Annotated in this window: 50 protein-coding genes and 1 tRNA gene; 38 read left to right on the top strand and 13 right to left on the bottom strand. The window is 53.5% G+C overall.

The genetic code is table 11. The annotated features are described in order from the left end of the window. Positions 1 to 69: 69 nt before the first annotated feature. Complete coding sequence (locus tag TPRIMZ1_RS0114235) at positions 70 to 1158, bottom strand: RluA family pseudouridine synthase (RefSeq protein WP_100217096.1); 1089 nt, start codon at positions 1156 to 1158, stop codon at positions 70 to 72. A gap of 57 nt (positions 1159 to 1215) precedes the next feature. On the opposite strand from TPRIMZ1_RS0114235, the gene TPRIMZ1_RS0114230 reads away from it, so the two are divergent. From TPRIMZ1_RS0114230 to TPRIMZ1_RS0114165, 15 genes are all read left to right on the top strand, one after another. Then, on the top strand, positions 1216 to 2241 hold the full coding sequence (locus tag TPRIMZ1_RS0114230) for a LacI family DNA-binding transcriptional regulator (protein WP_010261441.1): 1026 nt from the start codon (positions 1216 to 1218) through the stop codon (positions 2239 to 2241). A 134-nt stretch (positions 2242 to 2375) separates the two neighbouring features. Further along, positions 2376 to 3686, top strand: coding sequence for an ABC transporter substrate-binding protein (locus TPRIMZ1_RS0114225; RefSeq protein WP_010261438.1), 1311 nt, complete (start codon positions 2376 to 2378; stop codon positions 3684 to 3686). Positions 3687 to 3858: 172 nt separating this feature from the next. Next, positions 3859 to 4635 carry a carbohydrate ABC transporter permease gene (locus TPRIMZ1_RS0114220; protein ID WP_232616839.1) on the top strand — a complete coding sequence of 259 codons (777 nt, stop codon included), beginning with the start codon at positions 3859 to 3861 and terminating at the stop codon, positions 4633 to 4635. Between the two features lie 132 nt (positions 4636 to 4767). Then, positions 4768 to 5484 carry a carbohydrate ABC transporter permease gene (locus tag TPRIMZ1_RS0114215; RefSeq protein WP_232616838.1) on the top strand — a complete coding sequence of 239 codons (717 nt, stop codon included), beginning with the start codon at positions 4768 to 4770 and terminating at the stop codon, positions 5482 to 5484. Between the two features lie 30 nt (positions 5485 to 5514). After that, positions 5515 to 7002: an alpha-N-arabinofuranosidase gene (locus tag TPRIMZ1_RS0114210; RefSeq protein ID WP_010261430.1), complete on the top strand. Its 1488-nt coding sequence runs from the start codon at positions 5515 to 5517 to the stop codon at positions 7000 to 7002. Between the two features lie 69 nt (positions 7003 to 7071). After that, on the top strand, positions 7072 to 8568 hold the full coding sequence (gene araA / locus TPRIMZ1_RS0114205; RefSeq protein ID WP_010261428.1) for an L-arabinose isomerase: 1497 nt from the start codon (positions 7072 to 7074) through the stop codon (positions 8566 to 8568). Between the two features lie 108 nt (positions 8569 to 8676). Next, positions 8677 to 9159, top strand: coding sequence for a divergent PAP2 family protein (locus tag TPRIMZ1_RS0114200; protein ID WP_232616837.1), 483 nt, complete (start codon positions 8677 to 8679; stop codon positions 9157 to 9159). Between the two features lie 13 nt (positions 9160 to 9172). Further along, positions 9173 to 10615 carry a hypothetical protein gene (locus TPRIMZ1_RS0114195; protein ID WP_010261423.1) on the top strand — a complete coding sequence of 481 codons (1443 nt, stop codon included), beginning with the start codon at positions 9173 to 9175 and terminating at the stop codon, positions 10613 to 10615. A gap of 21 nt (positions 10616 to 10636) precedes the next feature. Continuing rightward, positions 10637 to 11344: a hypothetical protein gene (locus TPRIMZ1_RS21160; RefSeq protein WP_420082997.1), complete on the top strand. Its 708-nt coding sequence runs from the start codon at positions 10637 to 10639 to the stop codon at positions 11342 to 11344. A gap of 140 nt (positions 11345 to 11484) precedes the next feature. Beyond that, entirely contained in the window at positions 11485 to 11982 is a 498-nt protein-coding gene (locus TPRIMZ1_RS21155) for a 4Fe-4S dicluster domain-containing protein (RefSeq protein WP_420082998.1), read from the top strand. After that, positions 11975 to 13084, top strand: a complete 1110-nt coding sequence (locus tag TPRIMZ1_RS0114185) for an RnfABCDGE type electron transport complex subunit D (protein WP_232616840.1) — start codon at positions 11975 to 11977, stop codon at positions 13082 to 13084. The genes TPRIMZ1_RS21155 and TPRIMZ1_RS0114185 overlap by 8 nt, the downstream gene beginning before the upstream one ends. Beyond that, the gene (locus TPRIMZ1_RS0114180; protein ID WP_010261411.1) at positions 13071 to 13553 is read left to right on the top strand and encodes a hypothetical protein; all 483 of its coding nucleotides are present in this window, start codon (positions 13071 to 13073) and stop codon (positions 13551 to 13553) included. Before TPRIMZ1_RS0114185 ends, TPRIMZ1_RS0114180 begins: the two co-directional genes overlap by 14 nt. Then, positions 13550 to 14182: a hypothetical protein gene (locus tag TPRIMZ1_RS0114175; RefSeq protein ID WP_010261408.1), complete on the top strand. Its 633-nt coding sequence runs from the start codon at positions 13550 to 13552 to the stop codon at positions 14180 to 14182. Before TPRIMZ1_RS0114180 ends, TPRIMZ1_RS0114175 begins: the two co-directional genes overlap by 4 nt. After that, positions 14182 to 14844 carry a hypothetical protein gene (locus TPRIMZ1_RS0114170; RefSeq protein ID WP_010261406.1) on the top strand — a complete coding sequence of 221 codons (663 nt, stop codon included), beginning with the start codon at positions 14182 to 14184 and terminating at the stop codon, positions 14842 to 14844. The genes TPRIMZ1_RS0114175 and TPRIMZ1_RS0114170 overlap by 1 nt, the downstream gene beginning before the upstream one ends. A 45-nt stretch (positions 14845 to 14889) precedes the next feature. After that, on the top strand, positions 14890 to 16791 hold the full coding sequence (locus tag TPRIMZ1_RS0114165) for an alpha-amylase/4-alpha-glucanotransferase domain-containing protein (protein WP_010261403.1): 1902 nt from the start codon (positions 14890 to 14892) through the stop codon (positions 16789 to 16791). A 466-nt stretch (positions 16792 to 17257) separates the two neighbouring features. Here the strand turns inward: TPRIMZ1_RS0114165 and TPRIMZ1_RS21025 are convergent, their stop codons facing one another. Beyond that, the gene (locus TPRIMZ1_RS21025) at positions 17258 to 17383 is read right to left on the bottom strand and encodes a hypothetical protein (RefSeq protein WP_269775820.1); all 126 of its coding nucleotides are present in this window, start codon (positions 17381 to 17383) and stop codon (positions 17258 to 17260) included. Positions 17384 to 17397: 14 nt separating this feature from the next. Here TPRIMZ1_RS21025 and metG point away from each other — a divergent pair, with 14 nt between their 5' ends. From metG to TPRIMZ1_RS0114130, 6 genes are read left to right on the top strand one after another with little or no spacing between them, the layout of a single operon-like run. Then, positions 17398 to 19845: a methionine--tRNA ligase gene (metG, locus tag TPRIMZ1_RS0114155; RefSeq protein ID WP_026043729.1), complete on the top strand. Its 2448-nt coding sequence runs from the start codon at positions 17398 to 17400 to the stop codon at positions 19843 to 19845. Then, positions 19845 to 20945: a lipid II:glycine glycyltransferase FemX gene (locus TPRIMZ1_RS0114150; RefSeq protein WP_010261395.1), complete on the top strand. Its 1101-nt coding sequence runs from the start codon at positions 19845 to 19847 to the stop codon at positions 20943 to 20945. Before metG ends, TPRIMZ1_RS0114150 begins: the two co-directional genes overlap by 1 nt. Then, on the top strand, positions 20942 to 21388 hold the full coding sequence (locus TPRIMZ1_RS0114145) for a hypothetical protein (RefSeq protein ID WP_010261393.1): 447 nt from the start codon (positions 20942 to 20944) through the stop codon (positions 21386 to 21388). The genes TPRIMZ1_RS0114150 and TPRIMZ1_RS0114145 overlap by 4 nt, the downstream gene beginning before the upstream one ends. Positions 21389 to 21444: 56 nt before the next feature. Continuing rightward, positions 21445 to 22956, top strand: coding sequence for a type I 3-dehydroquinate dehydratase (locus tag TPRIMZ1_RS0114140; RefSeq protein ID WP_010261390.1), 1512 nt, complete (start codon positions 21445 to 21447; stop codon positions 22954 to 22956). A gap of 17 nt (positions 22957 to 22973) precedes the next feature. Then, positions 22974 to 23528 (top strand): helix-turn-helix domain-containing protein, encoded by a 555-nt coding sequence (locus tag TPRIMZ1_RS0114135; protein ID WP_010261387.1) that lies wholly within the window; start codon positions 22974 to 22976, stop codon positions 23526 to 23528. 11 nt (positions 23529 to 23539) lie between these two features. After that, positions 23540 to 25318, top strand: a complete 1779-nt coding sequence (locus TPRIMZ1_RS0114130) for an AMP-binding protein (protein WP_010261384.1) — start codon at positions 23540 to 23542, stop codon at positions 25316 to 25318. 2 nt (positions 25319 to 25320) lie between these two features. Here the strand turns inward: TPRIMZ1_RS0114130 and TPRIMZ1_RS0114125 are convergent, their stop codons facing one another. Beyond that, positions 25321 to 27402, bottom strand: a complete 2082-nt coding sequence (locus TPRIMZ1_RS0114125) for a DUF4139 domain-containing protein (RefSeq protein ID WP_010261382.1) — start codon at positions 27400 to 27402, stop codon at positions 25321 to 25323. A gap of 87 nt (positions 27403 to 27489) precedes the next feature. Between TPRIMZ1_RS0114125 and TPRIMZ1_RS0114120 the strand changes: the two genes are divergently transcribed. Further along, the gene (locus TPRIMZ1_RS0114120) at positions 27490 to 29217 is read left to right on the top strand and encodes a sugar phosphorylase (protein ID WP_010261379.1); all 1728 of its coding nucleotides are present in this window, start codon (positions 27490 to 27492) and stop codon (positions 29215 to 29217) included. Between the two features lie 67 nt (positions 29218 to 29284). Beyond that, positions 29285 to 29358, top strand: a tRNA-Pro gene (locus tag TPRIMZ1_RS0114115). A gap of 235 nt (positions 29359 to 29593) precedes the next feature. Here TPRIMZ1_RS0114115 and TPRIMZ1_RS0114110 read toward each other — a convergent pair. After that, on the bottom strand, positions 29594 to 29893 hold the full coding sequence (locus TPRIMZ1_RS0114110; RefSeq protein WP_010261376.1) for a HigA family addiction module antitoxin: 300 nt from the start codon (positions 29891 to 29893) through the stop codon (positions 29594 to 29596). Between the two features lie 323 nt (positions 29894 to 30216). Here TPRIMZ1_RS0114110 and TPRIMZ1_RS19175 point away from each other — a divergent pair, with 323 nt between their 5' ends. The 7 genes from TPRIMZ1_RS19175 to TPRIMZ1_RS0114075 all read left to right on the top strand — a co-directional run bounded on the left by TPRIMZ1_RS19175 (position 30217) and on the right by TPRIMZ1_RS0114075 (position 38780). Further along, a complete protein-coding gene (locus TPRIMZ1_RS19175) occupies positions 30217 to 33045 on the top strand; it encodes an ATP-binding protein (protein ID WP_232616836.1) in 2829 nt (942 codons plus the stop codon). Beyond that, positions 33006 to 33374, top strand: a complete 369-nt coding sequence (locus TPRIMZ1_RS20885; protein ID WP_232616835.1) for a hypothetical protein — start codon at positions 33006 to 33008, stop codon at positions 33372 to 33374. The genes TPRIMZ1_RS19175 and TPRIMZ1_RS20885 overlap by 40 nt, the downstream gene beginning before the upstream one ends. 78 nt (positions 33375 to 33452) lie before the next feature. Next, positions 33453 to 34124 carry a response regulator transcription factor gene (locus tag TPRIMZ1_RS0114095; protein ID WP_010261373.1) on the top strand — a complete coding sequence of 224 codons (672 nt, stop codon included), beginning with the start codon at positions 33453 to 33455 and terminating at the stop codon, positions 34122 to 34124. Positions 34125 to 34268: 144 nt separating this feature from the next. Further along, entirely contained in the window at positions 34269 to 36350 is a 2082-nt protein-coding gene (locus TPRIMZ1_RS0114090; protein ID WP_010261369.1) for a hypothetical protein, read from the top strand. A gap of 36 nt (positions 36351 to 36386) precedes the next feature. Further along, positions 36387 to 36866 (top strand): hypothetical protein, encoded by a 480-nt coding sequence (locus TPRIMZ1_RS0114085; protein WP_010261367.1) that lies wholly within the window; start codon positions 36387 to 36389, stop codon positions 36864 to 36866. After that, the gene (locus tag TPRIMZ1_RS0114080) at positions 36863 to 38062 is read left to right on the top strand and encodes a hypothetical protein (RefSeq protein WP_010261365.1); all 1200 of its coding nucleotides are present in this window, start codon (positions 36863 to 36865) and stop codon (positions 38060 to 38062) included. Before TPRIMZ1_RS0114085 ends, TPRIMZ1_RS0114080 begins: the two co-directional genes overlap by 4 nt. 7 nt (positions 38063 to 38069) lie before the next feature. Next, positions 38070 to 38780 (top strand): FecR family protein, encoded by a 711-nt coding sequence (locus tag TPRIMZ1_RS0114075; RefSeq protein ID WP_026043728.1) that lies wholly within the window; start codon positions 38070 to 38072, stop codon positions 38778 to 38780. Between the two features lie 64 nt (positions 38781 to 38844). Here the strand turns inward: TPRIMZ1_RS0114075 and TPRIMZ1_RS0114070 are convergent, their stop codons facing one another. From TPRIMZ1_RS0114070 to ruvB, 3 genes are all read right to left on the bottom strand, one after another. After that, entirely contained in the window at positions 38845 to 39057 is a 213-nt protein-coding gene (locus TPRIMZ1_RS0114070; protein ID WP_010261361.1) for a hypothetical protein, read from the bottom strand. A 72-nt stretch (positions 39058 to 39129) separates the two neighbouring features. Next, entirely contained in the window at positions 39130 to 40200 is a 1071-nt protein-coding gene (gene queA, locus TPRIMZ1_RS0114065; protein ID WP_010261359.1) for a tRNA preQ1(34) S-adenosylmethionine ribosyltransferase-isomerase QueA, read from the bottom strand. Then, the gene (gene ruvB, locus TPRIMZ1_RS0114060) at positions 40175 to 41263 is read right to left on the bottom strand and encodes a Holliday junction branch migration DNA helicase RuvB (protein ID WP_010261356.1); all 1089 of its coding nucleotides are present in this window, start codon (positions 41261 to 41263) and stop codon (positions 40175 to 40177) included. The genes queA and ruvB overlap by 26 nt, the downstream gene beginning before the upstream one ends. A gap of 198 nt (positions 41264 to 41461) precedes the next feature. Between ruvB and TPRIMZ1_RS19870 the strand changes: the two genes are divergently transcribed. Beyond that, entirely contained in the window at positions 41462 to 42655 is a 1194-nt protein-coding gene (locus TPRIMZ1_RS19870; RefSeq protein WP_010261354.1) for a CsgG/HfaB family protein, read from the top strand. A gap of 99 nt (positions 42656 to 42754) precedes the next feature. Here the strand turns inward: TPRIMZ1_RS19870 and TPRIMZ1_RS19165 are convergent, their stop codons facing one another. The 4 genes from TPRIMZ1_RS19165 to TPRIMZ1_RS19865 form a co-directional block, all read right to left on the bottom strand. After that, on the bottom strand, positions 42755 to 43726 hold the full coding sequence (locus TPRIMZ1_RS19165; protein WP_010261352.1) for an Rpn family recombination-promoting nuclease/putative transposase: 972 nt from the start codon (positions 43724 to 43726) through the stop codon (positions 42755 to 42757). 114 nt (positions 43727 to 43840) lie between these two features. Then, complete coding sequence (gene ruvA, locus TPRIMZ1_RS0114045) at positions 43841 to 44434, bottom strand: Holliday junction branch migration protein RuvA (protein WP_010261350.1); 594 nt, start codon at positions 44432 to 44434, stop codon at positions 43841 to 43843. Positions 44435 to 44443: 9 nt separating this feature from the next. After that, positions 44444 to 44875, bottom strand: coding sequence for a GNAT family N-acetyltransferase (locus TPRIMZ1_RS0114040; protein WP_010261347.1), 432 nt, complete (start codon positions 44873 to 44875; stop codon positions 44444 to 44446). After that, entirely contained in the window at positions 44872 to 46125 is a 1254-nt protein-coding gene (locus TPRIMZ1_RS19865; RefSeq protein ID WP_157784268.1) for a ribonuclease H-like domain-containing protein, read from the bottom strand. The genes TPRIMZ1_RS0114040 and TPRIMZ1_RS19865 overlap by 4 nt, the downstream gene beginning before the upstream one ends. A gap of 166 nt (positions 46126 to 46291) precedes the next feature. On the opposite strand from TPRIMZ1_RS19865, the gene TPRIMZ1_RS0114030 reads away from it, so the two are divergent. Both TPRIMZ1_RS0114030 and TPRIMZ1_RS0114025 read left to right on the top strand, forming a co-directional pair. Then, positions 46292 to 47755, top strand: a complete 1464-nt coding sequence (locus TPRIMZ1_RS0114030) for a hypothetical protein (RefSeq protein ID WP_026043726.1) — start codon at positions 46292 to 46294, stop codon at positions 47753 to 47755. Between the two features lie 61 nt (positions 47756 to 47816). Beyond that, on the top strand, positions 47817 to 48113 hold the full coding sequence (locus tag TPRIMZ1_RS0114025) for a hypothetical protein (protein ID WP_198429943.1): 297 nt from the start codon (positions 47817 to 47819) through the stop codon (positions 48111 to 48113). Here TPRIMZ1_RS0114025 and TPRIMZ1_RS19155 read toward each other — a convergent pair. Then, entirely contained in the window at positions 48110 to 50398 is a 2289-nt protein-coding gene (locus TPRIMZ1_RS19155; RefSeq protein ID WP_010261336.1) for a DEAD/DEAH box helicase, read from the bottom strand. The genes TPRIMZ1_RS0114025 and TPRIMZ1_RS19155 overlap by 4 nt on opposite strands. A gap of 108 nt (positions 50399 to 50506) precedes the next feature. On the opposite strand from TPRIMZ1_RS19155, the gene TPRIMZ1_RS0114015 reads away from it, so the two are divergent. The 5 genes from TPRIMZ1_RS0114015 (at position 50507) to TPRIMZ1_RS0113995 (ending at position 53263) form a co-directional block, all read left to right on the top strand. Then, a complete protein-coding gene (locus TPRIMZ1_RS0114015) occupies positions 50507 to 51781 on the top strand; it encodes a glucose-1-phosphate adenylyltransferase (RefSeq protein WP_010261332.1) in 1275 nt (424 codons plus the stop codon). Positions 51782 to 51802: 21 nt separating this feature from the next. Then, positions 51803 to 52231, top strand: coding sequence for a nucleotidyltransferase substrate binding protein (locus tag TPRIMZ1_RS0114010; RefSeq protein ID WP_010261329.1), 429 nt, complete (start codon positions 51803 to 51805; stop codon positions 52229 to 52231). Next, entirely contained in the window at positions 52213 to 52524 is a 312-nt protein-coding gene (locus TPRIMZ1_RS0114005; RefSeq protein WP_010261326.1) for a nucleotidyltransferase family protein, read from the top strand. The genes TPRIMZ1_RS0114010 and TPRIMZ1_RS0114005 overlap by 19 nt, the downstream gene beginning before the upstream one ends. A 90-nt stretch (positions 52525 to 52614) precedes the next feature. After that, positions 52615 to 53022, top strand: a complete 408-nt coding sequence (locus tag TPRIMZ1_RS0114000) for a type II toxin-antitoxin system VapC family toxin (RefSeq protein WP_010261324.1) — start codon at positions 52615 to 52617, stop codon at positions 53020 to 53022. Beyond that, the gene (locus TPRIMZ1_RS0113995; protein WP_010261321.1) at positions 53009 to 53263 is read left to right on the top strand and encodes a type II toxin-antitoxin system Phd/YefM family antitoxin; all 255 of its coding nucleotides are present in this window, start codon (positions 53009 to 53011) and stop codon (positions 53261 to 53263) included. Before TPRIMZ1_RS0114000 ends, TPRIMZ1_RS0113995 begins: the two co-directional genes overlap by 14 nt. A gap of 17 nt (positions 53264 to 53280) precedes the next feature. Here the strand turns inward: TPRIMZ1_RS0113995 and TPRIMZ1_RS0113990 are convergent, their stop codons facing one another. After that, positions 53281 to 55869 (bottom strand): ATP-dependent Clp protease ATP-binding subunit, encoded by a 2589-nt coding sequence (locus tag TPRIMZ1_RS0113990; RefSeq protein ID WP_010261320.1) that lies wholly within the window; start codon positions 55867 to 55869, stop codon positions 53281 to 53283. Positions 55870 to 56326 lie beyond the last annotated feature (457 nt).

Raw genomic sequence — 56326 nt, 5'->3', positions numbered from 1 at the left:
GTTTACCGGCACAAAATACCTCATTTTAGTAGAATCCATAGATAGTATACACCAGTTTCTTATAAAATATCATAAAAATACACCTTTTTCCATAAAAAAGGTGACTGTCACCTCGTGATCGAATAGCTCCTGTATCCGCCTTTGGAACTTATCCGGTACGGGCGCTTCCAGATGCGGTGGCAGGCCCGGGAAGCTTTGGTCGGGGAGGTCCAGGGTCCAGGCGTGGAGAAGGAAGCCGGGTTGTTGGGCGCTGCCTCCGTACTTGCGATCCCCCGCCAGGGGGTGGCCGTGGGCTGCGGCTTGGGCGCGGATTTGGTGGGTTCGGCCGGTATCTATTTCCAGTCGCGCCAGGGTAGTCTTGGTTATTGCCGATTGGGCTAGTGGGTATACCCGTGTCCGGGCTTCCTTGGGCCCATCTTCCCCTTGCAACGAAGTTTCCCGCGCTATTTGCAACGAAGTTTCCCGCGCTATTTGCAACGAAGTTTCCCGCGCAGTAAAACTCTTTCCCAGGTCCCGGTCCCGTACCAGGGTGTCCTCCCAGGTTTCGTCACTGTCCAGCAGACCGTCAAGTACGGCTAAGTAGGTTTTGCGGATGCGCCGTTCCCGGAGCAGGGCGCTGAAATTTTGGGCGCCCCCAAGGCTTGTGGAAAAGACGATGATCCCGCTGGTGGGTTTATCCAGGCGGTGAAGCGGGCCGGGCTTAAAGGAGAGGGAAGGGGAGCGCTTTCCCGCAAGATAGGCCTGTACCATAGTTTCCAGGCTATCCGGTCCGTGAACCGCCAACCCCGCCGGCTTGTTCAGGATCAGGAGCCCCGCGGCTTCCCGGAGTATGTCCAGGGCCGGAAGCTTTTTCGCCGGGGTGGTGGTTTCGGCCTTGGCTGGGGAGGGATTGGCGCCGGTACCGGCTGGGATAAGCGGGACCTGTATGGCCGAGCCGGTCCGTACCCGGTCGGCAGGCTTGCCCGGGACGCCGTCTACCAGGATGCGGCGTTTCCGTAAAAGGCTGTGGATGGCGGAAAGAGGCATATCCGGCAGGGCTTTACGCAGTATCCGGTCTAAACGGCGGCCGTCATCGTCGGCGGCAGCGGTAAGGGTTAGGGACTGGGGCATGAAGAAGCATACCGTTCCCGAGGGATAATTTCCAGATTCACCGAGCATTTGACAAGAGAACCTTTTTAATGCAAAATAGGTTATCGTACACGCAAAGGGAGTACCATGACTGTCAGGGAAATCGCTGAACTTGCAGGGGTCTCAATTGGGACCGTTGACCGGGTGCTTTACAAGCGGGGCCGGGTGTCGGCGGTAACCAAGGCTAAGATTGAGACAATTATAGAGCGGTACCAGTTTACCCCTAACCCTATAGCACGGCGGCTCAAGCGTAACCGGGCTTACCATTTTTGTGCACTTTTGCCACAGCGGGACCAGGACGCGGGCTATTGGAGCCAGATCCTGACGGGAATAGAAGAAGCCGCCACTGAGATTGCCCCCCTGGGGGTGGAAATGGAAATCATTGAATTTGATCGTTATAGTCAGGAAAAATTTCAGGCCGCCGCCGCCGCTATTTTGGAGAAAAAGCCTGATGGACTCATCTTTTCGCCTATCATGCCTGGCCGGATCAGTTCTTTTATCGAAGGAATTCGGCAGATAGGTATACCCTGTATATTTATTGACGCGAAGCTGCCCGGTGCGGATCCTCTTTGTACTATCGGTCAGGATTCCTTTCGCGGCGGCTATCTTGCGGGTAGGCTGATGCATCTTTTTGCGGGGAAGATCACTAAGCCCGTGGCGATTCTGGATCTTCATGGAGAGGACTATCATATTGTCCAGCGGCGGGATGGGTTTTTACGATATGCCGGAGAACAAGGGTTTCCCAGCCTGGTACAGGAATATTCCAGTTATTTGGGAACCGAAATTTCGGTGGAAGAAATTAGCCGTTTTCTCCGGGAAAACCCGGATCTTACGGGTATCTTTGTAACGAACAGTATGGCTCATCGGGTTGCTCAAGCCGCAAAGGAACGTAAAAAACCGAGGGATTTTCTACTCATCGGTTACGATCTTGTCCCCAATAATCGTCTGTTCCTGGAGGAAGGCTGGATCGACGTCATCATCTCCCAGCGTCCCGAATCTCAGGGCCGGGAGGCGCTGCTGAACCTGTACCGGCGCATTGTGCTGGAACAACAGATACCTCAAAAAGTTGAAATTCCCCTGGATATGTACCTAAAAGAAAATATCCCCGTTTAGATGAAAAGCGCACAATTTTTTATGAATTTTGTTGACAGAATAGGGTCTCCGGGTGTATAACGTACACGCAATGTGAACGTTCACGCACGGTGTACGTTCACGGAAATTAATTTCTATCTATTTGGAGGAAAGAAATGAATGTAGTGAAGAAAGTACTGTTTACCGCCCTGGTCTTGGTTATCACCGCGGGGACAGTATCAATGTTAAGCTGTCAAAAGAAGGATGCTGTCGCCGGGAAGGGTCCGTATCAGTTGACGTTCTGGACATTCCAGGACTTGCACCGTGGTTTTATGGAGGATGCGGCAGAGGTATGGAACGCCAAAAATCCTGATCGCCAAATCAAACTGAACACCGAGGTTTATTCCTACGACGACAACCACAACAAACTGCTCATCGCCCTGCAGTCCGGCAAAAACGCTCCCGATATAGCGGACATTGAAATCGCCCGTTTTGCCAACTTCATCCAGGGCACATCCCCGGGACTCCTTCCCCTGAACGATGTCCTGGCCCCTTACATGGAATATGTGGTGAAGGCCCGTTTTGACAACTACGCTAAAAATGGCAATTACTACGGCGTAGATGCCCATGTGGGAGCTACGGTAATGTACTACAACATGGACATTATGAACGCCGCCGGGATAGATATTAATGCCATTAAAACATGGGACGACTTCGTGGCTGCCGGTAGAACGGTGCTCGCCAAAACCGGAAAACCCATGACCGCCTATGAAACCACGGAACACTGGTCCATGTACCCCCTGATGAACCAACAGGGTTCGGACATCTTCGCCGCCGATGGTTCCGTCATCCTGGACAACGCTATCAATAACAAAACCTTGCAGTTCATGCTGGACAACATCCGTTCCGGTATCGCGGTGAAAGCCCCCGGCGGTTTCATGCATTCAGAAGAATGGTATGCCTATATGAACGAAGGTAACGTGGGGGCAATCGTAATGCCCGCTTGGTACATGGGGCGGTTCACGGACTATATGCCCGATCTGAAGGGAAAAATCGCCATTCTGCCCATGCCGGTCTTCAATTCCACGGATAAACGATCTGCGGGTATGGGGGGCACGGGAACCGGTGTTACCAACCAGGCAAAAGACGCAGCGCTCTGCAAGGATTTCCTCGCCTTTGCCAAACTGGATCGCGATCAGAGTATCAAAACATGGACCGTGCTGGGCTTCGACCCCCTGCGCTGGGACGTGTGGGACGATCCAATCATGAAGGCGCCTAACAAGTACACCGATTATTTCGGTACCGGTGTGTTTGATATACTCTACACCGTCAAGGATGAATTCAACCCCTTGAACATCACCGCCAACTATCCCCAGGGGATAACGGTTTTGCAGAAGTCGGTGTTACCTGCGGCTTTGGAGAGCGAGAGCTTGACCCCCGCAGCGGCGCTTAAGGCCGGTGCTGACGAGCTGCGTGCAATCAACTAAGTATCGCGTAAGTTAATTTGGCAAGGAGACACTAATGCAGGTAACAAACGATAAAAGCGCTAAGAAGCCGCATCCGCTGACATCGCAGGCCGTTGCTCCCTATATTTTTATATTGCCCTTTATATTGATGTTCTTAGTATTCTTTTTTTATCCACTGATAAGCTCGTTTATCATGAGCTTTCAAAAACTGAACGGCTTCAATGATGTCAGTTTTATTGGATTGAAGAATTACAAGCGGCTGTTTAACGTGCATTACTATAAGGCAATATGGAATAGTTTACGGTACACGTTCTGGACAATTTTTGTATTAGTGCCCTTGCCATTGCTGCTTGCCGTCCTGTTGAATAATAAACTTACTATCGGCAAGACCTTCTTTCGTTCCGTGTTCTTTTTACCGGCGCTGACATCGGTTATCGTCGCCGGTATGTTTTTCCGGTATGCCTTCGGGTCACAGGATGCAACGTTTATGAACGCAATTCTTGGTAAATTCGGTATTCCTGCCCGTAAGTGGCTTATGGAAGCGAATACCGGTATGCTTGCGTTGGTTGTCCTGTGTACCTGGCGGTGGCTCGGCGTTAATATCGTGTATTTCCTTTCGGGACTGCAAAATATTTCCCCTGAATTGTACGAATCCGCCGAGATTGATGGGGCGAATGCCGTACAAAAACTATTTTATATAACTCTTCCGTCGTTACGCCCGGTGACGACCTATGTAATCACTATCAGTGTGTATGGCGGGCTTTCCATGTTTGCCGAGTCCTTTTCTTTTTGGACAGCCCGATCTCCGGAGGATATCGGGCTCACGCTGGTCGGCTATATTTATTCAGCCGGCTTTACGAATAATGACCTTGGACTTGCTTCCGCTATTGGTGTTACGCTTATTATACTTATTATGGCGATTACGGCGGCGCAATTATTTATGACAGGGTTTTTTAAGAAGGAGCAGTAGAGGGCAATGAAAAAAAATAACCACATTATTACACGTATAATTATTTTGGGTATTTGTATAATTACCTCAGCTTTCTGCATTGCCCCATTTGTGTTTATGTTGATCTCTTCGTTTAAGCCGGGGCAAGAGTTAATGCGTCACGGCATTAACTTTAAGCTTGATGCGGGTATCATGAGTTTTCGCAATTACCTGCTGCTTTTAACCGAGAATAATGCGCTCTATTTCCGCTGGTATTTTAATTCGGTTGCCATTGCCCTTATACAGACGGTGGTATCGGTGGTACTTTCAGCGGGGGTAGGATATGCCCTTGCGGTGTATAATTTTAAAGGCCGCAATCTGGTGTTTTTTCTCGTGCTAATCGTGATGATGGTGCCGGTGGAAATACTGCTTTTGCCGCTGTATAAGATTGCTATCGGTTTGAATATTTACAATACCTATGCGGGTATTATTTTACCCTATGCGGTATCGGCGTATGCGGTGTTTTTTTTCCGGCAATACGCAACGGGGCTGCCGAAGGAATTTATCGACGCGGCCCGCATAGATTCCTGTGGCGAATTTCGTATTTTTGTGCAGATCATGTTTCCCCTGATGAAGCCGGCTGTCGGTGCGATGACGATATTGCAGGCCATGGGAAGTTGGAATGCCTTTGTGTGGCCGATGATTGTCACCGGTGACCGGCTTAAAATGACGCTGCCGGTGGGGCTTTCGACCATGATTACCCCGTACGGTAACAATTACGATATGCTGATGCCCGGCGCGGTACTCGCCGTTATACCCATCGCTATTATTTTTATTATGAAGCAAAGCGCTTTTATCGACGGCATGACTATTGGCGGCGTAAAAGGTTGAGCGTGTATACAAAACAAAGGAGTGTTATATATGGGCGATAAACTAACAATTCTGTTGGACAAAAACTACACCATCGCGGATGTGGGCAGCAGGTTGTATTCGACATTTGTGGAGCATTTAGGGCGCTGCGTCTATGAAGGCATATACGAACCCGGCCACCCAAGCGCCGACAGTAAGGGTTTTCGTGAAGATGTGCGGACGCTGGTAAAGGAATTGCACTTCGGCGCGCTGCGGTACCCGGGTGGTAATTTTGTGTCCGGCTATGATTGGCTTGACGGTATCGGCCCCCGCGAAAAACGTCCCCGTCGTTTAGATTACGCATGGTCGTCCATAGAAACGAATGAAATTGGTATTGATGAATTTTGCGATTATGCAAAGTCGGTGGGGAGTGAAGTGATGTATGCGGTGAACCTTGGCACCGGCACGCCGCAGAATGCGGGATATACGGTGGAATATGCCAATTTCCCAGGCGGCACCTATTATTCCGATCTTCGCATACAAAATGGACACAAGGATCCGCACAATATCAAGTTGTGGTGCCTCGGTAATGAGATGGATGGCCCGTGGCAAACCTGCCATTTGGACGCGGTGGATTATGGCAAGAAGGCATTGGAAGCTGCAAAAATTATGAAATGGGCCGATCCGTCTATTGAGTTGACACTGTGCGGCAGCGCGACAACCCTGCTGCCCACCTATCCTGAGTGGGATAGAATCGTGCTGGAACACGCCTATGACAAGGTTGACTTTTTATCCCTGCACCGCTACTACGAAAATTTTGGTAATGAGGTAGATTTTCTCGCTTCGTTTTACGAGATGGACACGTTTATAAAAACGATTGCGGCGACCGCTGATTATGTAAAGGCAGTAAAGCGTTCGAAGAAGACCATGATGTTGTCCTTTGATGAATGGAATATTTGGTATCAAGCGAAGACACAGCTTAAGCAATGGGAGATAGCGCCGCATATCCTCGAAGATCATTATTCGCTGCTCGATGCGCTTGCATTTGCCGGTCTCCTTTGCACCCTTATTAACAATTCGGATCGCGTGCGTATCGCCTGTTTGGCCCAGATGGTTAATGTTATTGCCCCGATAATTACTGAAAAAGGCGGCAAGGCGATTCGGCAGACAACGTTTTATCCGTTTTCACTTGCGGCGAAATACTGTACCGGAACGGTGCTCAAGCCTTTGGCGAAGATTCCTACTATCGAAAGCGCTGCCTATGGCGCGGTGCCGAGCATTGCCTGTGCGGTAACGCATAATGCGGAACGTAATGAAGTCGCGGTTATATGCGTGAATATCGCCGATAAAACGCAGGAGATTGAGTTTGATATGCGTTCGTTCGGCGTAGTGCGTTGGATAGAACACGTGACTATGCAGGGTAACCCGGACGCCGTGAATACCTTTGCCGCGCCGGAAACGGTGAAGCCATCGGCGGTCGACGTGCCGCGGGATAGTACGGGTACGCCACAGGTATCGCTGCCGCCAAAATCGTTTCATTTACTTCGTTTTGCGTGCTAAGAGGATTGTGTGACAGGATTAGACGTGTCAATGAAACAATCGGAGAATATTTACAATGAGGAGTAGCATATGGTCGATCTTAAAAAATTTGAATTCTGGTTTATCGTAGGCAGTCAGGATCTTTACGGAGAAGAAACCCTTAAACAGGTTGCGGCTAACGCCGCAGTTATGGCGAATGAGCTTGCAAAGGACCCGCTGTTACCGGGCACGCTGATCTTGAAACCAATCGCTATAAACCCCGGGGTAATCAAAAAACTATTTGCCGAGGCAAATGCCGCGGAAAACTGTGCGGGAATCATCACCTGGATGCACACCTTCTCCCCGTCAAAGATGTGGATCCAGGGGCTTGCGATAAACAGCAAACCAATTCTTCATCTGCATACCCAGTTCAACCGGGATATTCCCTGGTCTACCATTGACATGGATTTTATGAACCTGAACCAATCAGCCCACGGCGACCGCGAGCATGGGCACATTTATGCCCGTATGCGGATCAACCGCAAAGTGGTCGCCGGGTTTTGGCAGGACAAGGAAGTGCGGCGCAAAATCGGCGTGTGGATGCGCGCCGCTTCGGCCCGCCTTGAGGGCAGTAATTCTGTGGTGCTGCGGCTTGGGGATAATATGCGGGAAGTAGCCGTTACCGAAGGCGATAAGGTGGAAGCCCAGGTAAAATTCGGCTGGCAGGTAAACACCTGGGGCATCGGGGATCTTGTCGCACGGTATAACAAAGTTAGTGATGCTGCGGTGGAAAAATTGGCGCAGGAATACGAGGCTTCCTACGAGCTTGCACCGGAACTGCGCAGCCCCGGTCCGGCCAGAACGGCAATGCTGGAACAGGCAAAAATAGAAATAGCCCTTAAGGGGATGCTGGAAGCCGAAGGGGCCGGAGCTTTTACCACGAATTTCCAGGTTCTTCACGGCCTTACCCAGCTTCCGGGCCTTGCGGCGCAGCGGCTTATGGAACAGGGCTATGGGTTTGGCGGTGAAGGGGACTGGAAACAATCCATGCTGCTCCGCTCGGCAAAGATTATGGCGGCGGGCCTAAACGGCGGCGTTTCCTTTATGGAAGACTATACCTATCATTTTGAGCCGGGAAAAGAAGCGGCCCTTGGGGCGCATATGCTGGAAGTGTGCCCCTCAATTGCGGATAAAAAGCCCCGTATTGAGGTACATCCCTTAGGGATAGGCGGTAAGGCCCCGCCGGCTCGCATGGTTTTTGACGCGGCTCCCGGTCCTGCGGTGCTTGCCACCATTATCGACCTTGGGGACCGGTTCAGGATGATTGTGAACGCAGTGGAGACCATCAAGATTGAACAGCCAATGCCGAAACTCCCGGTGGCCCGCGCCCTGTGGAAACCCTATCCTTCATTGGCCGGTGCAGGGGAATCATGGATACTGGCGGGCGGTACCCATCACTCGGTATATGCTAGTGCGCTTGATGCAGAATATTTCCGTGACTGGGCAGAAATGATGGACATTGAATTTGTGCTTATAGATCGGGACACAAAACCTGATCGGCTGAGGGATGAACTGCGCTGGGCAGAAGCGTATTGGTCCGGACGTTAAGGCCGCAGGAGAAACCAGGGCCCTGGTTTATCGGCGTCATTTCAAGAACCGGTACAGGGCGCCCTTGACTTTTATCCAAACCTAGGCAATGGTTAACTAATAATGTTCATGGCAAGGTTGATTCGATCAGACTCATTCAAGGCTTTTGTCGAAAATCCAATAGTTTTATCGGCGATTACCAGTTGGTTTCTTGCCCAGGTGGTCAAAGCGGCGATAATGCTCCTGAAGACAAACCGGAGAAATGGCAGGGAGATTCTGGCAACCATTGCCTGGCGTACCGGCGGAATGCCCTCAAGCCATGCGGCTTTGGTTTCGGCTATGACGACTTCGGTTGGTCTGAACGAGGGGCTGCAATCTAATTTATTTGCGGTTGCTTTTTTCATATCCCTCATAATAATGAGGGATGCCATGGGGGTTCGCCGTTCGTCGGGGATACAGGCTAAATCCCTCAACTCCCTGGGGCGGACCATGGGAGAACGGATGGGCCTTGAGTATCATCCGGTAAAGGAAGTGCAGGGGCATGCTCCCCTGGAAGTGGTAATTGGGGCCCTCCTGGGCATATTTATAGCAGCGGCGTATGCATATCTGTAGGGTTTCTTAGTCTATGCCCTTTTTAAAATCTCTGTTTATTTCAATACTCGCATCCTTGGTATCCGGCGCCTTGCTGTTCCTCCTCTGCTACGGCCCCCAGGCTCGGGGGAATTCTCCTCCCAGTCTAAAGAATGGTGTCCAGGGGGACGGATATGCCGTGTTGACCCTTGATGATTCCTATCCCGATAGGCTTATTCAGGAACTTTTGACCCAAGGTGGGGTTAAAAACCTTATCGGGGAGTCCTCCCAATGGGTATTTCTGGATGATTTTGGGGAATTGGAAAGGATTCCCCTGGATATCTATCCGGACAGGGTCGAGCCCTTTGATCTTCGGAATGACGGTTATGCGGAACAGCTCCGTTCCTTCTTTGTTTTCCAGGGGGATCGGCGGCTTTTTATCTCCCTTAGGGGAAATTTTGGGGATCTTGAGGGGCGGATCAAGGCTGCTCTGGGGGATATTCCCTTTTCGCTATCAGTCCTGACGCCTCCCAGGTCTGTTTTGTTGCCCGGTATACTTTTTATTGCCGCCGCAGCCTTTGCCCTTCTTTTTTCCGAAGATCTCCTGTTTACGGCCCTTTTTCTCCCCCTCTGGGCGGTTCTGGCGGGGCTGGGTGTTCCGGGTTTTGCCCTGATGGCGGTTCTGGCCGGCCTTTCCCGGCTCCTCCGGGAACCGGTACGGGAATATTTTGTTTCCCGGCGTTATGGCAAGCCCGCCCTTGGAACCCTGGCTTCCAGGGGAACCTGGATACTATCAGCCCTGTTTCTTATTGCCCTGGGGTTTATCGCGGTTCTTGGGGCCCTTCCCCCGCTAAGCGTCATTATGGGATTGCTCTTTTTCCTGGCCATCCTCTGCCTCTCCCTCTGGGCTGAAGCCTATCGGGAGGCTCACCAGGGGCATATCCGTTTTCTGCCGGTACAGATAACCGGTATTGCCCGGCGTCCTTCCCGGTATTCCCGAATCATGTTTCCCTTTACCCTGGCTGCTCTGGTTCTCCTCTTCCTGCCTATGTTTTTTACCGGGAATTCCACCGGTAATTCCTCCCCCGCGGCGTCCCGGGTATGGACCGGGTGGAAGGGTCCGGAGGCTCCGACCGCAGCAAGGTACCGGGAGCATGTCGAATTTCAGCGGATTTTTTCGTTTATGCCCCTGGGAGAGCCATCCCAAGGCTATCTGCGGTACTCCCTGGCCGAAGACGGGCTCATCGACAGTAATAATTCCGGGGAAATTGTATTCGAAGATCCTATGGAGATCCCCCCTTTCCCTCTGGAAGGGCTGATAGATTTTCTTACCAATTACGCTTATACTGATTCAGGTTTCGTTCCACCCCATTCGGGGGGACTTATTTGCCTATTAATTGCCTTCAGTCTGTGTATTCCCCTAATCTTCAAAGACAAACGGGGACATAGAATGAGGGGAATATTTTCTATGTATATGAATAAACAAATCGCCGCATAATTCACGGCATGAAAGGGACAGATGTTAACAAAGACCAAAGTATATACATTTCCCCGCGGGGGGATACAGTTTGAAGACCCCTCGGCGCCTTCCCGGGATACCTGTGTCACCGCCTTTTTACCGGCCCTTTCGATTTTCCCCCTGGTCCATCATACGGGGAGCAGGGCCTTGCCCGTGGTTTCCGTAGGGGATTCGGTAAAAGAGGGGATGCTCATAGGGCGGGCCCTGGACCCGGGTTCGGCGAATATCCACGCTGCGGTACCCGGGAAAGTGATACGTACCGTTTCCTGGAAGATGATCGAAGGGCATACCAACGATGCCCTGGTGATACGCCTGGAGGGGGCTTTTGATAAGCTGGGCCACCGGGAGGAAATCTTTCCCTGGAAAGGACTTACCTCCACGGCGCTTCAAGCGCTTATTTCGGAATACGGGGTAGTTGCCATGGAAAGCTCCGGCCTTCCGGCATCGGAACTGATTGCCTCCTTTCAGGCCAAGGAGGGGGCCCCCGTACGCTGGTGGTTCGTTGTGTTTTTGACGATCCCTGGCTTGCGGCGGATTATGTGCTCTGCCGGGAACGGCTTAAAGCGGTGGTGGAGGGGAGCGTTATTGCCGCCCGCGCCGCTCTGGCTGAACGTATCGTTTATGCAGTTTCTGCAAAAGAACAAAAACTGGGGGATCTTTTCCTCGCGGAAGCTTCGGCCTTTGATATCCCCGCCTCGGTTGCAATAGTAGGTTCCCGCTACCCCCAGCGGAACCGGCGGGAACTGGAACTGGTCCTGCGGATCTATGCCAAAAGGGAATCCCTTGATTTGGGAAATATCCTGCTTTTGGGGCCTGCCACTCTGGCGGCAATCCACGATGCGGTAAAGATGCGGCATCCGATTCTGGACCGGTATGTGGCGATCGGCGGTTCCGCAGTACAAAAACCTCAGGTAATGAAGGTACGGATCGGCGCCCGGATAGGGGATCTTTTTGAAGAATGCGGTGGGTTTACCGGTACGCCAAAACGAATAGCCACCGGTTCTCCCATCCTGGGCCGTATGGTGCAGGATCTGGATGAACCGGTTATAAAAACTACCTATGCGGTTTTTGCCCTTCTGGAAGATCAGCCCGGGGACGGTAAGGTCCGGCACTGTATCAGCTGCGGAGAATGCCGTGCTGTATGTCCCGTGGGGCTGGATCCGGAGGAGCTCTTTAAAGCCGCAGAAAATAATTCTTCCGATGCGGCAATGGAGGGCTACGGTCCGGTCATGGCGGGCCGCTGCCACGGATGCGGTTGCTGCGAGGTGTTTTGTCCTTCCCGGCTGCCGTTGAGTACGGTTATTACCAACTATGCGCGAGGGGAGTCCAAGTTTGCCGGTGAATAATACTATCAGATCCCATGGGCCGTCTCCCCAGCGGGTACTTTTTCAAAAACCCCAGGTAAACCTGGCCTGTTCAAGTTCGACCCGGATGTGGATGGTGAGTGTTTGTGCGGGGTTGGCAATTCTGCAATCCTCGATGACCGATTCCTTTGCTTCCCTGTTCGTTGCCCTTGCAGCGGTGGCCGGGGCATTGCTCACCGAATTGCTAATCGACAACATAGCCCTGAGGCGTTTTATCCTCCATGGAGGCAGCAGGGAAACAGGTCTGACTGGGGTGTACCGGGACGGCAGCGCCGTTGCCTCGGCCTTGATTTTGACCCTTCTCCTGCCCAATCAGATTCACCCGCTTCTGGCCTTTCTGGGTTCCATGTTCGCCATGGCGGTGATTAAACACAGCTTCGGCGGTCTGGGATGCAACTGGGTTAATCCTGCCTTAGGGGCATGGCTCTTTATCCGCTTCGGTTGGCCCGGGGCTTTCGCCGATGCCCTGAAGGATTCTTCCCTTGCTTTGCCGGGAACCCTGGCCCCTGTAATTTTCGAGCAAGAACCCCTGGATATATTTTGGACCTCCCTACTTAACAAAACAATTTTTTCCCTCACCTCTTCTGAATTGCCCGGGGGATATATCGATCTTCTGGTTTATTCCGGGCCGGGGATTATCGCGGAACGGGGACTTTTAGCCCTCCTTTTGGGCACGATTATCATTACCGCCTGCCGGATAAGTCGTTCCTGGATACCCATCTCCTATCTTGGAGTCTATTGCCTCCTCGTCAGGGCCTTCGGCGCCTTTCCCGTTGGGGGAGTTTTAGGCGGTGGGGATATGCTCTTTGGCCTTCTTTCCGGGGGTACCCTGGTGGCGGCTTTCATCCTGGCTGCGGATCCTTCAACGGGGCCGAAGTCCCGTATCGGCGTGTTAATCATCACTATTCTGGGGGGCGTCCTCAGTTTTGTATTCCGTTACTGGGGCTTTGAACCCTATGGCGCCTTCTTTGCGGTTGTTCTGCTCAATGCCCTGGTGCCCTTATTTCGTTACTTTGAAACCCGGATTTTCTATACCGGTACTTCCAACGAAGTTTCCCGTGGAGGTGTCGATGTTCAGCCTTAATTCCAAGTTGGTCTCCGGAAAACTTAAGGGACTGGGGATCTTTCTGGGGTGGATTGCCGGATTGTTTCTTATCGCCGGCCTTACCTGGTTCCTTACCCGCCCGGTGCGGACAAGGATTATCATTCGGAATATCAATAGTACCCTCCGCAATATGGAGGAGGGTCGGCAGCTGGAGGCGCCCTTTACGGCGGATAAATCGATACCCCGGTGGAAAGCGGGGAAGGCTGCCCAATTGGGAAGCTGGTATTCCCTGTACAACAGTGCAGAGAAGGCAGTGGTCTTTTCCATTATGGCGGAGGGGCTTCTGGCTCCCTACGTGATTTTTGTTTCCCCCTGGGGCGAGATGGGGCAACCCATACCCCTGGGCGCCCATTCCGCCCAGATCCTGGACCGGCTGCCCCAGGGGGTTCTTCATGCTTATATCAATCGTCTGGCAGCGGGAGAAGCCATCCTGAGGGAGAAAAAATGAACAATCGTACCCAATCCCCCCTTTTCTGGGGAACCAATGCGCCCCTTTCCACCATGATCAGCGCGGGGCTTATGATCATGGCCACAAGCCGTCTGGCCTTTGCTATCATCGCTGCCGGGGCACTTCTCTGGACCTATGGGTTGACGATATTGATACTGAGTTTCGCAAAGCCCATACTTCCCCAAAAGGGGCGGGAAATAGTCTGGATTTTCCTGTCCAGTTTTCTGGGAAGCCTGTATCTTCTGCTTATTTATTTTGCCAGTCCCTTTTTAGCCATGGAGACCACCTTTTTGATACTCCTTGCCCCCCTGTCCTGTATCGGTTCCGGGGTATGCAGCCGCTTGGAGGCGCTTGATCCCGAAGAATTCATCCTGACGGCCCTCTTGGAAGCCCTGGTTTTGGTTGGGATACTTATCGCTCTGGCATTAATCCGGGAACCCCTGGGTTTCGGTTCCTTTTCCCTTCCCGGCGGACCCCAGGGGATAATAACCCTGATATCCTTTGGTTCCTCCCTTTATTTTCCCGTACAGATTATCGCCGGTTCTTCCGGGGGGCTTCTGCTTCTGGGCTATGGCTTGACCCTATTTCGCCGGTTCAGAAACCGGTATATCCACACCGAGGAGAAGTGATGACAACCTTAGGTACCTTGGCTGTTCTTTCCGGCCTGACCTTAAACCTGTTACTTCAGTTCGGTCTTGGTATTTGTAGAATTATCGAACCTGAAGCTTCGGAATCCCCGGGAAAGCTTTCCGTCCCCTTTTGGGCCATACATTTTATATCCGTCCTGATCCTTTGGTTCTTTTTTACCTATGTGCTGAGCCCGCCGGCCTTTGGGTTTTTGGAATCCTTCCTGCTCTTTCCCGCTGCGGTGCTGATCTCTATGACCCTGGAACTGGTGTTTGTTTATTTTTTCCCCGATGGAAAATTTACCCTGAATAAGCCCGGCAGGACAAAGCGGGAAAGTTTTAGCCCCTGGAAGCTCGCTGAAAGTACCGGCCTAAACCGCGACGGAACCCCCCTGTCTTCCTACAATGGCCTGGTCCTGGCATCCCTGTTTCTGACCCTTCGCCTTGCGGTTTCACCGGTGGAAGCCCTGGTGCTTTCCCTGGGTTTTTCTCTGGGCTGCCTTGCCTCAACGCTGATCCTTCGGGAAATCAGTAAGCGTTCTTTCCTGGAAGCGGTGCCCGGAACTTTCCGCGGCTCTCCGCTGATGCTTATCTCCATGGGTCTGCTTTCTCTGATTTTTTCTTCCGTCTCGGCTATCTTTCTTAGGGCCCTGGGATTTTTTTAAGGTACGCTTTTCATGACGGGAAAAGTAGTTTACTATAAGCGATAAATGAAAGACAGGCTGAGTATTGTTTTAGGTTCCCATAATCATATCCCCTATGGCGCCGGTGATGATGAGGGTGAATATATCTACACTACCCGGCTAAAACCCTTTATTCAGACCCTGAACCAGTATCCCAAAATTCCCGCGGTTCTCCATTATTCCGGGGTTCTTCTTAATTGGTTGGAGGGTAATCATCCCGAATTAACCATGGTTCTGGGGGATTTAATTTCCCGCAAGCAAGTCGAGATCCTTGGGGGCGGTTTTTATGAGCCCATGATGCCCCTGATTCCCCAAACGGATAAGATTGGACAGATTGAAATGCTCTCCGCCTATCTCCGGAAGAAATTCGGCAAACGGCCCCAGGGCTGCTGGATTCCCGAAGCGGCCTGGGAGCAGCAGCTGGTGGGTATCCTTAACACCTGCGGCATGAACTATACCTTCCTGGAAGAGGAGCACTTTGTTTCCGCAGGGCTTTCCGGTCTTGCCCTGTGCGCCCCCTGTATCAGCGAGAACCAGGGGAAGATCACCACGGTCTTTCCCTTATCGGCCCGGCTGTGTAAGGCCTTTGCCACCCACGACACCGTATTCGTGCTGGAAAACCTTCTGAAGGAGTTCTCGCCGTCGGCTTTACCGGAAACCTCGCCCGGAGCCCTGCTTACCGTTTTTCTGGAACAGCTTTACACGGAAGATGCCGGGGAATCTCCGGAGACCAGTTACGGTCGTTTTTTTGAAGCCCTCTCCCGTTTTTCCTCCGATCTGACATTCACCACCCCGGGGAAATTTTATAAAACCCAGGAGCAGCTTAAAAAAGCGTATTTTCCCGGGGATCAGGAACGAAAATTTTTGATTAACTACCCTGAGTCCAACGGCATTTACGCTAAGATGATGTTTACCCATACCCTTATCAACCAACTGCGGGGGGACAAATCCCGGAAGCAGAACGCCAGGGAAGAGCTTTGGAAGACCCAGGGTTATGCCCTTTTCTGTGACACCGAAATCGGCGCTTCCGGCGGTATCCACCGGGCCTTCTTACGGAAAGCGGTATACAAGGCCCTTTTGGGCGCCGAAAAGATCTGCCGTAACCAGGGCAAATTTACCCCCTCCCTTTTAGCCTTTGATTTTGACCTTGATGGCTGTCCCGAATATCTCTTCCAGGATCGGAATATCAACTGTTATGTTAAAAGCGCCGGGGCCAGTATCTTTGAGCTTGATTATCTTCCCAAAACCTGGAACTACCTGGATACCTTCTCCGGGGCTCCGTACCGGAGGACCGCCTTTGCGGATCATTTAACCCCCCCGGAGTATTCCTTTAAGGATGCGGTGGACCATAGTTCCGAGGAAGCCCGGTTTGAGGGTACCCGTTTCTGCGGAAAGGAAAACTACGAACTTGTTGATATGGATCGTTCCCATGGGCGGGCCTGTTTTCACCTCCCCTCCGGGAAAAATTCCGCCAAAGACGGATTCTATCTGGATTTGATTGAAATGGAAAAGCTGTATCTCCTCAAGCAGGACACCCTGAGTGTTCACTACACCCTGATCAACCGCGGAAAAGCCCCGGCGGCCTTTAAGTTTATCCCCCGGATAGATCTTTCCTTTTCCGGTGATGGGGAGGAACTACTCAAAGTTTTCCGTTCCCACGCCCAGGACCCGGAGCCGGCGATCCGCGAAGGGGCGGAGATAAACAATATCCGCGGCATAGAGTTCCGGGACATAAAAAACGAACTTACCCTGAGCCTTACGGCGGACCGGGACTTCGACGGGTGGATCCTGCCTATCCGTACCCAGCTGAAAATACGGGATCTGGTGACAGATCAGTATCAGTCAACTTGTTTCATGCCGGTTATGGTACTGAATCTGGGGGCGGATGAACGTTGGGAAGCTGAGTTTAAGTTGAATATATCGCACTAATGCTTTTTCGGACTTGTCGGCAAAGACGGGCGTGGGGAGGGGCATCCCCACGCCCGCCGGTGTCACAGTACGAGAAGGCGCCAAACGATGTTATAACACACAGCATTACGAACAAGGAGAGTAAATGGCAAGTTTTTTATAAGCCATATTTTGCAATATACTTTTCTATGGATGCATCCATTTGTAAAACTGATTCGTTAATTACGGCGTCTTTTTTTTGGGTCAATCCAATTACTATTTTCAATGCGTATGTTGTTATACTTTTCCATTAAATTCTTAAAGCCTTGAAGCCCGCATATCCGGCGCCGGAAGATAGCCTAAACTTAGTTAGGCGCCTGCGGCTCCCGGGAAATACGCTCAAACACAGTCTAATCGTACAGGCGCCGGTGGGGGCGGGGGAGCCACGCGGCGGGATATTCTGGAATTCCCTGCTGGAGGAGACCCACAGGGGCTCCGTAAGCAGACTCTACAGGCATCCCGCAGTGGGGCTCCCCCGCCCCCACCGGCGTTTTTCCGATTCGCCCGTCTCGATGTCCCAGCGTATTTCCCGGGAGGGATTTTCCGGGAGCTTGTAAAATACCGCTATTTTCACTACAATAAGTCCTTATGAAGCGAAGACTAATTACCTCAGCCTTACCCTACGTGAATAATGTCCCCCATTTAGGCAACCTGATCCAGGTCCTTTCCGCCGATGCCTTTGCCCGGTTCTGCCGGCTTAGGGATTACGATACCCTCTATATATGCGGTACCGACGAATACGGTACCGCCACGGAAAACCGGGCCGCGGAGGAGGGGATAGGTCCCCAGGAATTGTGCGACCGTTATTACGCTATCCATGCGGAAATTTACCGCTGGTTCAATATCGGTTTTGACAAATTCGGCAGAACATCCACGCCGATTCAGACCGAAGTTACCCAGGATATCTTCAAAAAACTGGACGCCAATGGGTATATTACCGAGCAGACCATCGAACAGCTCCACTGCGGGCACTGCGACCGCTTTCTGGCGGACCGCTACGTCCGGGGCGTCTGTCCCCACTGCGGCTATACCGATGCCCGGGGGGATCAGTGCGAGTCCTGCGGGAAACTTTTGGACCCCACGGAGCTCAAGGAGCCGCGCTGCTCCGCCTGTGGTTCCACCCCGGTGCTGAAGTCCACCAAACATCTCTATATCGATCTGCCTAAGCTCAAGGACCGGCTGGAAAGCTGGATCAAGGAAGCCTCGGTTAAGGGCTTCTGGTCCAATAACGCCATACAGATGACCCAGGCCTGGATTCGGGATGGGCTGCGGGAACGGGCTATTACCCGGGACCTCAAGTGGGGCATACCGGTGCCCAAGAAGGGCTATGAGAATAAGGTGTTCTACGTCTGGTTCGATGCGCCCATCGGGTATATTTCCATCACCGGGAATCTGGGGGCGGAAACTACCAAGTCCCAGGACTGGCGGACCTTTATGGATGACTGGTGGAAGAATCCTGAAAACGTGGAGCTTTTCCAGTTTATCGGCAAGGACAATATTCCCTTCCATACGGTGATATTCCCTTCAAGTATGCTGGGGAGCGGAGATACATGGACCATGCTCCACCATATGTCCAGTACGGAGTACCTCAACTACGAAAGCGGAAAGTTTTCCAAAACCCGCGGGGTAGGGGTTTTCGGCACCGATGTGATGGAAACCGGTATCGACGCTGATATCTGGCGTTTTTATATTTTCTACAATCGGCCGGAAAAGGCGGACACCCTTTTTACCTGGAAGGATTTTCAGGAGAAGGTCAACGGAGAGCTGATCGGCAACCTGGGCAATCTGGTAAACCGGACCCTGTCCTTTGTAACCCGCTACTACGGCGGAAAGATCCCCGGTACGGGCCTTTTGGCTGCTGGGGGAATTCTCCTTCCTGAAAATACCGCCTTCTGGGATACGGTTCGTAACTACGAAGCGGCTATTACGGCAAAGCTGGAACGGGCGGATCTCCGGGACGCCCTCCGGGAGATCTTTGAGCTTTCATCCTTCGCCAATAAAACGTTCCAGGATGGTGAACCCTGGCGGCGGCGGAAGGGCGAGAAGGGGGACAGCGAAGGTCCGGCGGCGGCGGAAGCGTTGATCCGGGACCTTTGCCATGTGGTTCGGGATATCGCCGTGATGATCGAACCCTATATGCCCCAGGCGGCGGAACGGATAGCCTCCTTTTTCGGCTTGAGCATTGGGAAAAAGAAACAGGGCGGCTTGCTGCCGAATATCAAACTGCCGGCGCTTACCGCGAAGATACCGGAACTCAAGATGATTCTTCCCCTGGATAAACTGATTACCTGGGAGGATATTGGCCATAGTACGGGGCTCCACGAGGTGGTAACGAGCGAAGTGCTCTTTACCAAGCTGGAGGATGAGCTGATAGCGGAACTGCGGGAACGGTATTCAGGCAGTCAGAAGGAACGCCAGGCCGCCAGCCAGGCCGCGGCGGAAAGGGAAGCCGAAAAGGCCGCCGCCCCGGTGAGCAAGGCCCCGGCGCCCGCCACGCCGGAACCGGCCGAAATTCCGGCGATTCCCGAGGCGGAACTGCCCGCAGCGTTTGTGAAGACCCTGGACCTCCGGGTTGCGGAAATCGTACGGATAGAACGCCACCCAAAGGCGGATAAACTCTACATAGAAACCCTGGACATTGCCGGGGAAGAGAGAACCATTGTTTCCGGTTTAGTTCCCTTCTACAAGGAAGAGGAGCTGCTCCACAAACATATCATCGTGGCCTACAACCTCAAGGCAGCCAAGCTCCGGGGAGTGGAAAGCCGGGGTATGCTCCTGGCCGCTTCGGACAAGGACGGGGAGGGCAATGAGCGGGTGGAAGTGCTGGACGCAGGGGATATTCCCACGGGGACCCGTATCGGCATTGAAGGCCGGGAACTCCCGGAACCGGAGCTTCCGGGAGAAATCACCATAGATACCTTTTTTACCGTACCAATCCTGGTTACGGATCACCATGTATGTGTCGGCGGTAAAACCCTTAAGGTGGGCAGTATCCCTATCAGCACAAAAACTATCGCCTCAGGCGAGGTTCATTGATGTCCGTTTCTGAAACAAGTGTTCTCCGGAAGTACCGCGGGATTGTTTCTGCGGATCTTGCCCGTTGTAACGAAGCTGCCTCCTTTCTGCAATCGGGGTTTTGGGGCAGCTTCAAGGCCCGGTTCGGCTGGAATGCCCGGTCTTTCCTGGTTAGCTGGGAGGGCGGTGGTGGGGAATTAATCGATCTGCCCCTCCTGGTGATACGGCGTCCCCTGGCCTTTGGAATTTCCTTTGCCTATGTACCCTGGGGTCCCGAACTGCCGCCGGATTTTTCCCCCGGCGATTCGGAAAAAAACGAATTGCTGCGGGAACTTGCCCTGGGCTTGAAAGTGCTTCTGCCGGAAAATACCGCCTTTATCCGTTTTGATCCCCCCTGGTATACGGTCGGGGCGGAAACTCCGGCGCCTCCTATCTACCCCCCATTTTCCCATTCCGCTGCGGATGTGCAGCCCCCGGATACGGTGCTGGTGGACCTCTGCCCTCCGGAAGAGGATATCCTCAGCAGGATGAAGCCCAAGTGGCGTTACAATATCAAGCTGGCGGAAAAGCGGGGGGTGCAGGTTCGGCATACCGGGGCGGAGGAACTGGATACATTTTATACCCTCTTCCGGGAGACCGCCAAACGGGATGGTATAAGCATCCACAGTATCGGATACTATCAAACCCTGTTTGCCCATTGCGCCGAATATCCCGGCCAGGAATTGCGGCTCTACCTGGCGGAACATAATGGAAAAACCCTGGCTGCCAACATTGTGCTTTTCCGTAACAGTATTGCTACGTACCTTTATGGCGCCAGCTCCAATGAGGAACGGAACCGTATGGCCAGCTATGCCCTCCAGTGGAAGGCCATGGAGGATGCTAAGGCCCTGGGCTGTACCCAGTACGACCTGTTTGGTATTCCCCCCGGCGCCGATCCGAAGCATCCCATGGCGGGGCTCTACCTTTTTAAAACCGGTTTTGGCGGCCGGATCATCCACCGTCCGGGAAGCTGGGACTTTACCTACAAGCCCCTGGTCCGGAGGGCCTTTAGCGCCGCCGAAGCCCTGCGAAAAGGGATCAGAACCATTAAGAAGAAAAAGCGGGGGAAGAATTCTCTATGAGAAGAATCGCAGTTCTGCTGTTCGTTTGCTCCGCCCTTCCGCTGTGGGCGCAGGTGAATTTTGGGGAAGGGAATGACCGGGATCCGAATGCGGCCATAGGCCTTACCCTGGCCATGGTGTATGCCCGCTTTGGAATTCCCGAATCGGTTTACGCAGTCCGGGGCGCCGAAGAATGGCAGGACGATGTGGTTTTCGTATATAATGACTGGGATCTGTATATTTACCGGGACCGGGTTTGGCAGCTTGGATTGAAATCCGCCTATGGTATAAACTTGGGGGATCCTGCGGGGGTAGTTTCCCTTGCCCTGGGAGAGGGGGTGCAGACCTATAACGGGTATCTGCTGTACGCGCTCCCTTCCCGGTCATGGCCGCTTCAACTGCGGATTAACCTTGACGCCGCAGGAAAGGTGGCGGCGATTTTTATATACCGTTCTGACTTTTGAAACTAAAGTTTCTTGAAACTAATGTTTCTGAAAACTAATGCTTTCTAGGGGTTTGTATGGCAAAAATATGCCTTTGCTTGACCGGAAAAACTTTCGCCAAAAATTTAGAGGTACTGGAAAAGTATCGGAAGTACGTGGACATAGCGGAACTTCGGGTGGACTTCCTTGATCCCGACGAACGGTTTCTGATCCGGCGTTTCCCGGAATTGGCGGGTCTGCCGGTTATTCTGACCATACGGCGGCTTATGGACGGCGGAAACTTTGTGGGCGGCGAAGGTTCCCGGATCGCCCTGTTTTCCAAGGGTCTGGCCTTTGCGGAAGCGGACAGGCGGCGTAATTTTGCCTACGTGGATCTGGAGGATGATCTAAACGTTCCCAGCCTTGAAGAGGCGGCCCGTACCTTTGGTACCCGGATCATCCGCTCCTACCATAATATGCAGGGTATTGGCGAAGATCCGGCGGCAAGGCTGCGGAACATGCTCCATGTGGGCGATGAAATTGCCAAGGCGGCGGTGATGCCCCAAAGCTTTGAGGATGTGCGCAGGGTTTATCAGGCTGCCCGGGAAACTGCGGGTATGGAGAAGATACTCCTTTGCATGGGCCATCTGGGGATCAGTACCCGCATACTGGCGGAATACATGGGCTGCTACCTTAGCTATACTACGGCCATGGGGGAGAAAGATTTCCCCCCAGGAGCCCCCGGCCAGTTGAGTCCCCGGGATTTGGTAGAACTTTACCGGTTCCGGAACGTCACCCCAAAAACTAAGCTGTTCGGGATCCTGGGCTATCCCCTTAATGTTACTTCCAGCCCCGAATTTTTTAATACGGTCTTCAGCTCGGAAAAGATCGATGCTGTTTACGTACCCTTCCCATCGGATTCCGTTGAAGCCTTTATGCAATTGGCCGGAGAGATAAACCTGGCGGGCGCCTCGGTTACTATCCCCTATAAGGAAAAGGTACTTCCCTATCTGGGCCATAAGACCGCCGAGGTTGAATCCCTTGGCGCCTGCAATACCCTGATATGCGGTCCCCAGGGCTGGTCCGGGGCTAATACGGATACCCATGGTTTTTCCGATTCCCTGCTGGCGTTTACCGGCAAAAAGGATTTTAAAAGAATGCGGATCACCATCATCGGTTCCGGCGGGGCGGCCAGGGCGGCAGCGGCGGAGGTTTTCCGCCTAAAAGGAAAAGCCCTGGTCCTGAACCGCACTCTGGTCCACGCCCGTGAGCTTGCTGCGCTCTACCGCTTTGCCTGGGGCGGTTTGGATGGCCGGGGGGCGGAGTTGATGAGCGGCTACAATGATATTATTATTCAAACTACATCCGTGGGGATGGATCCGGATTTAGAGGGGGATCCCCTGGAACTATATTTCTTTAACGGGACCGAGGTGGTGATGGACCTTATCTACAAACCGGAACGTACCCGGTTCCTCACCAGGGCTGCGGCTGCGGGTTGCAAAGTTTTAAACGGTCATGATATGCTGATACGTCAGGCAAAGTATCAGTATTCCTGTTTTTTTGGCAAGGAGTATCCCTCCAAGCTGGTATCCCGGGAATGGATAAAATAATAGAAGGAGGAGCTGCTATGGCGGAAGAGAAGGGAGAAATCGCTGCCCGTGTACGGGTGCTGCGGGAAATTGAAGGTATTTCGGCGGAAGCTCTGGTTAAAGAACTGGGCTTTAACCTTAGCGAGTACCGGAGTTGGGAGTCCGGGGAAGTGGAATTCCCCGTGGGCTCCTTGGTAGAAATAGCCGGCCGTTTTGGGGTTGACCTGACAGAATTAGTGTTGGGCGCCCCTTCCCGGCTTAAAACCTACTGTCTTACCCGCGCAGCCCAGGGGCCGGAAGTTATACGCCGCCCCATGTACACTTACTGGAATCTGGCCTACAATTTTCACCATAAAAAAGGGGAGCCCTTTTTGGTGGAGGCCAATGCGGATACGGAACTGAAAGCCCTGAACCTCAATACCCACCCGGGCCAGGAATTTGACTATGTCCTGGAGGGTCGTCTTTTAATTTCCATCGGAGGCCATGAAATGGAACTTGGCCCCGGGGATAGTGTTTATTACGATTCCAACGAGCCCCATGGCATGAAAGCTATTGGGGGAAAACGGGCCCGGTTTCTTGCCATGGTCCTTTAGGAGGCGCTGCGATGCTGGAAAGATTTTTATCCCGTACCGAATTTGATTCCTACGAGGATTACTACGCGAACTATGCTGTGAACATTCCGGAAAACTTCAACTTTGCCTGGGATGTTATGGACATCCGGGCGGCGGAAACCCCCAATGACCGGGCTATGGTATGGTGCGACGAGTTTGGCGCCGAGGCGGAGTTTAGCTACGCCGATATCAAGCGGCTTTCCGACAAGGCAGCAGCCCTGTTCACCGCCGCCGGTATAGGCAAGGGCGATCCGGTAATGCTGATCCTCAAGCGCCGCCACGAATACTGGCCCATCATTTTGGCGCTCCATAAGATCGGCGCCATCTGTATTCCCGCTACCCATCTCCTCACCACGAAGGATATGGTGTACCGCTGCGATGCTGCGGATATCGCCGCCATTATCTGTGTGGACGATGAACAGGTGATGCTCCGTGTTGATGAAGCCGCAGAAAAGCTGCTGAGCACATCGGGGAAAAAGCAGGCCCTGCGTTACAAAGCTTTTGTCCGCTCGGTACACACCCCTGCTGATGTGCAGCCCGCTGAACGGGCTAAGCAGACAGCCGCCAAAGCGGGCCTGAACTTACCCGCCGGTTCTTTCCCCTGGGTAGATTTCAGGGATATCTGGGAAAAAGCCCCGGCGGATTTCAAAAGACCCCAAAAAGTGAACACCAACGATGATATTATGCTCCTCTATTTTACTTCGGGTACCACCGGTATGCCGAAGATGGTACAGCATAACTTTGCCTATCCCCTGGGGCATATACTCACCGCCAAATACTGGCACCAGGCCGTCCCCGGGGGGCTGCACCTCACGGTGGCGGAAACAGGCTGGGCCAAGGCTGCCTGGGGAAAGATCTACGGGCAGTGGCTTGTGGGGACCGGTATTTTCATCTACGATTACGACCGCTTTGTTCCCCAGGCGATGTTAAAGGTTATCGCCAAGTACAAGCTTACTACCTTCTGCGCTCCCCCTACGGTATACCGCTTTTTTATTAAAGAGGATCTGTCAAAATACGATTTTTCATCGCTTAAACATTGTTCCGTGGCAGGGGAACCCCTGAACCCGGAAATTTACGAACAGTTTCTCGCAGGTACGGGGCTCAGGCTCCACGAGTGTTACGGTCAGACGGAGCTTACGGTGGTGATGGCCACCATCTTCCCCTGGCTGGAACCCAAGCCCGGTTCCATGGGCAAGCCGTCCCCGGGCTACGATATTGACCTGCTCCGGGAAGACGGCAGTTCCTGCGCCATGGGGGAGGAGGGGCAGCTTGTAGTCCGCACGGACAAACGCCGCCCGGACAGTATGTTCGGCGGTTACTACCGGGACGAGGCCCTCACGAAAAGTGTGTGGCACGATGATGTCTACTATACCGGGGATGTTGCCTGGCGGGACGAGGATGGCTACTACTGGTTTGTAGGACGCTCCGATGACGTGATAAAAAGCTCGGGCTACCGCATTGGCCCCTTCGAAGTGGAAAGCGCCCTCCTGGAGCATCCTTCGGTGCTGGAGTGCGCCATCACCGGGGTACCCGATCCGGACCGGGGAACCGTGGTTAAGGCCACGGTAATCCTTGCCAAGGGCTGGACCGCTTCGGAGGAACTGAAGCTGGAGCTCCAGAACCACGTAAAGAAAACCACCGCCCCGTACAAATACCCCAGGATCATCGAGTTCGTCACTGAGCTCCCCAAGACCATCAGCGGCAAGATCCGCCGGGTCCAGATCCGGGCGGAGGATTCCGGTAAACCTGATGGGGATCTTCCGTCGGAATAAGGTTACAGCTTAAGCTCGCCCAGATATGCCTCGTAGGCTGTCTGGGCGGCTTGGGTATCCTTGCGGGCGGTATCGACTTGAGCAGAAAGCGCATCGATTTCGCTGTCCATGGCAACCAGCCGCTTGAGGTATTCCTGGCCCTGGGGAGTTTGGTTACCCGCCGCTTCCAGGTTACGGCGTATCCGGTCCTGTTCGGAAATCCGGTAGCTCCGCTGTTCCTCAAGTTCCGCCTGATCCGCCCGGGCGGTGTCGGCGATCCGCTTTAGTTCTATGGCCCGCTGTAATGCGGTGCGGACATTGGCGGGGATTTCCTGGTTTGAGGCATAGGCGGCGAACATTTCGGCCTGGAGCTGGGCCAGGATGATCCGCTCTTCCCGGGGGCTTTCTTCCCGCACCGTAATGGTAAGTTCCCGTTCCGCCGGTAATGTCACGCTAAAGCGGTACACCGAATCGGTGCGCTCATCAAAATCTGCGGGCATGGCCAGATCGGTTCCGGGGGTAATGGGATGCTCCAGGATGAGCCGCTTCCGCTCCCCCGCAGCGTTACTAAAGGTATAAGTTTTTTCGAAGGTGATTCTCCGGGAGATGGACATAACACCGCCGCTGATGGTTATCCCCCGCAGGGATTGTGAACCGGATACGATCACCGCGCCGGACACGGAAAGGTCATCACCATAGGAGATGAGCCGCTTTTCTCCAACCGGGAAAAATTCTATCAGGGCATCCCCGGCGTAGGAACCGCCGTCAAAAACCGTGATGGGCCCCGCGGGGAGCTTCATCCCCGTGGTGTTGGTAATCTCCGCGCTGATAGCCGGGTGGAGTATGCCCCCCCGTGAAGCTTTGGCCCCGTCAAAAACCAGGGTTTTTTCCACATCCAGGGTTCCCTCCACCAGGGGAAACATGGCGCTCTGTTGACGCTCCAGGGTAATGCGCTGGGGCAGGGTAAACTCAAACTGATCCCCCAGTTCCCGCCCCCGGGCGGTTTCCGCCGTCCCGCCTGCAACACTTTGCCGCACCGAGTTGTACGCCGCTGAGGGGGAGGCAGGCGCGGGAGCTTCCCGCAGCATCTTTGCCCTGGGTGCAAATTCCTGTTCTTCCGTAACCATGGAATCAGCTTCCGCTGCCACAGGGTTATTCCCCCAGCCGGAATCGTAGGTACGCGCCTCGGCGATCCCCGCGATAGCCAGGGGCAGGGTCGGCCGGTACAGGTAGTAGGGCGGGTAGAGATTCTGCACAAAGGAAACCGGACGGCCCGTAACCAGGGAGAGTTCCACGTTGGTCCAGTCGGTATCCCCGTCGTTGTCCACAATAGCCCAGCCCTGGAGCAGGGCTTTTTCCGGGTTTAAGTCCAGGCGGTAGGAAACCTTCCACACCGGCGCGGGGATAACATAGCTGAGGGAAACGGTACGGCGACCGGCGCCCGGCAGGGAGATGGTCAGCAAACGGGTTTCCGCTTCCCGGGATGCCAGGAGAAGGTCCAGGGCCCGGTTAAGATCGTTGTTTATTTGGGGGTCGGTAAAGGAAAAAGAACTGATGTCCTTGACCGCCATGACCCGTATGCCCTGGGGGGTAACCAGGGAAAGCCAGGCTTCCCGAACCGGTTCACCGTAATAAGCGCCATCCCGAGCCTGAACATCCGCCCGGCGGTACTCAACTCCCAGGATACGCCCGGTTACTGCAGCGGGGGTATTCACCTGGAGCTCCGCTCCCCGGAGGTTTTCCAGTATCGCTGCGGCCCCGGGGTTTCCCGAAAGGTCGATCCGCAGACTCCGCAGGGTACGGTAGAGGGTCTGCTCCGATGGGTAGCGTACCGAAGGGGAACTTGAACCGGGATCATTGATTACCAGGGACTTTAGGGCGTCATTTACCGCCCCTTGGTTGAAGGGGAGGGGAACGGCCAGGTCGCCGGAAATTTCCCCCCCATGCTCAAAGTAGGCTACCCCGGAGGAAAAGAGGGATATTTTACGGAGGGGAATCGTCGTTTCTGTACTCTGGTCCTGAATAGCCTGGGCAAAAGATCCGGTCCCATTCAGGATAAATGGCAGAATTGCCAATAGGGTAAACAATAAATTTGGTTTTTTCATTACTTTATGTCCTTGTATCATCTATTATCGTCTATAATATACAACAAGCGGCGATTAGGCAATTCAAATGGAAAACAGGGGGCTCTAATGGTAAATGCGGACAAAAAAGAAGCGCTGGAAAAGCTTTTAGGTTTCATCTATGGTGAAGAAACGGGCCGGGAAACCTATGCGGAGCTGCTTGGATTGTTGAACAGCGTCAAAAGCGGCCCCGGGCTTACCATGTTTACCCATAAGGACGCCTTCCTGATAAGTTACGGCGATATGCTTGCCCCGCCGGCGGACAAGAGCGGGGAGAAGGATACCGGCCTGGCCAGGCTGGGAAAATTCCTGGAGCGCCGCAACCGGGGGAGCTTTAGCTATCTGCACATCCTGCCTTTTCACCCCTATACCTCGGACGATGGTTTTTCCGTGGTGGACTACCGGCAGGTGGATGATCGTTTTGGTTCCTGGGATGATATAGCAGCCCTGGGCGGCCGTTTTAAGCTGGTCTTTGATTTCGTGGTGAACCACGGCAGCGTCCAAAGCGATTGGTTTCAGGGGTTCCTCGCCGGTGACAAGAAGTATGCGGGATGGTATACCACCCGGCCTAAGGACTACGATGCTTCATCCGTGGTACGTCCCCGTACCAGCCCCTTGCTTACCCCGTTTATACGTAAAGATGGTTCGGAAATATACGTATGGACCACCTTCAGCGCCGATCAGGTTGATTATGATTTTAGTAATCCTGCGGTGCTGTTAGAATTTATGAAGATCTTCCTGGAGTTCGTCCACCGCGGCGCCCGGATCGTCCGGCTTGACGCCATCGGCTACCTGTGGAAGGAGGACGGTCATCCCTGCCTCCACCACCCAAAAACTCACGCAGTAGTAAAACTGTTCCGGGCCGTCGCGGAAGCCCTGGACCTGGATGTGCTGATACTCACGGAAACCAACGTACCCCACCCCCAAAACGTGGCCTACTTCGGCGATGGCGATGAAGCCCACATGGTTTATAACTTCGCCCTGCCGCCCCTGGTGCTCCATGGTATGCTTTCCGCCGATGCCGGCCCCCTGCGCGCCTGGGCGAAAACCCTGCCGCCCCCCGGGAAGGGCTGGTTCTTTCTCAACTACCTGGCAAGCCATGACGGGGTAGGGGTGATCCCCGCTAAAGGCCTGGTGGATGACACCGCCTTCGCCGCAACCGTCGAGGAGGCCAAGAAGCGGGGCGCCCTGGTAAATTACAAGAACACTCCGGAAGGTCCCATCCCCTACGAGCTGAACTGCTCTTACCTCAGTATTACTGCGCCCCCATCCCTGGGCTCAGCGGAAATCCGCGCCCGCGCTTTTCTGGCTGCTCAGGCGGTACTCCTCTCCCTATCCGGCCTCCCCGCGGTGTACTTCCACAGTTGGATAGGCTCCGAAGCCTGGACGGAAGGCCCGGAACTGCTGGGCTATAACCGGGCTATTAACCGTGAGCGCCCCCCCATAGACCGGGTGGAAAAGGAACTGGACGAAAGCGGTTCCCTCCGCTCCCTGATAAACAACGGCATTAACCGGCTCCTCCACTTCCGCCAAGCCGAGGAAGCCTTTTCCCCCAGGGCGCCCCAAAAAGTCCTGGACACCGACGGCGCAGTATTCGCCCTATTACGAGGGCCGGCGGGTAAACGCTGGGTCCTCTGCATCCAGAATATGGGGGCGGAACCCGCCGTACTCAAGGTCCGGGTGAACGGGCTTTCGGCGGACCTTTTCCCGGACGAAATAGCCCTGGAACCCTGGGAAACCCGGTGGATAGCCTGCGGGGACGGGGACAGCCGGGAGATTTCGACGGCGAAAGGCTGAGAATACGCGTTGACATACTGTGATTTTTTATGATAAAGTCCTTTTTACTAGTGTGTATGCACTTGTTCGGGTAATAGCGCAGTTGGTTAGCGTACAAGTCTGGGGGACTTGGGGTCCCCGGTTCGAATCCGGGTTGCCCGATTAAGGGATCTTAGCCCTATGGCCGTAAGTCTTTGTAATACAAGGATTTACGGCTTTTTCTTTTTGCGGCGTTGTCATTGACCGGTATGCGGTGCGGAGAACTCCAAGCCTTAAAAAAGCAAAATATCTATTCGGACCATATTGATGTCGAACAATCATTACTTTATCAGGTTGTACTGTCCGCCAAACTGTGGTAAGTCTATATTTTTTTCTGGTTTTTCGTTTTTGTCATTATCTACACAGCTGCCTTTAAAGGCTTTATCTGTTTCAAGATATGCTCAATTTTACGCTTTGCTAAGGTTGTCTCAATATGCTCCTGAAAGCGGAGGAAATAACCTTCTGAAAGGCCAAACAGTTTGGTCAGGCGTAAATCCGTATCGGCGCTGATACCTCGTCTACCATTTACAATATCAGTTATACGGTTGGGAGGAACATCAATAGCCCGTGCCAATGCGTTCTGTGAAAGTTTCCAGGGCTCTAAAAACTCCTCTTGCAGATACTTACCAACATGGTCAATTTGAATATGTTCATCCATAAAAACTCCTCATTTATTCCGTATTACATACTACGGCATCAGTCAGCTTAGTGAATACCCTTGCTTGGATATCCAAGGGTAATCTCTTAGACACCATACCATTAAAGATTTTTTCGGATTCCTTTTCATTGAATGATTTAATCATGGTTTATTGTCAAAACTGACAAACCCCTTTTAGGTAGCATATCATGCATGTTAAGAGAAAAGAAGCCATGAATCTAAGCTCTTTATATTATTTGCCCAAACCACGGCATTGCTGAGCCGCATGGCTAGCTCATTTTTCTTTCTCTGTGCTATTCTTAATGCTTGAAAGCGCCAAATCAATGAAAAATATTTTAAAGGCCGCCCCGGTTTTGGCGGCAGCCGCACTTTTGGTGGCGGCTTCGATCATCCTTATAGTCCTCGTTTTCTTCTTCTCCTCCCACCGGGCGGGGGATAGCCCTGTCTATATCAACCTCCGGGAATACGCCCTGTATGGCAAAAAGGGCTTCGATCCGGCGGATGCCCTGGGATCCCCCATGGGGCCGGAATGGCGCGAAATCGCGGCGGCGGGAGACAGCGCCCTGGTGATCGTCAAGGAGAAGTTCCAGGGGCTTCCGCGGCGGGTGTTCCTTTCGCCCTTTGGAAATAGGGTGGAGCATTTTACCTATGTAATCCCCTTTGAGGTGGGGTACGACACCCTCCTTTTTATGCGGCAGGACGTCGAAAAAGTACCGGGGCTGTTTATTGCCGCCCTGGGGGATAACTGGGAAATATACCTTAACGGCCACTTGATTAAGAACGAGCTGCACCTGGATGCGGCGGGGGAAATTGTTTCCCACCGGGCGCAGCGGAAGGTGCGCTTCCCCTTCGACGAGGATCTCCTGGTGGAGGGCGCCAACACCCTGACTATCCACCTGGCGGGGGATCCCAACCACGATAACCTGGGGCTCTATTACGGCACTCCGGTCTATATCGACGACTACGAAGTGATAGCGGCGGCAAGCAGCGAGACGGTGACCATTGCCCTGATAGGCATTTATATCTTTTTGGGGCTCTACCATTTTATCCTGTTTTTCCAGCGCCGGGACGTGCGGTACAACCTCTACTACGGCGCCTTTTCGCTCTGCCTGGGGATATACTTCCTCACCCGGATTTCATGCATCTATGCCTTTAGCCCGGATACCAATATATGGTCCCGCCTGGAATTTGCCACGCTTTTCTTTTTTCTCCCCCTACTCAGCTGCTTTTTTCAGAGCCTTACCCAGGGCAGGATTCGCTTGCCTGCCAAGGTGATGCTCTGGATAAGCCTGGCCATGGTGGTGACGGAGCTCTTCTTTGCCCCCCAGTACGGCGAGGACTGCATCAATATCTTTTATGGCCTTGGGGTGGTGGAGATCCTCTATATCTTTAGCGTCAACTTTGGGTACGAGTTTTTCTACCGCGCTTACCGCTCGTGGAAGGAAGCGCCCCGCCGCCGCGATGACGGCACGGCCTTTACCTTGGCGGAAGACCTTTGGTGGAACCTTGTTCACGAGCCCATGGGGAACCTTGCCATTGGCATTGTGTTTGCGTTTATCACCGGCATCTTCGACTTTATTGATTCCGCCTTTCTTAACTGGGGCATCCTTACTTCCCGGTATGGGTTTACGGTCTTTACCCTGGGGGCCGCCCTGATCCTTTCCCGGCGCTTTTCCGAAATGTACCAGGAATTGACCGACCTTAATGCCTCATTGGAGACCACGGTGGAGCAGCGTACCCTTGCCCTGCGGGAGCAAACCGCTCTGGCGGAATCCGCCTCCCAGGCAAAGAGCAATTTCCTTGCCAACATGAGCCACGAAATCCGCACCCCCCTTAACGCGATCATGGGCTACAGCGAACTTGAACTGTATGCCGCAGGGGGGGATGAAAACAAGAAAGGCCGCCTGGAACAGATACACCAGTCAGGGGCCATCCTGCTTTCAATCATTAATGATGTGCTTGATATTTCAAAAATTGAATCGGGCAAACTGGAACTGCTGCCGGTGGAATACGACCTGCCCAGCTTAATAAACGACACGGTCTCCTTTAATACGGTGCGTATCCGGGATAAGCCCATCAACTTTATCCTGGAACTGGACCACGCCCTCCCGGTCAATCTTTTTGGGGATGAGCTGCGGCTGCGGCAGATACTGAACAACCTTTTAAGCAACGCCATTAAATACACCAAAGAAGGGGAAGTGCGCTTTGCCGTGGGTTTTGAAAAAGACAGGGATGCTGCTGAAGACATAGTGTTAGTGTTTGTGGTTTCCGACACCGGCCTGGGCATTAAAGCGGAAGCCCTGGGCAGTATCTTTGACGAGTACGGCCGGGCGGACCAGGAGCTGAACCGGGACATCGAAGGCACCGGGCTGGGGCTCGCTATTACCCGGCAGCTGGTGGAGCTTATGGCGGGGACCATCACCGTGGAAAGCGAATATGGCAAGGGCAGCGTGTTTACCGCCCGGGTGCGACAGAAACGGCTGGACGGGCAGCCCATGGGAAGGGCCACTGCCGCCGCCCTGGAGAGTTTCAGCTACCACGAAAAGCGCCGCCATGCGGAAATCAATTTTCCGCGGGCGGATCTTTCGGCGGCCAAGGTCCTGGTAGTGGACGATGTCCCTTCCAATATCCAGGTGGCCCAGGGCTATTTACGCCTGTACAAGCTTGAAACCGACAGCGCCGGCAGCGGCGAAGAAGCCATCGCCAAAATGGCAGCGACACGCTACGACCTGGTCTTTATGGACCACATGATGCCCGGCATGGACGGCGTCGAAACGGTCCGCCGCCTGCGGCAAGGGGGGAACAAAACACCCATCGTTGTGGTAACCGCCAATGCCCTTATCGGCAATGATGAGATGTTCGCTTCCAAGGGCTTTGACAGCTTCTTGAGCAAACCCCTCAAAGCGGTGGACCTGGACAAAACCCTCCTGCGCTTTATCCCCAAAGAAAACAGGGCCCGGTGCTGGTGGAAGAAGCTGCCCCGTCTGCCACAGACGAGACGTCTGCCGCTGCCGGGACGCCTGCGGGGAACGGCGCACTCCCGGACCTGGACGGCCTGGATACCGCCGCGGGGCTTGAACGCACCGGCGGCGAAGAAGAGGGCTATCGCTATGTGCTCAGCAGCTTTTGCGAAGACAGCAAAGAACGCATAAACACCCTGCGGCACGTACTGTTTCATTTCCAGCAGCTTGCGGCCGTTCCGGCTCCCGCAGACAGGGGTCAGCCGGCGCCAGCGCGGGAAACTTCGTTGCAAGTTGCGGACCAAAGCTTTCTCTTTTTTGCCACCCTTATGCATGCCCTCAAGAACGCACTCTTTTCCATAGGCGCCGATGCCCTTTCGGCGGAGGCTGGGGTCCTCGAAGCCCTGGGCAGGGAGGAGGATAGCCCGGGGATCCGGGAACATGGCCCCGGTTTCTACGATTCCTTTAAACAATTTGTGGAACAGCTCAGCGCCGCAGCAGGCTCTGGAGAAAAGTCTTAACAAAGGGCTAAAAGTCTGGCTAAAAGTTAAGGTTTTTCAGATTGATAGCCGGTACCCTGTTGGACAATGGAGATGCACATGATACGCATACTGATTGTTGAGGACATGACCATGCTCCGGGAAGCATTGACCACCATACTTTCCGGCGAGAAGGATATGGAGGTCGTCGGCGCCCTGGAACATGCCGGGGATGCCCTGGAGTTCTGCCGTCAGAACCGGCCTGACCTTATCCTTATGGATGTGCTTACCGACGACAACCTGGTAAACGGCGGTTCCCACCGGGGCTTGGCGCAGGAAGAAAGCAGCCATACACAAATTAACGGCATAAGCGCCACCCAGGAAATTCTGGCTGAATTCCCGGACACCAAGATCATCATCATAACCGCCTTCCCGGAGATTACCTTTATCGAGGCCGCACGAAAAGCCGGGGCTCATAGCTTTGTCTATAAAAACGTAAAGAACGATTTACTCTTACAGATAATCCGGGGAACCATGGCAGGATACGGCACCTTTCCCACCCATGTCCCCACCCTGGCGGCCCTGAGCCCGAAATTTACCGACCGGGAGATGCGGATCCTGCGCCTCCTTGCCCAAGCCCGGGATCGCAGTTTTATCGAGCAGGAACTCAACATTTCCGAAGGCACCCTCAAGGCGGTTATCACCGGCATCCTCAATAAAACCGGCTACGACAGCATCATGCAGTACGTGGTATACGCCGTGGCCAACGGGCTCATTAGCCCCCACGGGTAAAACGCTTGCGAATAAAACCTAGACAAAAGTCTAGATTTTACCCCCAAAGTCTAGCCAAAAGAAATCGGCATCTTCGGTTAAACGCGCTATGCTTATCTATAAAGCTATTTCTCCTGAGTGGAGAACTATAAAGAGGAGTATGTTATGAAAAAGATATTTAGATTCATCGTGATGACCTTGATGGTCGCCTTCGCGGTCATTTCCTGCGACCTCCCCGCCGCGCCGGACAGCGCCCGGAAAGAGCCGCCCATGGAAGCTGGCAAGGGGAGAATCACCATAGTCCTCTCCGGCACGGCTATAGCGCCGCCTGCGGCAGCCGGCCGGGCCGCTTCCCGGGCCGTTGCGTGGGCAGGCGATCCCACCATCCCTCTGTATTACAAGCTCACTTTTACCCATGCCACCATCGGGAGCTACACCCTGACCCTGGGAGCGGTTAGCGAAAAGAGCTTAACCCTGGAAGAGGGGTCTTGGACCATTAACGCTACTGCCTATGATGACAATGCCTACACAAACCTGGTGGGCAATGGCGCCAAAGCTGTTGCCATTGCTCACGATGTCCCTGTAACGGAGACCATCTCCATGATTCTAGACTCCAACTACGAGGCGGGTCTTTCGACCTACTTCATCCACAATGAAGAGGAACTGCGGCGCATTGGGCCGGGCGACCTTTCCATTACCTCGGGGAAAACCTACCACCTGGTGAACGACATTACCCTTACCGATCCATGGACTCCCCTCGGCGATGACACGACCTCCTTTGGAGCCACCTTTGACGGCGGCGGAAAGAAGATAACCATCCAGAGCTTCGCCCCCACGGCATTAATGGGGCAGTACCTGGGACTCTTCGGCAACGCCACTCAGGCGACGATTACGGATCTAACCGTGGAATATGCCGCAAACGCGTTTGGCACCCAAGACTCCCCGCTAGAGCTTACCTTTAGCCCCACGAGGGTGGGCGGCCTTGCGGGAGCCCTTGGTAATACAACAGCCACGGGGATTACCGTTTCGGTCCTCGGCGACGGCGGTATCTATGCAACCAACAACATACTAGGAGCCAGCCTGGAGATTGGCGGGATCACCGGAAGACTCAACGGTGACGGTTCCCACCCCTTCGCAGGCAATACCTTTACCGGGAACATCGGAACCGGGGACATCGGAACCGGGGACATCGGAGCAAGCGCCCCAGAGGTTTTGGTCGGGGGCATTGCAGGCTATTCCAACATAGCCATCACCAATTCCCATGCGGTAGGAACCATCACCGTGAAGGGTACCTCCACCGACACGACAAGCACCCTCTTTGGCGGTTCCACCGGGGCAGTGGCCATTGCCGGGGGTATCGTCGGGGGCAATTACGGCAACATCGAAAAAAGCTCCTTTACCGGAGGCGTAAAGATAAGCGCCGTTATTAGCGGGTATGCCGGGGGTATTGTGGGCTACTCTGCCAGTGGCAACGTCAGATCCTCCTATGCCGCCGCCAATGGCGCCACCGACAGGACTATCACCGCCACCGCCTCCAATACAAGCTCCGGGATCGCCTATGCAGGGGGCATTGCGGGTATCGCTACCGGCACGGGCTATAAGATTGAAAACAGCTATGCCTACGCCGATGTCAAAGCCGACGGACGAGTCAAGGGTATTGCCGGGGGCATTGCGGGCGAGCTCGGCTCTTCCCAGGAAATTACCAACACCTACGCCCTGGGAACCGTTGAAGCGGTGGGGACCCCTGCCGCTGTTACCGGAAACGCCTATGCCGGCGGTATTGTGGGGAATACGAGCAATAGTAACAAGGTCAACAACAGCATTGCCTTGAATAGCACCATCAAAGGTAACGGTAATCCTGTAGTGCATGGTATCGGTGACAGTGTTACCACCGACACCTTCAACTTTGCCGCAGCAAACATCATCTTTACACCGGCGGTAACCTCTGTTGTTAACCTTGACGGCTATACAGCCTATTCTACTGACGGCAACTACAATAATGTCACCCTTTTCCGCGAAGATTTCCAGAGAGAGACGAATAAAGCAATCTACATCAGCGCAATGCCTATCAGTAGCGCCGTCCCTATCACCGTCGGCCTTAACTGGAACTTTACCGTCGGCGTCAACGACTACTGGAAGTACCTTGGCACGGACTATCCCTACCCCGTACTGTCCTGGGAGACCGTACCCCACACCGCCACCGGTGGCTTGCCCACGGGCACCTATGGGATGAGCTTCGGATGGTAAGCAGGCATCTTGGATGGCAGTTATAGAAGGAACATCATGAAACGATATTTGTTACTGCTCTGCACCCTGGCCGCCGCCCTGCTCTCCGCCCCAAGGGCCCACGCCGAAACCGCGGGGGAACTGGAGCGGCTCCTGGGGGCGCCGATCGTGAGCTGCCAGGACGCGGCGTGGCTGGTCCTTTCGTCGGTGGAGGCGGTCCCCGGGGGAACCACCCCCGGCGACGCCTACCAGTTTGCGCTGAACCGGAACTGGCTGCCCAGGAAGGCGAGGGCGGACAGCGCCGTCACCCTGGGGGGCGTATCGCTCCTCATCATGCAGGCGGCGGGCATCAAGGGGGGCCTCATGTTTACCCTGTCCCACGGCAGCCGGTACGCCTACCGGGATTTAGTCTACCGGGGCCTGATACAGGGCCGCGCCTATGCCACCCAGAAAGTTTCCGGGGAGCGGCTGCTGCAAATACTCGGCCGGGTCCTTGAATACACGGAAGCTCCGGTTCGAAGAGGCCCATCAGTATGAAAGTAAAAAGAGCCCTCATCGGCCTATTAGTATTCCTGTGCGCGGTCATGGCGGCGGCCCAGGATTTTGGGCTGGTGCTAAACCAATCTCCGGTGCTCAGTAATGGTGATGAACCCTACGGCAGCTTTGAATACACCGGAACGGTGATGCCCTGGTTCGCCGCTCCCCTTGGAGAAAAGGGGGACCTCTACCTTTCCGGGGGCATCACCGCAGAGTTGGCGAACGAAGAATGGAAGTCCGTCCCGGAGCTGTATCGCTTTGAGTTCAGCTGCGAGGCCGCACCCGGCCTGCACCTTGATCTGGGCCGCCTGTTCTGGCAGGAACCCCTCCAGCTCGCCGCCACCGGCCTCTTTGACGGGCTCGCCCTCAGCGCCGACCTGGGAAAGACCCGCCTTTCCGTCGGCGCCTTTTACACCGGGCTCCTCAACAAACGGAACGCCTACATCGTGATGAACAGCGAAGACCTCACCGACTACCACGACCGGGATGTCTACTTCGCCTCCCGGCGGCTGGTCTATGGCGTAAGTTTGGAGATACCCGCCCTTTTCGATACCGGCAGCGACCTTGCCTTCGCAGTCTTTGGGCAATATGATATGAACGATAGCGATACTGCGACAATCCATACCCAGTACGCGGAAGTAAAACTGGGCGTCCCTTTTCTGGATGATTGGAACGCCGAATTCGGCGGCATTCTGGGGATGCAGGAGATTGAAGACACCGACCCCGCCATGAGTTTCGCCGCCGCCGCCCACCTGGTCTGGCTCCTCCCCAGCGCGATGGAAGACCGCATACGCTTTGGCGGCGCCGTTTCTTCCGGAGCGTGGAATGACACGGTTACCGCCTTTCTGCCCATAAACACCGTGGCCCAGGGCAAAGTCCTGCGGCCCCGGCTCTCCGGCTTGGCCCTGGCCGAGGCGGAATACGCCGCGCGGCTGCACAACACCCTTTCTGCGGAAATCTCGGCGGCCTATCTTTTCAGAACCGATTCGTTTACCTATACGGACAGCGACCTTGACCCCGACTCCCGTTCCCCCCTCCTGGGGGGCGAGATCTACGGCGGCCTTACCTGGGCGCCCCTTACAGACCTTTCGTTCACCCTTGGCGGCGGCGCCTTCTTCCCCGCCTTAGGCAAGGCTTTCCGCAGCGATGCGGATTTAAAGTACCGCGTTTCATTAGGAACCATTCTTTCATTTTAGGAGACACATGATGCTATGCAAAAAAGAAATACTGGTACTGTTAGCGCTGATCGGTATATGGTTTCCGGGGCGCCAGGTGTCAATCTTTGCCCAGGAAAACGCTTTTATCCGGGAATTAACCGGGGATGTAACGCTTAAAATCACAAACGAAAGCGCATGGACACCCGCCGCAGCGGGAGATACCCTGACGAAGAACACCCTGATATCCACGGGCTTTAAAAGCAGCGCAATAATTGCCCTGGGGAACTCCACCCTAACCATACGGCCCCTTACCCGTTTAAGCCTGGAAGAAATCATAAACAACGATGGTAACGAGACAGTATCGCTGCAACTGCAAACCGGAAGAATCCGGGCCGATGTGACGCCCCCCTCGGGAGGCAAGACCGATTTTACCGTGCGGAGCCCCACCGCAACCGCATCGGTGCGGGGAACCTCCTTTGAAATGGATACCATGAACCTCCATGTTGACAATGGGCGTGTCCAATACTCCCTTGCCAATGGACGGAAGGTCTTTGTCGCCAGAAGGGGAAATAGTTATTTTGATGAAGCAAACAACCGGGTGGTATCGCCCTTTGAAGCGGCCGCCCAGTCTCTGACGCCTAGCCTACCCATCGCAAGCGATTCCGGGACATCCAATGGGGACCGCGCCCCCATTATCGGGGACAACGCCGGTACCTTGGGAAACGGCGATTTTAGAGTAGGTTTTGAGTGGGATTAAGGAAATTGTAAATAAAAAGCAACTATCCACAGCCAGGGGCGTTCTGCCTATTGGAGAAGCTTTTTCAGGCGACAGAACTGGCGCTTTCTTTCATCTCAAAAATATACCCGGTTTTAACGCAGGTTTCAAAAAGCTGGTTGTCCATAAAATCGTCAAGTGTTTTTTCATACCCATTGGTAATCCTGGTTATGCGGACCCGGTACCCATCGGCGGTCTGTTCAAGGATATCACAATATGCAGCCTGATTTGATCCGCATTTTATACAGTAACGTTTCATTATCGTCCTCCGAAAATATTTTTTGAACCTCCTTCTATTATCGGTAATCCCTGGGGAAGGTTGAGGGCTCCGCTAGACGATTAACATGGCGTCGCCGTAACTGAAAAAGCGGTAACCCAATTCTACCGCCTCCCGGTACGAGTCCAGGATGAATTCTCTACCCGCAAAGGCGCCGGGTTTTGCGTCAGCAAAAGCCGATACCAGCATCAGCAGGGTCGATTCGGGGGTGTGGAAGTTGGTGAACAGGGCGTCCACAAGCTTAAAGGTATAGCCGGGGTAGATGAAAATAGATGTGGCCCCTTCGCCACGGCGCAATTTGCAGCGAAGTTCCCCGAACTGGTCGCTGCCATCCCAGGCGGACTCCAGGGTGCGGGCGCTGGTGGTACCCACGGCGATAACCCGGCGCTTTTCCGCCTTTGCCCGTTCGATTTTGGCGGCGGTGTCCTCATCAATGGAATAGTTTTCTTCGTGCATCCGGTGATCCTCGATGTTTTCGCTGCGCACCGGGAGGAAGGTACCAAGCCCCACATGGAGGGTGACAAAGGCGCTTTCTATACCCCCCTCGGTAAGGCGCGCGAGGATTTCCTCGGTAAAGTGGAGCCCCGCCGTGGGCGCCGCTGCGGAACCGGGGACGGCGGCGTAAACGGTCTGGTAGCGTTCACTGTCCGCCGGGGTATCCTCACGCCTGATGTAGGGGGGCAGGGGAATGTGTCCGTACCGGTCAAGCCAGGCCTCGTCAATGGGGCGGTCAAAGCGGAGTAAACGGAGCTCCCCCTCTTCGCCGGTGATTTCCGCTTCCAGTCCATCCGCAAAAACATAGCGGGTCCCGATGCGGCGGCGTTTTGTCCGTTGCGCCATGACCGTCCAGGTGTGGGGATCCCGGCGTGTTAGGAGCAGAAATTCTACCCGGCCGAGGCTGCCGCCGGATCCTGTTCCGTAGATACGGGCCTTCCTGACTTTAGAATTGTTAAAGACCAGGAGGTCCCCCGGTTCAAGCAGGGACGGAAGATCCGCCATACGGTGATGGGAGCGGCTGTGCTGTACCCGATCCAGAACCATGAGCCTGCTCTGCCCCCGCTGTTCCGGCGGGTATTGGGCAATCAGGTTTTGGGGGAGATCAAAAGAGAAGTCCGTTAGTTTCATTGCTGCCCTTGGGAAGTTTGAGGTGTTCATAGGTTAAGGCGGTAGCCATGCGGCCCCGGGGGGTACGCTGGAGGAGCCCCGCCTGGATCAGGTAGGGTTCGTAGTAATCCTCCAGGGTATCCACCCCTTCCCCTATGGAAATCGCCAGGGTTTCTGCGCCCACGGGGCCCCCGTTGTAGCGCTTGATGATCATGGCCAGGATTTCCCGGTCCTGTTTTTCCAGGCCCAGATGATCTATCTCCAGCCTGCGCAGTCCTTCTGCCACCACTTTTTGTGTGATTGAAGCCGCCCCGGCCACCTGGGCAAAGTCCCGCATACGGCGGAGCAGCCGGTTCGCTACCCGCGGAGTACCCCGGGCGGAGGCGGCCAGGAGCGATGCAGCATCCTTATCGATTTTAGTTTCCAGTATTCCTGCGGAGCGGAGGACTATGGCTTCCATATCCGCCTTCTCGTAAAAGGAAAAACGACAGGGGATACCGAAGCGGCTTACCAAGGGGCTTGAGACATTCCCCGCCTTGGTGGTAGCCCCAATCAAGGTGAAGGGTTTGATGGGAATCCGCAATGTCCGCGCCCCCGGTCCCTGGCCTATTATCCAGTCCATCTCGTAGTCCTCCATGGCGATGTAGAGCATCTCTTCGATGGCGGGCTTGAGCCGGTGTATCTCGTCTATAAAAAAAACATTCCGATCCTTCAGGCTGGTGAGTATCCCTACCAGGTCCTTTGGCTTTTCCAATGCCGGCGCGGAAGTCTGGACAATCTCCGTCTCCAGCTCGTGGGCAATCACCTGGGCCAGGGTGGTCTTTCCCAGCCCCGGGGGTCCGATCAAAAACAGGTGGTCCAGACTCTCCTGCCTGGCCTTGGCAGCCTTGATAAAGACCTCCAGGTTTTCCTTCATCGCCGCCTGTCCCAGAAATTCCTTCAAACTATGGGGGCGGAGGGAATGATCCCGTGTATCCTCCTCCGCTATAAGCTCGCCGTGGAGCAGTCCTGGGGACAAAGTCCCCTTGGGGATATCCTCAACGGACGGAGGAAAATTAGGATTGCCGGATTTGCTTTTTCCCATGGGAGTACTATAGCCTGGGAGGGATTATTTTCACAAGGGATACAAGTCCGCCCCGAAACCTTCAAAAAACCTGCGATTAAAGGCAGCGATACCTACCCATGAGATAAATAAACCTACATTTTTGTAGGTTTATTAAATTTTTCGTAATAAAACCCAAACCATTGACTATATACTCCAATGTAGTAAATACTAAAACCTATGAAGAAGGTGATATTGTTTTTGAGTATTATTGGATTTTTAGGATTCAATCAACTTATTAACGCCCAGGAAGCTGCCGGTATTGATACGGGGATCAGCGAGTCTGTTAATAATTTTTCAGAAATTATAACACCGGGTACGAAAATAGTCGTCTTGAATATGCAATCAGAAAGCGCCACTCTTTCGGAATATATAATTGATGAAATAATCAAATATTTTCTTCAAAAAAGAAATTATACCATTGTGGATCGTCAAAATCTTGAGCTGATACAACAGGAAATGGATTTTCAGCTTTCCGGAGAGGTAAGCGATGTATCGGCACAATCCATAGGAAAGAAACTTGGAGCGGAAATTATAATTTCCGGCTCAATCGATCCCTTTGGTTCAAATTACCGGCTGCGCCTACGGGCAATAGATGTGGAAACAGCGGCGATTCACGGTATAGAAACAAGAACGATACTAACGGACGATACTATGGCCGTCTTATTGGGACAGCCTGCCGCATCAACGAGCACAGCGAAGCGCATAACAAAACAACGCGAAGCTAAGCCGGCCCCCGTTTTACAGCAAAACGATTCTTGGTTCAGTATGGGCGGAGGTTTGAAAGGGGGTCTGCTATTTCGTACCATGGAAGTGGAATATGAACTGGGCGATTATTCATTTGATCAAACGGGATATAATATAGGCGGCGGTATGTTTTTGGATCTGATATACGCGCTGGTAAGCGTAGATTTTATGTATGCTCAGTTATCCGGAACAACCGGCTACTGGATTGATGGCAGAACGAGTTTGGATAATAGGGATGTTAATTTCCATGAGGATTCACAATGGGGGAATGGTTTTGGCATTTTGAATATTGGACTATTTGGAAAATATCCGTTTAAATTTTCTAAAATCACCCTTTTCCCCCTTGCCGGCGTTGAGTATGGATTTGCGCTGATTTCCGGACAGTTTGAGTCGTCAAAACATAGCGCGCTGTGGCTGCGGGTTGGCGCGGGAATGGATTATGCACTAAACCCTACAACATATTTTCGCATTAATGGTTCCTATGGTTTTAAGTTTAACAGTGAATACGAAAAAACAAACGATGATTTGAGGGAATGGGATGGGCAGTACAACGATAATTTTCTGGGCGAGTATTCATATGAAACACATGGCATTTCTATAAATTTAGGAATAGGATTTAAGCTATAGGCTAAACTTGATTCGGCACCGAAGAGACGCAAGGGTGAATAGGAAAAGATATTGAATCTTATATTAAATGCCAAGTCAAGCCCAGCCACGCCGCCACCCTTATGGTAAGGAAATATTTTTGACGGTTGCAAGGTCAAGGCCGGTTCCTTTGGCAACCTGCTCCGGACTCAATCCCATTCCAAGGAAATTCCGTGCGGCTTCCAGGGCTTTTTCTTCCTTGCCGACTTTCTCACCTTCCTCCTTGCCTTCCTCTCGGGCGCGGCGTCTGTCTTCCAGAACTTTTTCTACCACATGCTCAAACATGCCCCGTTCCTCCTTCCCGGTGAAATAATTGGTCACGGTCCGCGTCTCCTCCTCGGGAAACTTAAGCCGATTCAACAGGGTGCTCATCACATCCGTTATCAGTCTAGTCAATTCCTTGGGGATTTTCAACGCCATCCGTTCGAGGTAGTCCGGGGGCATCTTGTTCAGAAGCGACTCCCCGTCCCAGGTCTCCAGCTTGTCGATCAGCATAATCAGGGACAGTGCATCGCCAAACCGGACCAGATCCTCCGGCGCGTACCGGTTCAGGTCCACCAGGAGGTATTCAAACTTGGGGATGTACTTTTGGAACACCTGGTTTAGGGCGGTCCGGTCCAGAAAGTTTAGCTCCGCCGTCCAAGGGTCCGTTCCGTCATAGAAAACGATAGGCAGTACCGGCGGATACCGGAAGCCCTTCTTTGCGCTGGCGCCCTCTTGCTCCTTGTTAATTTCTTTTTCGTAGTTGTCCAGGATGAGACAGATGTACTGGAACATCTTGAAACTCGACCTGAAATTCACCTTGGACTCGTGCTCCAGTAGGGCAATGACAAAGATGGGCGGCTCGCCCTTCAGGTTGATCCGCTTGACCGTGTCCGAGTCCTGGTTGTCCTGGAAGAGCGGTAGGAACCGTTCGCTCATGTCCTCAATGTCCTCGGGCTGAACATCCTTGAGCAGATCGATATTCAGATAGTCCCGCAAAAACTCGACAAAAAGCTGGTGGTTACCCAGGATGAGCTTAAAGCTATTGTCCCTGGCGTTGTGGATGGCCATGGTTTTCCTCCTCAAATTTGTGGGAACCGATGTTCCCATATACCCCCTTAAAGGGGTGAGGATAGATTTTGCTTTAGTCATACCAGAAAAATCGTGAAAAGAATGACAGCTTGGTTACGCTCCGCTCAAATACAGTATTGCCTGTCTGAACAGCGCCTTCTCCAGTTCTGCCCCGCTTAAGCCGGGCGGCAGGGATGCTTCGGCCTTTGCCAGGGCGTCTGCGGCTGAGCGTTGATCGTAACCCATCTCTGCCAGGGCTGTTACCAGGTCGCCGTGGGGGGAGGCCGCCCTGGGCTTGTCACTGCCGCTTGTCAGTTTTCCCTTAAGGGCGAGGATCATCTTTTGTGCGGTCTTCTTTCCCAGGCCGGGTACCGCTTCCAGGCGGCCCACATCTTCGGTGTCCAGGGCCCGCTGCAATTCTGTCTGGCTTATGCCCCCCATGATCTTCACCGCCGCCTTGGGGCCTATGCCTTCAACCTTGAGGAGTTCCAAAAAGGTAGCGCGCCGGATTTCATCGGCAAAGCCGAAGAGCCGCATCTGGTCCTCCCGGTGATACAGCCAGGTATAGACCTGCCCCTCCTCACCGGGAAGGGGGAAGCGGCCCATATCCGTAAGGGGTACGATGATTTCCCATTCAAGACCCCCGGTGAGGATCCGCAGTGTGTCATCAATTTTTCCGGTAACGGTTCCCCGTATACTGTTAAACATCGACGCTTCCTAATTATTTTCGGTGTTGAGGTTCTTATTCCGGTACACAATATCTTCCCGGATGGGGTATCCGCAGGCCCGTAAAAAGCGGTTTCCCCCAACATTGGTCTTAATTGATACCATGGCGACCTTGTTGATCCCCTCCTGGATGAGGGCCTTTTCTACCGATTCAATCAGGGATCTTCCAATACCCTGGTTGCGGAAATTCGCCTTTACCGCAATGTGGTATATATACCCCCGGCGCCCGTCATTGCCCCCCAATATGGTTCCCGCCAGCTCGCCGTTTTCTTCCGCCGCAAAACAGGTGTGGGGGTTCCGCTCCAAAAATTTTCTGATCCCCGTTTCGGAATCATCCAGGGTCCTTAAATTTATGCCCGTAGAAATCTTCCATAGCGAGTAAACCGCATCGTAATCCTCAATCGTTAAAAGCCGTATATTCATAGTAGTTTTCCCTTTGTTTCAATTTTTTCCACGAGCCGTTCACGGCGGTGGAACATCTCGTCTCCCATAGTATCCTGAATTTCGGGTAACGCCAAGAACAAATTAACGTACCCAAGGGCCGATGCCGGATCCCGCCTTTTCCACTCCGCCTCTATCGCCAGTTTACGATAGTATGTGTAGGCGGCCCGCCGGTGTCCCCGTTCCGCCGCAGCCCGTAACAGGGTTTCTCCGGTCTTTGCCGTCCCGGGGCCAAAATTTTTTTCCCCGTAGATACGGATCGCCCTATGCCACCACAGGGCAAGACTTTCCGGATCGCAGCGGAATTTTTCACCCCCGCCGCAGGGTTCCTCCGCTATCCCGCACAGGGCGCCCAGGATCGCCAGGAGGCCAAATATATCCCTTGCATTGTGATCGCAGATTCCCATCAGTTCCCTAGGATCCCCGGTTTTCAGAAAGGAAAACCAGATATCCGGAGCCATGGAGCCGGGTATATCCCCGCTGCGATCCAGATCCAGCACGGCGGTTTCAATCGAAGCCTGGGAACAGGATGGCAGTACCCGCTTCCAGAGCCGCCTGCTTGGGTGGAGAAGATCCGCCTGGTAATATTCCGGAGGCCGTATACCGTTCATGAGGCAGCGTATCTTGAGCAGCTGGGAATCAAAGCTCTTGCCGTTATAGCTCACGATTAAAGATGATGCTGAAAACTCCTGCAGGATGGCCTCCAGAAAATCGTTTTCCCCGGGATAATCCAGGAGCAGGTACTGGTCTACCCGAAGGCAGCCTTCTCCAAGGGGCGTCTCCGTCAGCCTGCCAAAGGCGGCCAGAAAGGCCAGGGTACCGGGGCCGGTGGAAAGGCCCGTGGTTTCCAGGTCGAAGAAGAGCAGGTTTTCCCGGCGGGGCGGGGAAAGCGGGAAGGAAGGGTAACGGAGGAGATCCGGGACGAGGATGCCCAGGGACCGGGGCAGATTGGCGGGAATCGCCGCGGAGGGAACCATAAACACCGACCGCTTGAGGGATTGGAACCCAACCGGTGTCCAGCCGGGGAAGGCGGCCATATCGGGGGCAGCCGAAGCAGGGGAGGGCGGGGCCGCTCTGTGCTGCGCGGGAAACTTCGTTGCAAGTGGCGCGGGAAACTTCGTTGCAAGTGGCGCGGGAAACTTCGTTGCAAGTGGTACCGGCCTTAGTTCCTCTTTCCCTGAAAGCGATGCTTCCCGGATCCGCCGCAGCCGGGCCCGTAAATTTTCTCCCATCCCTATCCCCATCCCCTGTACCAGTATAGACAGGATTATTTGGGGGAAGCAATCCCGAATGAGGAATAACCACGGACCACATGTGTCCTTTGTGGTTTTTTATCCTCTTTGTTCGTGTGGCCCGCATATTCTCACCGGCGATTTGTTATGGTATACTCCTTTTATTATGAGACAACTTGTTTTAGCCGCCCTGGTCACGTCACTGATTCTTCTGATGAGCTCCTGTCCCACCAACTCGGGGATTGAGAATCCCTATAATGGCCTGGAGGATAGGCAATTCTGGGCTCAGAATCTGGATACTGCCAAATTCTATCAACTTAATGCGGTTAAGCTTGCGGAGGGGGAACGATGCGTTATCTGGGTGGAAAGAACCGCCGGGGTAAGTATTAGAACCGCAGAAAGTATAGCGAAAGAATACGATATTAATATATATCAAAAAATGGTAGATGTTTTTGGCATACAAGATGATATTAAGTACGAGCCAACGGGACCGGTTGTTGCCCATAATACCCTGGAATTGGCCGATTGGCTTGGGGATGGGGATGGAAAACTGGCCATACTGCTGCTGGATATTAAAGATACCTACACTCCCAATACTCCCGGTTATGTGGCGGGATATTTTTGGGCTGAAAATTTTTTTGATTCACGGTATTCCAATCAGATGGATATGATGTATGTGGATACTAATCCCGGCGTTCCGGGTTCCATTAGTTCCAATACCACCTTTGCCCATGAACTGCAGCATCTTATGAATTATGCCACCGCAACCGTACGAAGAAGATCCAATAATTCAATAACCTTTATGGATACCTGGATCGATGAAGGTCTTTCCACCGCAGCGGAATACGTCTATCGGGCGCCGAATCACGATGATGAGCGGCTTGACTGGTTTGTCGAGGATCGGGAAAGAACCATTGCCCAGGGGAATACCTTCTTTGTCTGGGGGAATCATACGGAAAAATCCGCCTTGGATGATTATGCCACCGCCTACCTCTTTTTCCAATGGCTTAGGCTGCAATCCGACGGGACCGATATTTACAGGGATATTATCACCTCATCCGATACGGATTACAAAGCGGTCACTAAAGCGGCGGCGGCAAAAATTGATCCGAAATACAACGATTGGGGGAGTCTGCTGGGAGACTGGATGGCGGCAAATTATATTCGATCTACCAGCGGCCGCTATGGGTATAAGGACGATACCATCATACAAAACAAGCTTAAGGTACCATATCTTCCGGGAGTAACATCACTGCCCTTATACCCCGGCGAAGGGGTGTACAGCGTCGTCGGCGATACCCCCGGTGTTTTCCCTTCGGCTTCCGGAAATATCAAATACGTCGGGCTGAAAAAAGAATCCGTTCCCAACGATACAGCCCTTTCGCCCGGCGGAGCGCTCCTCACCTACAATACAAGTACCGTATTGAGAAGATATATGAATGAGCTGCCTGAACAAGCAGAAACCGGAGAGCTTACCGGCGTGATATTATCGCTGGCAAATGCAAACGAAGCTGCCGGCGCCGTTTCGGCCCGGTCGGCGGTACAGCCGTTAAAGCCCTTCGTCATAGATGCCCGGGATATGCTGCGGCGTAAAGGGTATTTACCCCGGATGAAAATAGATGTGGAGTAGCAGGCGTCCCCGCAGGTTTTTTTTTCTGATCCCGCCTCTATTTTTTTCCGCACTTATGCTGATGGGGCTGGGTGGACAGGATAAAACCCCCAACACCGTCCGGGTTACGGGTCAGGTGCGGCTTATAGGAAGCGGCCCCGGGATGGAACTGGTTATTACCGGAACCGACCGGGAGTGGCGTATTGACAAAGAGGACCGGGACACGCTCTGGGATCTTCAGCAGCGGACCGTAACCGTGGAAGGACAGGAAAGCTCCCGGGAAATGACCTTTGCCAACGGTACTCCCGCCGGTACCTGGTACTTTTTGCGACAAATCAAAATCATCGAAACTTCTGAATCTGCGGATAAAAAAAACTAATACTCATATTGAAGACTGCGCAGAAATTCTGCGGTTCCCTGTTTGTTTTCCCCGGGGCCCACACAGGAGGGGCAGCCATCTTTGCAGGGACATTCCGTAAGTACCCGGTATACGGAGCGGAACAGTTCTCCTGTCCGCCGCGCCAGACTTTCCGCAAGACCGGTACCCCCGGGGTACTTATCGTAAATATACAGGGCGGGCAGGGCAAAGTGGGGATCCCGGACCCGTTCCGCCACGCCGATATCCCTGGGATCGCAGAGAAGAAAAACCGGGGCTATGTGTTTGATCAGGGTTCCTGTCCCGGAGAGGATTGATCCGATTGCATCTTCCCCAAAGCCGGAAAGAACCGCTCCGCCTCCGGTGGTCTTACCAAAGAGCAGTACCAGAGAGCGGGTCTGCATTTCCTCCTCCGGCAGTTCGATGTCCCCGTAGCCGACATTCTCGTGGGTGTGGAAGCGGATCTTCTTAAACTTGGCAACCTGGGATCGGACCAGCACATCCCCCAATATTCCTGCGCAAGAACCGAAGTCTAGGGTCTCGTCTTCGGTGAGTACCTTGATATCCGTCTTTACCAGGCCGTCGGTAAAGTAATTCACCTCCGCTTCCCGGACCAGACATTTCCGGTTGGCGATATCCAGGGATTCTACCAGGTACTGCCTGCCCCGGTGCATATATACGGCGTTTTTAAAGATCAGCTCCTTAGCGCTGGGCCTGTCCATCTCGCCGATAACGGTGTTGCGCCCCTCGCTTACATCCACGATCACCACATTATCCGCTAAGGCGGAACGGAGGCTGATCCCCTCCGCCGGGAAGGATCGATCCGCCCAATGCCATCGCCCCGCAGTATGACGCACGGTACCCTCTTCTTCCAGGAAGGAGAGGACCTCCCCCACATCGGCGCCGAAGGGTTCCTCGCCCTTTTCTATGGTCTCATCCCGGAAGGGCAGTTCAAAGGCGGCGCACTTAACATGGTCCGTAAGTATATAGGGGTTATCCGGGTTAATCCGCGCTTCCTCGGCGCTTTTCCGGAAAAACCATTCGGGATCGTTCATGATAAACTGGTCCAGCGGTGAGGATGACGCCACAAAGACCGATACCGAGGAGCCCCCCCGCCGCCCGGCCCGTCCGGACTGCTGCCAGAAGCTGTTAAAGGATCCCGGAAACCCCGCCACCACCGAAGCGTCCAGGCCGCCGATGTCTATACCCAGTTCCAGGGCATTGGTGGACACCACCCCGCGGATAGTCCCTTCACGCAGCCCCTTCTCAATTTCCCGCCGCTCGTTGGGGAGCAGGCCGCCCCTATAGGCTTCCACCCGGATGCGCTTATTATCGGTGTAGATATTGGCCAGATCTTCGTTCACATATGCGGCGGCCACCTCGGTTTTTACCCGGGAATGGGCGAAAAGTATGGTCTTAATACCCCCCTTGAGGAAGGCCAGCATCCAGCGCCGGCTTTCGGTCACCACCGAACGGCGTATCCCCTGGACCGCGTCCACCAGGGGCGGATTGTAGAGGATAATCCGCTTTTCTCCCCGGGGCGCCCCGTTGTTATCCACCAGGGTGACCTCACCGCCTATCAAAGTTTCCGCCAGTTCCTTGGGGTTGGCGATGGTGGCGGAGCAGAGGATGAACTGGGGCTTTGAACCGTAAAAGGCGCAGACCCGCCGCAGCCGCCGCAGCACATCCGCCACATGGCTTCCCAGAACACCCCGGTAGGCGTGGGCCTCGTCGATAACTATGTATTTAAGGTTGGAAAAAAACTTGATCCACCGGGGATGGTTGGGCAGTATCCCCGCATGGAGCATGTCCGGATTAGAGATGATGATCCGCCCCGTATCCCGGGCCGCCACCCGCAGTGAATCCGGCGTATCCCCGTCATAGGTACTTACCTTTATGGGTATCCCTTCGCCCACCAATTCGTTCAGCTCCGACTGCTGGTCCTGGGACAGGGCCTTGGTGGGGAAGAGGTACAGGGCCCGGGCTTTTTCGTCCCGCAGCAGCGCCTGCAGGGTGGGCAGGTTGTAACAGAGGGTTTTTCCCGAGGCAGTGGGGGTTACCACCACCACATTCCGGCCCCGCTGTACCGCATCCCAAACCGCAGCCTGGTGGGTATAGATTTCCCGGATACCCCGATCCTGCAATCCGGCGGCAATCCGGCTGTCCAAATCCGCCGGAAGGGGGACAAAAACCCCATCCGTGGCCGGCAGGAGCCGTTCTTCCACGATATAGGGGGCAAAACCCGGATCGGTGAGGATTTTTTTCAATTCTTCCGCTGCACTTTCCATATTTTTTATAGTAACCCTAAGAAAGAATAAACGTATAGTATCGACAGACTGGTAATTCCTATCTATAATAAGTTATAGATTTTTGCCGATAAAAATAAAGGGGGTTCTATGACTGAAGTTCTATCCATAGTACTAGGTGGTGGCAAGGGGACCCGTTTATTTCCTTTAACCCAGGCACGGGCAAAGCCGGCCGTTCCTTTTGGGGGCAAATTCAGGATCGTAGATATCCCTATTTCAAATTGTATTAATGCGGGTTTCAGGCAAATCTATATTCTTACCCAGTTCAACTCCGCCTCCCTCCATCTTCATCTGGCCCATGCCTATAACTTTGATACCTTTTCCAAGGGCTTTGTGGAGATCCTCGCGGCGGAACAGACCAATGAACATTCCGGATGGTATGAGGGTACCGCCGATGCGGTGCGGAAAAATTTTGTCCATTTCAGAACCCAGCGGCCGGACTATTACATCATCCTGTCCGGGGATCAGCTGTACCGGATGGACCTCCAGGATTTCTTGAAGAAGCACAAAGAATCCGGGGCTGCCATAACCATAGCCAGTACCCCGGTTTCCCGGGAAGACGCCAGTCAGTTGGGGATACTCCAGGTAAACAAGAAAAATGAAATTACGGAATTTTTAGAAAAACCCGGTCCTACCAAGGAAATTGGGGATTATAAGGTACCCGTTGAATTGAAGCGGGACAAAGGCGGTAAGACCGATGAATATTTAGCCTCCATGGGCATCTATATATTTAACGCCGCCGCCATGGAAAGCTGCCTGGATAATGATTTTACCGATTTTGGCAAGGAAATCATCCCCACCGCGATCCATAACCTCAAGGTCAACGCTTATATTTTTAACGGCTACTGGGAAGACATTGGAACTATTCGGAGTTTTTACGAGGCAAACCTGGAACTGACCACCCTCAAGCCCCGCTTTGATTTTTATGACGAGGACCGGCCCATCTATACCCATGTACGGAACCTGCCCCCGTCAAAGATGAATTTCAGCAACATGAACCAATCCATCGCCGCCGAAGGCTGCATCATCACCAATGCTTCCATTGCGAATTCCATTGTCGGGGTCCGCACCACCATCGAATCCGGCGCCAGCCTGAACGGGGTAATTTGTATGGGCGCCGACTTTTACGAAACGGAAATCCAGAAACAGCAGAACGCCGAAGCCCGGGTTCCAAACGTGGGCATAGGTAAGGGCGCCATTGTTAAGGGCGCCATCATCGACAAAAACGCCTGCATAGGCGAGGGCTGCCGTATCGGCATCGACGACATGAACCGCACCGATGGTAACTACGGCAACTACTACATTGTGGACGGCATCATCGTTATCCCGAAAAACACGGTACTGTACCCAGGCACGGTGATTTAAAGTATCACCGGGTTTTTTAGTATGATAGATTATGGCAAATTCGATAAAGCCCTAAACCACTTGGCATCACAGTATCAGAATTATTCCAGCCTTAGTGAACGCCCTGATTTAGGGGAAATCGACCGTGAAGCAATTGCAGAATCGGTAATACAACGGTTTGCGGTATGTTACGACTGCCTTTGGAAGGTTCTCAAACGGTACCTTGGAGAAAATCTTGGCGTACCGGAACTTCCCAACAGTCCCAAGCCCCTGTTTCGCATTGCCTTTGAGAATCAGCTTTTCCCGGCGGTAGAACCATGGCTATTGTATGCCGATATTAGAGCCGGTACCTCCCACGATTATTCGGAAAATAAAGCCCGCGAAGCCCTGGCAGCAGCGGGAAATTTTATCAACGATGCTGCTGCCCTGTATCAAAAAATGACCGGGAAATCATGGCCCCTGGCGCAATAGCCCTTACATCCCGTGACAGGGATATTCTTATTTCGCTTATCGGGCAGTTTCTCCCCCGGACACCGGTATGGGCCTTTGGCTCCCGGGTTACGGGAACTTTCCATCCCTGGTCGGATCTTGATCTGGTTGTCTTTACCGGTGCGGAGCAGCGCCCCCAGGTTTCCCTTCTGAAAGAAGCTCTGGACGAATCGAACCTGCCATTCCGGGTGGATCTATTGGAATGGGACGGGTTACCGGAAACATTTAAAGAGAATATTAAAGCAGCATATGTGATACTCCAGGGCGATGAGTAAGGCTAATCGTATTTGATTAGCAGCAATTACAAATTTTAAAATTAACAAAAAAATCTTGACGGAATAAAATATTTAGAGTACAATGTACTGATGAATATAGTGATTGATGCAAGTGTTATAATGGCTCTAATAATTGATGAACCGGAGAAAGAAATTGCAATAAGATTGACTAAAGATACTACTCTTTTAGCGCCTCAAATGATTCCATTTGAAATAGGAAATGCCTTAACGAGGATCTATAAGAGGCATATTTTGGTTGAGGATGAAATAATTAAGGCATATAGGGAGTTTAAGAAAATTCCTTTAAAAACAGTTGAAGTAGATATGGAAAATGCTTTAAGAATAGCATGTAAGTATACAATTTATGCGTATGATGCATATTATTTAGAAACGGCCAAGAGGTTGAAAATTCCCTTATTAACGTTTGATGCAAATATGAAAAGGATTGCATTGGAAATGAACTTAGAATTATTGGAGGACGAAAATGAAAATATATAATTACTCAGAAGCACGGCAGAATTTCACAACCGTATTAAATACGGCTCTTAAAGAAGAAGTAATAATAACAAGAAAAGATGGCAGTAAATTTAAAATAATATCAATAAATGATAAAAAAGGTAAAGGAAAATCACCTTTAGAAGGAATTAAAGGTATAAAGGCAGATATAACGACAAAAGAATTAGTAGACATAATAAGAGAAGGAAGAGAGGGGAGTGAATATATAAAGGATAAATATTAAACTCCGAAAAAAACCCTTTAAAGTATCACCGGCTGCACGGTTTCCGGTACCGGATGCCCGGCTGCTTTTGGGGCCTGCTGTACCGTTATCTTCCCGTCATGGCCATCGGCAATAAACACCGTGCCGAAGGGGAAGTTCCCCTCCAACAGCATCGTTGACAGCGGATCCTCCAGCTCCTTCTGAATGGCCCGGCGCATGGGCCGTCCGCCGTACTTTGGGTCCCAGCCTTTTTCGATAAGGATCTTCCGGGCCGCAGGGAGGACTTCGATGGAGTAACCCTGTTCCGCCAGCCGTTGGGCAAGTTCTTCAACCTGCAGCTCCAGGATGGATTCCACCTGTTTTTCGTCCAGGGCGTGGAAAACCACCACGTCGTCCACCCGGTTGATAAATTCCGGGTTAAAGAGCCGGCGCAGTTCCGCCATGGCGGCGCTCTGTATTTCCGCTATGTCCATGATGCCGGTCTCGGAGGAAAAGCCCAGCCGCGAGTCCCGGGAAATTTCCCGCACACCGGCGTTGCTGGTCATGATAATAACGGTGTTACGGAAGTTGACCGTGTGTCCCAGGTTGTCCTTCAGTTCGCCCTCTTCCAGCACCTGCAAGAGCAGGTTGAAGATATCGTGGTGGGCCTTTTCTATTTCGTCAAAGAGCACCACCCGGTAGGGGTTCCGCCGTATCCGCTCGGTGAGGACCCCCCCCTCTTCGTAACCCACATAGCCGGGAGGGGCGCCTACGAGCCGGGAGGCGTTGTGTTTTTCCATATAATCGGACATGTCGATACGGACCAGGGAATCTTCGTTACCGAAGAGATACTCCGAAAGCCGTTTCGCCAGCAGTGTTTTGCCCACACCGGTGGGACCAAGGAAGATGAAGGAGCCCAGGGGACGTTTTGGGGATGAAATCCCCGCCCGGGAACGGCGTATGGCGGAGGAGATACGCCGCACCGCCTCATCCTGTCCTACCACTTCCTTGTGAAGCTCCTCCTCAATCTTGAGCAGCCGTCTCGATTCCTGTTCCTCCAGCCGAGTCAGGGGTATGCCCGTAGTTTCCGCCACAACCCGCCGTATATCGCCTTCGCTTACCACCGTCCGTTCATCCTGGGAGGAACGCTCCCAGGCGTCCCGGACCGATTCCAGCCGCAGCCTGAGGTTCCGTACCCGGTCCCGTATTCCTGCGGCCCGTTCGTAGTCCTGTATGGAAACCAGGGCGTTTTTTTCATCGCTTAACTGTTGGATCTCCGTTTCGATGTCCGAGATTTCCGGGGGATTGCTTCCCGCTTCCAGCTTCCGCATGGCCCCGGCTTCGTCCAGAATATCGATGGCCTTATCGGGCATGAACCGGCCGACTATGTAACGCTGGGCCAGCCGCGCCGCAGCGGAAACCGATTCCGGGGTATAGCTTACCCGGTGATGGTCTTCGTACTTTTTCTGAATCCCCTTGAGAATATTCAGGGTTTCCTCAAGTCCGGGCTCATCAACCTGCACAGCCTGGAAGCGGCGCTCCAGGGCGGCGTCTTTTTCAAAGTGCTTCCGGTATTCCGCCAGGGTGGTGGCGCCTATGCACTGGATATCCCCCCGGGAAAGGGCGGGCTTGAGCATATTCGAAGCGTCGATGGTTCCTTCGGCGCCCCCTGCTCCAATAATGGTGTGTATTTCATCAATAAAGAGGATCACATTTTTAGCTGCGGCGATCTCCTTCATAATTTTTTTAAGCCGTTCCTCAAATTCGCCCCGGTACTTGGTCCCCGCAACTACGGAACCCAGGTCCAGGGAGAGGATACGTTTCCCCGCCAGCATTTCGGGAATATCTTCCTCAGAAAAAAGCTGGGCCAGCCCCTCGACGATGGCGGTCTTACCCACCCCGGGCTCTCCCACCAGGACGGGGTTGTTCTTGGTCCGCCGGGCCAGGATACGCACCGCCCTGCCGATTTCCTTCCGCCGGTTGATAACCGGGTCCAGTTTACCCTGCTTAGCCAGGGCGGTAAGGTCCCGGGAGTATTCATCCAGGGTAGGGGTGGAACTCAGGGGCGGATAGGAGGCCGATTTAGCCCGGTTTGAATGGGACCTGGATTCCTTCGAGGACTGGTGGAGAAAATTGGGCTGGTAAAGATCCGCATTCCCCATATAGGTTCCTGCGGCGGAAAAGAATTCGCTTTCCTGCCCGGAATTGCCATGGTTAAAGGTGGTTTGAACCACAACCCGCAGCATATCCGTATCCACCGCCCGCTGGTTCAGGTACAGCTGAACCGGGGAATCCTGTTCCCGCATGGCCGCAAAGAGGAGATGCTCCGTGCCGATATAGTCGTTCCCCATGGAACGGGTCTCCTCGGCGGCGTTTTCCAGCATGGTTCTGGTTCGTTTGGAGGGAGGTACATCCCCAAAAACCAGTACCCCGGACATACGGGTTATTTCGTTCTCCAGGGTATGCCGGAATTCCAGCAGATCGATTCTGAGGAACATCAGCGCCTTACAGGCTATACCCGCCCCATCCTTGAGCAGGGCGATAATTACATGTTCCGGAAGAAGCTGGTCCGAATTAAAATGCCGGGCCTCTTCCTGGGCGTCTATGGTCAATATACGGTGGGCTCGTTGGGTTAAACCTTTGGACAAGGGAAGCCTCCAATTACTCTTATTTATATAGATGATAACATATTAAGGGGAATCAGACCAGAGTAATATCCCTTTTTCCGGACTTATCGGCAAATCGGGCGGAGGGAGGAGCATCCCTGGCGCTCGCACGCTTGTAGAGCCTGCTTACGGAGCCCCTTCGGGTCTCCTCCAGCAGAGAATTCCTCGGACCGTAGGTCCGCAATGTGCTCGGCCAGGGATGCCCCTCCCTCCGCCCGCCGGTGTCACATAGTACGAAGAGGGATATTTCCCGGGTGGGGGTCACTTGCCGGAGTGGTGGGCTGTTGCGGATCTCTGCCGGGGACGCCTTTCCTTCCGCCCACCGGCGGCAAAAGTGGTGCTTGGCACCACTTTTATGTATTTTACATAGTTTTTTATAAAAAACTGGTGTATACTCTTTATGTATTCTACTAAAACGAGGTATTTTGTGCTGGTAAAC

The sequence above is a fragment of the Treponema primitia ZAS-1 genome, assembly GCF_000297095.1.
Classification (GTDB): Bacteria; Spirochaetota; Spirochaetia; order Treponematales; family Breznakiellaceae; genus Termitinema; species Termitinema primitia_A.
Note: the sequence above shows the minus strand (reverse complement) of the source record. Positions and strands in the feature narration are given on the sequence as shown.

What these genes read in the sequence shown, in the direction of transcription:
- TPRIMZ1_RS0114120 (WP_010261379.1), top strand. Translation starts at nt 27,490, where the DNA reads ATGGTAAATGCGGACAAAAAAGAAGCGCTGGAAAAGCTTTTAGGTTTC.
- ruvA (WP_010261350.1), bottom strand. Translation starts at nt 44,434, where the DNA reads ATGTTTAACAGTATACGGGGAACCGTTACCGGAAAAATTGATGACACA.
- TPRIMZ1_RS0114230 (WP_010261441.1), top strand. Translation starts at nt 1,216, where the DNA reads ATGACTGTCAGGGAAATCGCTGAACTTGCAGGGGTCTCAATTGGGACC.
- TPRIMZ1_RS21155 (WP_420082998.1), top strand. Translation starts at nt 11,485, where the DNA reads ATGCGGCATCCGATTCTGGACCGGTATGTGGCGATCGGCGGTTCCGCA.
- TPRIMZ1_RS0114220 (WP_232616839.1), top strand. Translation starts at nt 3,859, where the DNA reads ATGAGCTTTCAAAAACTGAACGGCTTCAATGATGTCAGTTTTATTGGA.
- TPRIMZ1_RS0114180 (WP_010261411.1), top strand. Translation starts at nt 13,071, where the DNA reads ATGTTCAGCCTTAATTCCAAGTTGGTCTCCGGAAAACTTAAGGGACTG.
- araA (WP_010261428.1), top strand. Translation starts at nt 7,072, where the DNA reads ATGGTCGATCTTAAAAAATTTGAATTCTGGTTTATCGTAGGCAGTCAG.
- TPRIMZ1_RS0114170 (WP_010261406.1), top strand. Translation starts at nt 14,182, where the DNA reads ATGACAACCTTAGGTACCTTGGCTGTTCTTTCCGGCCTGACCTTAAAC.
- TPRIMZ1_RS0114215 (WP_232616838.1), top strand. Translation starts at nt 4,768, where the DNA reads ATGCGTCACGGCATTAACTTTAAGCTTGATGCGGGTATCATGAGTTTT.
- TPRIMZ1_RS0114095 (WP_010261373.1), top strand. Translation starts at nt 33,453, where the DNA reads ATGATACGCATACTGATTGTTGAGGACATGACCATGCTCCGGGAAGCA.
- TPRIMZ1_RS0114040 (WP_010261347.1), bottom strand. Translation starts at nt 44,875, where the DNA reads ATGAATATACGGCTTTTAACGATTGAGGATTACGATGCGGTTTACTCG.
- TPRIMZ1_RS0114010 (WP_010261329.1), top strand. Translation starts at nt 51,803, where the DNA reads ATGATAGATTATGGCAAATTCGATAAAGCCCTAAACCACTTGGCATCA.
- TPRIMZ1_RS19165 (WP_010261352.1), bottom strand. Translation starts at nt 43,726, where the DNA reads ATGGCCATCCACAACGCCAGGGACAATAGCTTTAAGCTCATCCTGGGT.
- TPRIMZ1_RS0114165 (WP_010261403.1), top strand. Translation starts at nt 14,890, where the DNA reads ATGAAAGACAGGCTGAGTATTGTTTTAGGTTCCCATAATCATATCCCC.
- TPRIMZ1_RS19175 (WP_232616836.1), top strand. Translation starts at nt 30,217, where the DNA reads ATGAAAAATATTTTAAAGGCCGCCCCGGTTTTGGCGGCAGCCGCACTT.
- TPRIMZ1_RS0114080 (WP_010261365.1), top strand. Translation starts at nt 36,863, where the DNA reads ATGAAAGTAAAAAGAGCCCTCATCGGCCTATTAGTATTCCTGTGCGCG.
- TPRIMZ1_RS0114090 (WP_010261369.1), top strand. Translation starts at nt 34,269, where the DNA reads ATGAAAAAGATATTTAGATTCATCGTGATGACCTTGATGGTCGCCTTC.
- TPRIMZ1_RS0114110 (WP_010261376.1), bottom strand. Translation starts at nt 29,893, where the DNA reads ATGGATGAACATATTCAAATTGACCATGTTGGTAAGTATCTGCAAGAG.
- TPRIMZ1_RS0114030 (WP_026043726.1), top strand. Translation starts at nt 46,292, where the DNA reads ATGAGACAACTTGTTTTAGCCGCCCTGGTCACGTCACTGATTCTTCTG.
- TPRIMZ1_RS0114140 (WP_010261390.1), top strand. Translation starts at nt 21,445, where the DNA reads ATGGCAAAAATATGCCTTTGCTTGACCGGAAAAACTTTCGCCAAAAAT.
- TPRIMZ1_RS0114005 (WP_010261326.1), top strand. Translation starts at nt 52,213, where the DNA reads ATGGCCCCTGGCGCAATAGCCCTTACATCCCGTGACAGGGATATTCTT.
- TPRIMZ1_RS0114235 (WP_100217096.1), bottom strand. Translation starts at nt 1,158, where the DNA reads ATGCTCGGTGAATCTGGAAATTATCCCTCGGGAACGGTATGCTTCTTC.
- TPRIMZ1_RS0114125 (WP_010261382.1), bottom strand. Translation starts at nt 27,402, where the DNA reads ATGAAAAAACCAAATTTATTGTTTACCCTATTGGCAATTCTGCCATTT.
- ruvB (WP_010261356.1), bottom strand. Translation starts at nt 41,263, where the DNA reads ATGGGAAAAAGCAAATCCGGCAATCCTAATTTTCCTCCGTCCGTTGAG.
- TPRIMZ1_RS0114025 (WP_198429943.1), top strand. Translation starts at nt 47,817, where the DNA reads ATGGGGCTGGGTGGACAGGATAAAACCCCCAACACCGTCCGGGTTACG.
- TPRIMZ1_RS0114070 (WP_010261361.1), bottom strand. Translation starts at nt 39,057, where the DNA reads ATGAAACGTTACTGTATAAAATGCGGATCAAATCAGGCTGCATATTGT.
- TPRIMZ1_RS0114000 (WP_010261324.1), top strand. Translation starts at nt 52,615, where the DNA reads ATGAATATAGTGATTGATGCAAGTGTTATAATGGCTCTAATAATTGAT.
- TPRIMZ1_RS0114135 (WP_010261387.1), top strand. Translation starts at nt 22,974, where the DNA reads ATGGCGGAAGAGAAGGGAGAAATCGCTGCCCGTGTACGGGTGCTGCGG.
- TPRIMZ1_RS0114075 (WP_026043728.1), top strand. Translation starts at nt 38,070, where the DNA reads ATGATGCTATGCAAAAAAGAAATACTGGTACTGTTAGCGCTGATCGGT.
- TPRIMZ1_RS19865 (WP_157784268.1), bottom strand. Translation starts at nt 46,125, where the DNA reads ATGGGAGAAAATTTACGGGCCCGGCTGCGGCGGATCCGGGAAGCATCG.
- queA (WP_010261359.1), bottom strand. Translation starts at nt 40,200, where the DNA reads ATGAAACTAACGGACTTCTCTTTTGATCTCCCCCAAAACCTGATTGCC.
- TPRIMZ1_RS19155 (WP_010261336.1), bottom strand. Translation starts at nt 50,398, where the DNA reads ATGGAAAGTGCAGCGGAAGAATTGAAAAAAATCCTCACCGATCCGGGT.
- metG (WP_026043729.1), top strand. Translation starts at nt 17,398, where the DNA reads ATGAAGCGAAGACTAATTACCTCAGCCTTACCCTACGTGAATAATGTC.
- TPRIMZ1_RS0114200 (WP_232616837.1), top strand. Translation starts at nt 8,677, where the DNA reads ATGGCAAGGTTGATTCGATCAGACTCATTCAAGGCTTTTGTCGAAAAT.
- TPRIMZ1_RS0114210 (WP_010261430.1), top strand. Translation starts at nt 5,515, where the DNA reads ATGGGCGATAAACTAACAATTCTGTTGGACAAAAACTACACCATCGCG.
- TPRIMZ1_RS0114195 (WP_010261423.1), top strand. Translation starts at nt 9,173, where the DNA reads ATGCCCTTTTTAAAATCTCTGTTTATTTCAATACTCGCATCCTTGGTA.
- TPRIMZ1_RS0113995 (WP_010261321.1), top strand. Translation starts at nt 53,009, where the DNA reads ATGAAAATATATAATTACTCAGAAGCACGGCAGAATTTCACAACCGTA.
- TPRIMZ1_RS0114145 (WP_010261393.1), top strand. Translation starts at nt 20,942, where the DNA reads ATGAGAAGAATCGCAGTTCTGCTGTTCGTTTGCTCCGCCCTTCCGCTG.
- TPRIMZ1_RS0114085 (WP_010261367.1), top strand. Translation starts at nt 36,387, where the DNA reads ATGAAACGATATTTGTTACTGCTCTGCACCCTGGCCGCCGCCCTGCTC.
- TPRIMZ1_RS21160 (WP_420082997.1), top strand. Translation starts at nt 10,637, where the DNA reads ATGTTAACAAAGACCAAAGTATATACATTTCCCCGCGGGGGGATACAG.
- TPRIMZ1_RS0114130 (WP_010261384.1), top strand. Translation starts at nt 23,540, where the DNA reads ATGCTGGAAAGATTTTTATCCCGTACCGAATTTGATTCCTACGAGGAT.
- TPRIMZ1_RS0114175 (WP_010261408.1), top strand. Translation starts at nt 13,550, where the DNA reads ATGAACAATCGTACCCAATCCCCCCTTTTCTGGGGAACCAATGCGCCC.
- TPRIMZ1_RS0114015 (WP_010261332.1), top strand. Translation starts at nt 50,507, where the DNA reads ATGACTGAAGTTCTATCCATAGTACTAGGTGGTGGCAAGGGGACCCGT.
- TPRIMZ1_RS0114150 (WP_010261395.1), top strand. Translation starts at nt 19,845, where the DNA reads ATGTCCGTTTCTGAAACAAGTGTTCTCCGGAAGTACCGCGGGATTGTT.
- TPRIMZ1_RS0114225 (WP_010261438.1), top strand. Translation starts at nt 2,376, where the DNA reads ATGAATGTAGTGAAGAAAGTACTGTTTACCGCCCTGGTCTTGGTTATC.
- TPRIMZ1_RS19870 (WP_010261354.1), top strand. Translation starts at nt 41,462, where the DNA reads ATGAAGAAGGTGATATTGTTTTTGAGTATTATTGGATTTTTAGGATTC.